The following is a 57,671-nucleotide window of genomic DNA, read 5'->3' as shown; positions in this document are numbered from 1 at the left end:
CATTTGGGAAAGGTTGATAAAAACGGGGTTTATCTAAGAGTAGATCTGGGGTATTATGTTCCGCTATTCAATCATTTTTCATTGTTCTTTAAAGGAATTTATACCTACCAGTCTTTATATAAATCTTTTTCAGGCTCTAACAGACCATCAAACAAATACTTAATTCAGGGGATTGGCTTCGGAATAGGCATCGAATATTTCTAGAAATAAATTTTCTGAAAGCCGGTATTCCGAATAGTGGATTTCATAAAAAAAAGCTAAATTAGTTCCGAACAAATTTAAGGTTAAAACTACAGGTCTGCTTCCCTACTCCGGCTCCTTGTAATTAACCGTGAACCAATAAACAAAACCTAATTATGAGAAAAATTTTTACACTATTATTAATCTCCGCTGCGCTTTTTGTAGGATGTTCAGAAGATGGGGAAATGGGTCCTGAGGGACCACAAGGAGAACAAGGACCTCCTGGACCGGAGGGGCCACAGGGTGAGCAGGGTGAACAGGGACCGCAAGGAGAACCGGGTCCGGCAGGTGGGCCCCAAGGTCCTGAAGGACCACAAGGCGAACCTGGAGATGCAATTACCGGTACGGTTCTCGATTTGGAGGTATCAAACTTTAATGAGGCCAATGATTACACGCTCTTTCTGGATTTTGAAGAAGAGGGAGTAACTGTTGAAGAAGACGATGCTATTCTCGTTTATATAGCCACAGGTCAATTTGACGATTCTGACGGAGTTCCGTATTATGTTTGGCGCCAGCTTCCGCAGATCTATTATACCGAAGACGGGGAACAAATTCAATACAATTTTGACTTTACATTCTTCGACGTCACAATTTTTCTAGATAGCAGCATTCCTTATGAAGATTTTGACACTATAGATGCCACTTACACAGACAACCAACTCTTTAGAATTGTAGTGGTTCCTGCGACTTTTGCTGAAACGCAGAGTGTAGATATTTCCGACTACAATGCCGTAATGAAGAAGCTAAATTTTGATACTAAAAAGATCAGAACCGTTTCCCCGAGCAGCAAATAACATTCAATGTCTTATTCAAATAAAGCTTATCCTTATGGGTAAGCTTTTTTTATTCCGATCTTTTGAAATAATGCCAAAGCATAATGCTTTCAGTTTAGCCTATAATTCCTTAAATTCGCTACTTCTATAACCGATTTAAAAATTATTCCGAATATGAGTAAATACGATGTCATAGTGCTGGGTAGTGGCCCGGGCGGTTACGTAACTGCAATTCGTGCTTCACAACTGGGTTTTAAAACTGCAATTGTAGAAAAAGAAAGCCTTGGTGGCGTTTGTCTTAACTGGGGTTGTATCCCTACAAAAGCGCTTCTTAAAAGTGCTGAAGTTTTTGACTACCTAAAGCATGCCGACGATTACGGATTAAAGCTTGAAAACGCAGATAAAGATTTTGGAGCTGTAATTAAAAGAAGCCGCGACGTTGCCAATGGAATGAGCAAAGGTGTGCAGTTTCTTATGAAGAAAAATAAAATAGATGTTATTGAAGGCTTCGGAAAACTGAAAAAGGGTAAAAAAGTTGCTGTTACAGATAGCAAGGACAAGACCACAGATTACGAAGCAGAAAATATTATTGTTGCAACCGGCGCCAGATCACGGGAATTGCCAAACCTAAAGCAGGATGGCAAAAAAGTTATCGGTTACAGAGAAGCGATGACTCTCGAAAAGCAGCCTAAATCTATGATCGTTGTTGGTTCCGGCGCTATTGGAGTAGAATTTGCGCATTTCTACAATGCTATGGGAACAGATGTTACCGTTGTAGAATTCCTTCCTAATGTGGTTCCTCTGGAAGACGAAGATATTTCAAAACAATTTGAGAGAAGCATCAAGAAAGCCGGGATTAAAGTAATGACCAACTCTTCAGTGGAAAGTGTGGATACTTCCGGAAAAACAGTAAAAGCCAAGGTTAAAACCAAAAAAGGTGAAGAAACTCTGGAGGCTGATATCGTACTTTCTGCAGTAGGAATTAAGACGAATATTGAAAATATCGGACTTGAAGAACTCGGTATTAAGACTGAAAAGGATAAAATTATTGTTGATGATTTCTACAAAACCAATGTTTCCGGCATTTACGCTATTGGAGACGTAGTTCACGGTCCTGCCCTTGCACACGTTGCTTCTGCGGAAGGAATTCTGTGTGTGGAAAAAATCAAAGGAATGAAAGTAGAACCTCTGGACTACGGAAATATTCCTGGTTGTACTTACGCTACTCCTGAAATTGCTTCAGTGGGAATGACAGAAAAGCAAGCTAAGGAAGCCGGTTACGAGATCAAGGTTGGAAAATTCCCATTTTCGGCATCAGGAAAAGCTAAAGCTGCTGGAAAATCTGATGGTTTTGTAAAAGTGATTTTTGATGCAAAATACGGAGAATGGCTGGGCTGCCATATGATTGGCGCCGGAGTTACAGATATGATTGCTGAAGCTGTTCTGGGCCGAAAACTGGAAACTACCGGTCATGAAGTACTAAAAGCAGTGCACCCTCACCCTACGATGAGCGAAGCAGTGATGGAAGCTGTTGCCGCTGCTTATGATGAAGTAATTCATATCTAAACCATAGACGAAATTTTAAAAAATCCCGAGGAACTATTTCAGTTTTTCGGGATTTTTTGTTTGCGATTTAGAATTCGTTGTTCGAGTCGCAAGTTAGTACTTCGTAGAAACAAAGGTCGATAATTGCCATTTCTAAGGCTACACTTCGTTCACAGTACTTACTGCTCCCCTCCTTTTTTTAAGGAGGGGTGGCCGAAGGCCGGGGTGGTTCAATGCCTTCCTTCCAGGACTTTCACCACGTTTTTTAAGGAATATCCTTTTGCCTTCAGTAAAATCAGGTAATGGAAAAGCAGATCTGCACTTTCGTTCAGGAATAATTCTTCGTTATCATCTTTTGCTTCAATAACTGTTTCCACAGCCTCTTCCCCTACCTTTTGGGCAATTTTGTTGATACCTTCATCAAAAAGAGAAACCACATAACTGGATTTATCCTCTCGTAATTCCGGCTCCACCTCACTCATTCTTTTGCGTTTCGCTATAATTCCTTCCAATTGAGAAATAAAACCAAAATTAGGCTCATTTTCTTCGGCCCAGCAAGTGTCTGTTCCTTTATGGCAGGTAGGACCTTCAGGATTTACACTAATTAACAGCGTATCATTGTCACAATCGTTTTTGATATCAACAAGATGAAGAAAATTGCCACTTTCCTCGCCTTTTGTCCATAGCCTGTTTTTGGTCCTGCTGAAAAATGTTACTTTTTTGGTCTCGCTGGTCTTCAGGAAAGCTTCTTCGTTCATGTAGCCAAGCATCAGCACATTTTTTGTTGAAGCATCCTGAATAATGGCTGGAACGAGTCCGTCCCCGTTTTTATTAAAGTCTATGTTCATCTTATAATTTTGTAAATCTTAAACTTTGATTTTTTATCTACAGTCGAACTGCAATTCCGTTCTTTCGCAATTCTTCTTTTAAATCTTTTATTTCAATTTCCTTAAAATGAAAAACGCTTGCAGCAAGTGCCGCATCAGCTTTTCCTTCCTTAAAAGTATCGGTAAAATGCTGCATACTCCCCGCTCCACCTGAAGCAATTATAGGAATATTTAATTCTGAAGATAATTTTGCCAGTGCAATATTCGCAAAGCCGCCTTTTGTACCGTCGTTATTCATGGATGTAAACAGGATTTCTCCGGCTCCGCGTTCCTCAACTTCCTTTGCCCATTCAAAAAGATCCAGCTCTGTCGGCACCTTTCCTCCCACGAGATGAACAAGCCACTTCCCATGCACCTGCTTGGCATCTATAGCGACAGTAATACACTGACTCCCAAATTTTCTTGCCAGCTCATTTATAAGCCCCGGATTCTTTACTGCGGAAGAATTCACCGAAACCTTATCGGCCCCATTCTGAAGCAAAACATCCACATCTTCTACTGAAGATATTCCGCCGCCAACAGTAAACGGAATGTTTACCTTTTCAGCAACGCGCAGGACCAGATTTGCCAAAGTTTTACGACGCTCTTCTGTAGCCGAAATATCCAGGAAAACCAATTCATCTGCGCCAGATTCAGCATAAATAGCTGCCAGTTCCACCGGATCTCCCGCATCACGCAAATCCACGAAATTGACGCCTTTTACAGTACGTCCGTTCTTTATATCCAGACAGGGTATTATTCTTTTTGTTAGCAAAATTTCTTAGTTTTAATGGGTTATGTTCTGCTATGCTGCGTTATTTTCTAAGGGTTTAATACTATTGAATTCTTTCTCCTTTAAGGTATTTTCTTCTTCCAAATCGTAATCATCTTGTAATCCTAACCAGAATTTAGCAGTTGTTCCGAAAAATTTAGAAAATCGTAATGCTGTGTCTGCTGTTATTCTTCTCTTCTTTTTTATTATTTCGCTTATTCTTGTTTGAGGAATAAAAGTTTCTTTGGAAAGTCTGTATGCAGTAATTTCCATTGGGTCCAGAAATTCTTCCTTTAAAATTTCACCGGGATGTATGTTGTCTAACTTTTTCATCTTTTTTGGGTTTAATGGTAATCAACAACTTGAACTTCAAACGCATTATCGTTTTCCCATTGAAACATAATTCTCCATTGTTTATTGATCCTAATGCTATAAAAACCTTCTAAATTTCCACTTAACTTTTCCAAATGATTAGCTGGTGGAGTTCTTAAGTCATTTATATTTTGAGCATTATTTATCATCCTTAGTTTTCTTCTAGCAACGTTCTGGATATTAGCAGGAAGTTTTCTTGATTGGGTTCCGTTCCAAATTTTGTCAACTTCTTTGTCTGCAAATGATTTTATCACAAATAATTTTGTTTCACGTTACTAACGCCAAAGATAAGTAAAAATTAGATTGTAAAATAAGATATAATTTTGCTATACACTATTTTTAGAGAACCTTGCACAATTAAATAAATCATCCAGTATATTCTACTTTTTAGCTATTTAATTAATACCCAATTAGCATATTTTCGAATTACCACATCTACAAATTTTCAAATCAATATAGTTGATTCAGAATAAACTCTTCCAGCTGCTTCAGGCTAATTCTTCCTTCGTAAATCGCTTTTCCTATAATTGTTCCTTCACAGCCGATTTCAGCTAAACGCGGAAGCTCAGCAAACGTTGAAATTCCGCCGGAAGCGATTAGATTCAATTTGTTGCCAGTTTCCGAAGTTTCCTCCAGTATCCTCTGGTACAATTCAAAAGACGGACCTTCCAGCATTCCGTCTTTGGAAATATCGGTACAAATGATGTACTTCACTCCCTCCTGCTGATATTCCTTTATAAACGGAATAAGCTCTTTCTCCGATTCTTCCTGCCAGCCGCTAATTGCCACCTTTTCCTCATTGGCATCTGCTCCCAAAATAATCTTTTCAGAACCAAACTTTTGTAACCATGACTTAAATACCTCCGGATCTTTGACCGCTATACTTCCTCCCGTAACCTGATTTGCACCACATTCAAAAGCAATTTCCAAATCTTTATCTGACTTTAATCCGCCGCCAAAATCTACTTTTAAATTTGTTTTGGAAGCAATTTCCTCCAAAATTTTATGGTTCACTATATGCTTTGATTTTGCACCATCAAGATCTACCAAATGCAGGTACTTAATCCCGTGCGCTTCAAATTTCTTCGCCACCTCAAGAGGATGCTCGTTATATATTTTCTTCGTGCTGTAGTCTCCTTTAGAGAGCCTTACACACTTTCCTTCAATGATGTCTATGGCTGGAATGATTCTCATTCTTTAGATGTTAGACCGCTTCGCTGCCAGATATTAGACCGCTCCGCTGTTAGATAATTCTTTATTCTCTATTTTTATTCTTTATCAAGATCTGAAAATTTTGATTCCTGATTTGAACTTTCCTCTTTCCACTTTTCACTCTGATCCGACCTCCAATTTCGTATTTCTAATTACCCTTCTATTTTCAGAAAATTCTGAAGAATCTTTTCCCCGGCATTGCTGCTTTTTTCCGGGTGAAACTGGACTCCGTAAAAGTTATTTTTCTTAATGGCAGAGGTGTATTCCACTCCGTATTCAGTAGAAGCTATAGTTTCCTCACATTCGGGAATATAAAAGCTATGTACGAGGTACACATATTCTTTTTCGTTTATTCCTTCAAAAAGTTCTGACTTAAGATCAAAAATATGATTCCATCCTATTTGCGGCACCTTTAGTTTGTTATTAAATTTCACTACTTGCGCATCAAAAATTCCGAGTCCGGTGGTATCCCCTTCCTCACAGTAATCGCACATAAGCTGCATTCCCAGGCAAATTCCCAGCACTGGCTGTTTTAGAGTCGGAATTACTTTTTCAAGTCCGGTAGATTTCAGCATCTTCATGGCACTGCTGGCTTCCCCCACACCCGGAAAAATTACTTTATCGGCAGCACGTATTTCTTCTGCGTCACTGGTAAGAACCGCTTCAAAACCAAGTCTTTGTACAGCAAACTTGATGCTCTGGATATTTCCCGCGCCGTAATCTATAATAGTTATCCCCCCAGCCCCCAAAGGGGGTGCTTCAAGTTCATTTTTTAATTTGTTATCACTCATAATATAAAAATTACTGAAAATGGCCGATTTAGAACCTTGGTTATAACATTCCTTTTGTCGATGGTAAAATCATTTTCTCAGCATCACGCTTTACTGCCATTTTAATGGCTTTGGCAAAAGCTTTAAATATCGCTTCTATTTTATGATGCTCGTTATTACCTTCAGCCTTTACATTCAGGTTTGCTTTTGCTCCATCAGTAAAAGATTTGAAAAAATGATAAAACATTTCTGTAGGCATTTTACCTACCATTTCACGATTAAATTCAGCTTCCCATACCAGCCAGTTCCTTCCGCCAAAGTCAATCGCCACCTGTGCCAGGCAGTCATCCATTGGTAAACAGAAGCCATAACGTTCTATCCCCAGTTTATTTCCCAATGCTTTACTATAGACTTCTCCAAGTGCTATCGCCGTGTCTTCAATGGTGTGATGCTCATCTACTTCCAGATCTCCTTCAACTTTTACCACAAGGTCCATTTGTCCATGTCGCGCTATTTGATCCAGCATATGGTCAAAAAAGGCAATTCCGGTCGATATTTGGGATTTTCCGGTGCCGTCCAGGTTAAGTTTTATAAAAATATTGGTCTCATTTGTTTTACGGCTAATCTCTGCCGTACGGTCGTTCAGCTTTAGAAATTCGTAGATTTCTTTCCAACTATCTGTCTTAAGCGCTATGCATTTATCCAGGATCTTCTTTTCATTTTTTAGCTCCTCTGCACCCAACTCTTCATGCGTATTAATAAATATACCTTTACCTTCAAAATTGTGGGCAAATTCCATATCGGTTAATCTGTCGCCAATCATAAAGGAATTCTTGAGGTCATATTCCAAATTATTCAGATATTTTTCCTTAAGCAATCCCGTATTTGGTTTTCGTGTATGTGCATTATCCTTAGCAAAAGTCCGGTCAATAAGAGCATCGGTAAATTTGATACCTTCGTTGGCTAAAGTTTTAGTGATAAAATTCTGAATGGGCCAGAAATCACTCTCCGGAAAAGAATCTGTTCCTAATCCATCCTGATTGGTTACCATCACCATTTCATAATCCAGTTCCTTAGCTATTTTGGTAAGGTAGTAAAGTGACTCCGGATAAAATTCGAGCTTATCCAGACTGTCGATCTGGTAATCTTCAGGTTCGTGAATTAAAGTACCGTCACGATCTATAAACAAAACCTTTTTCATTTTTATTGTTGCTTAAGGCTCTTTAAAGCCTTGATTAATTTGTCGTTTTCATCTTTTGTGCCTACCGTAAATCTCAGTGTATTTTCACAAAGCGGCTGCGTTGTTCTATTCCTGATTACTATCCCTTTTAAAATTAATTCATTATATCTGCGGGTTGCATCATCTACTTTCAGAAGGATAAAATTGGCATCAGAATTATATGTTTTTTGGATAAATTTTACTTCATCTAATTCTTTAAATAAACGGTGCCTTTCACCAAGAATATCAGATACTTCTGAATTTACTTTATCCTGATTCAACACCCTCTCCAGCGCTCTTTGCTGCGTAAGTTCATTTACGTTATAAGGTGGCTTTATTTTATTTAAAATCTGAATAATCTCTTCGGAAGCATAACAAATCCCAAGTCTTATTCCTGCCATTCCATAAGCTTTGGATAAAGTTTGAGTAATCACCAGATTCGGATATTTTTTCAGCTGAAGCAGCCAACTTTCCTTTGCTGAAAAATCTATATACGCTTCGTCTATCACAACGAGTCCATTAAAATTCTGAAGGATTTCAGTAATATTTTCTTCAGAAAAAGAATTCCCTGTGGGGTTATTTGGCGAACAGAGAAAGATCATTTTTGTCTGCTCATCTGTTGCTTTCAGAATTTTGGCGACATCAGGTTCAAAATCGGGAGTCAGCAGAATTTCCCTGTTTTCGATATTATTGATATTTGCCAAAACCTTATACATGCCGTAAGTAGGTGGCAACGTAATCACACTATCCTTTGCTGGTTCACAGAAAGCTCTGAAAAGCAGATCCAGCACTTCATCACTTCCATTGCCTAAAAGTATATTTGATGTATCTACACCTTTTATTTTAGCCAATTCCGACTTCAAATTACGCTGCTGCGGATCTGGATACCGGTTCACATCTGTCTGAAAAGGATTCTCATTGGCATCCAGAAACACCATTTCAGATCCTGTACTCTGGTATTCGTCCCTTGCCGAAGAATACGGTTTTAGCCCCGCTACATTCTCCCGGACTAAAGAATTTATGTTGAAATTTTTAATCATAACAAAAACCCTTCGACTTCGCTCAGGGTGACAATTTATTTATTCAAATCTATTAACCTCAAACTCACAGCATTTTTATGCGCCTGCAAACCTTCCGCTTCTGCCATTAATTCGATTGCAGGTCCAATATTCTTAATTCCTTCTTCAGAAATTTTCTGAAAAGTCATACTCTTCATAAAACTATCCAGGTTCACCCCGCTATACTGTTTTGCATAGCCATTTGTTGGCAATGTATGGTTGGTACCCGAAGCATAATCCCCTGCACTTTCAGGGGTGTAATTCCCTATAAAAACCGAGCCCGCATTTTGCACATTTTCGACATAGAAATTATCATTTGTCGTGCAGACAATAAAATGTTCAGGTCCGTATTCATTGATGATTTCGAGTGCTGTTTCTTTCTCTTCAACAAATATCAGCTTCGAATTTACTATAGCTTTTTCTGCCATTTCCTTTCTCGGCAACACCTTTATCTGGTTTTCAATTTCTTTTTCTACTTCATCCATAAACTTTTCTGAAGTGGAAATCAGGATTACCTGACTATCAGCTCCATGTTCTGCCTGGCTCAATAAATCTGAAGCTACAAAAGCAGCATTAGCCGATTCATCTGCCACTACCAACAACTCGGAAGGTCCCGCCGGCATGTCAATGGCTACATTATGTTTTGTGGCCAACTGTTTTGCCACGGTCACAAACTGATTTCCAGGGCCAAAAATTTTATAAATCTTCGGAATCGTCTGTGTCCCGAATGTCATTCCCGCAATCGCCTGTATTCCCCCAACCTTAAATATTTTTGTCACTCCGCACAGGTGCGCGGTGTACAAAATTGCCGGATTTACGCTACCTTCTTTATTTGGCGGAGTGCAAAGCACAATTTCTTTACATCCTGCAATTGCCGCCGGGATTGCGAGCATAAGGATTGTCGAAAATAACGGAGCGGTACCTCCCGGAATGTACAAGCCAACCTTTTGAATTGGCCGTTTTTCCTGCCAGCATTGGACACCTTCAACAGTTTCTACAGTAATTTTTTCTGTTTTTTGAGCAGCATGAAATTTTTCGATATTGGCATATGCCAGGTGTATAGCATCTTTCAATTCCTGCGAAGCCTGGTTACAGGCATCATCAATTTCCATAGAAGTAACCCGTACATTTTCAGGTTTAAAACCATCAAAAGTCTCCGTGTACTTTTCTATAGCCGCATCGCCATCCTGAATAACTTCAGCAAAAATTTTATTTACCGTTTCTTCAATGTCATTTACGGTTCTGGTGGGCCTTTTTAAAAGTTCCAGCCATTCTGAAGCCGCAGGATTATATATTTTATTCATGGTTTCCTCTTTCAAAAAATTAAAGCACCATTTTCTCAATAGGCGCAACTAAAATACCTTCTGCCCCATTGTTCTTCAGCTCATCAATAACTTCCCAGAAGCGTTCTTCATTAATCACAGTATGTATAGAACTCCAACCTTCTTCAGCTAAAGGAAGGACTGTAGGGCTTCTCATTCCCGGTAACAATTTTATGATTTTTTCCAGATTTTCATTTGGAGCATTCAGCAGGATATATTTAGAAGTGCGCGCATTCAGCACAGACTTAAAACGAAACTGTAATTTTTCCAGAATAGCTTTTCGTTCTTCAGAAATTTCCGGAGAGATCGCTAATACGGCTTCACTTTTCAGCATTACTTCCACTTCTTTCAGATTATTCTTGAAGAGCGTACTTCCGCTGGAAACGATATCACAAATTCCGTCGGCAAGACCTATATTCGGTGCGATTTCCACAGAACCGTTGATGATATGAAGATCTGCAGTTATGCCTTTTTCCTTTAGAAAATCGTTTACCGTATTTGGATAAGAAGTAGCTATTTTTTTACCGTCAAGATCCTGAAGCCCTTTGTACTTCATAGATTTTGGCACTGCCAGGGAAACACGGCATTTTGAAAAACCAAGTTTTTCTCCACGAATAATATCCTTACCTTTCTCGATAAGCACATTCTCCCCAATAATGGCTGCATCTACCACGCCATCTCTTAAATACTGCGGAATATCACCATTTCGCAGGTACATCACCTCCAAAGGAAAATTACGTGCTGAAGCTTTTAACTGTTCCTTTCCATTGTCTATGGAAACTCCTGCATCTTTTAATATTTTTAAGGAATCTTCGTTAAGTCGCCCGGACTTTTGTATTGCTATTCTAAGTTTTTCTGTACTCATTTTTCTTTTTCCTTTTTCCGTTTCAGTATTCCTTTATAATTCTAAATAGTATTACTCAACAATATTAAAAATAAAAAACCCGTCTGAGTGGCTCAAACGGGTTTTGAAATATGGTGAAAACTACAGCATACCAAACTTACCTCGCCTAAGCGTAGAAGTAAACATGATGATGATGTAATTGCTTTGCTTTCATAACTGTCACAAATCTAACTATAATTTTTAAAAAGCAAAACAGCTTTTCAATTTTTATCTATTGTTTTTTAATTATTCCCAAGTATTAGCGGCAATCCGTTTTCTCCTGAACCAATAATTACTGTTTTTGCATTACCAGATTTAGCCAGTTCAACTGTAGCCTGGATACCTTTTTCCTGTAGAACCTTATCGGTCAATGATTCACTAAGTATCCTGTTTGCACGAGCTTTACCTTCAGCATCAATTCGCTGCCGCTCTGCTTCCTGCTCTGCTTTGGTTAACCGGAATTCATACTCCAGGGACTCCTGTTCCTGTCTTAATTTACGCTCTATCGCATCTTTAATTGTTTCAGGTAAAGAAACATCTCTTACCAGCACCTCATTCACCTGAACATATTGTTCGGCCAGTAAAATATTGGTTTCTTCAAAAATTTCTTTTTGAATCGCTTCCCTTTTGCTGGCATAAAGCTGCTCCGGATTGTAGCGACCAACTACGGCACGAGCTGCAGATCTCACTGCAGGTTGCAATAAACGCTGGATGTAAGCTTCTCCTTTTTCCTGATGAAGTTTTCCCAACGCACTATACTCCGGCTGAAACCATACTGAGGCATCCAATTTAATCTCCAGACCATTGGAAGACAAAACCTGCATATTCTCATCTAGAGATTGTTGGCGAACTTCATAGATAAAAACTTTGTTCCAGGGTGCCACAATGTGAAAACCTTCACTCATTGGAGGTTCATCTGTAACAACCCCGCCTCCAAAAGTCTTATATAAAACTCCGGCTTCTCCGGACTCCACGGTAACCGCAGATTTTGCAATGAGGATAATTAGAAATACGGCAACAATAAATGCCGGAATTGCAATTTTTGGTAATCTTTCCATTCTTGTATTTAATTTATTTGTTTTTGTGTTTAACCATTCCCGATAAAACCGGGATAAAGTGACATACCACCATCCACAAAAATGGTAGTACCATTTACATATTCAGATTTATCTGAAGCCAGCCAAAGCACAACTTCAGAAACATCTTCGGGTTCTCCCAATCTATTGTAGGGTATAAGTTTTAAAAGTTCTTTTACCTGTTTTTCATCCTTCCAGACGTCTTCATTAATAGAAGTTTTTATAGCTCCGGGCGCGACACTGTTCACACGTATCTGCTTATTCGCCACTTCCTGGGAAAGAGTCCGCATAAATTCTGTTAACCCGCCTTTGGCTGCAGCATAATTTATATGGCCTGCCCACGGAATTTCCTGATGAACCGAACTCATAAAAACTACTTTTCCGGCAGATTTGCTTACCCCTTCTACAACTCCGCGTTTCAAAAAATATCGTACCGCGGCCCTGGAACAAAGAAAAGCTCCGGTCAAATTGGTCTTTATAACAAGCTCCCAATCTTTTAAAGTCATTTCGTCCAAAGGTGCATCTTTCTGGATGCCGGCATTACTTATCAGGATATCCAAATTCTCATAAGTATCAAAGACTTTTTCAAACATTCCCTCTACTTCCTTTTCATCCCCAACATCTGCCTGATGTGCAAAAGCTTCGCCACCTTCCTTTTTAATAGTATCTACAGTATCATTTGCGCCTTCTTCGTCGCTATGATAATTCACTGCAACTTTCGCTCCTGCCCTGGCAAGATAAATAGCGACACTTTTTCCAAGTCCGGAGCTGGCTCCGGTTACCAATGCAACCTGATTTTTTAAGCTTTTTTCCATAGCGAAGATAATTTTAGATTAAACCGGAGTATTTCCTGTAAAACCATTCCGCTGCGAGCAGTAAAACAAGCAGAAACAGTAGAAAATACCAATCGATCAAAGGTACTGTTTTTTCGCGGCTTTTCTGCACAGGAAGAAAACGCTTGTCTTGTAAAAGATCAGAAATTAAATTCTGTGTCAAATCCGGAAAATACAGCGTTGCGTCATTGTTTTCAGCTAAAAATTGAAGTTTTTCTATATCTGCAGAAATAAATTGCTGCTCTACATTAAAATCTATAATTGTAAAGCTGCCGTTTTCCGATATTGTTGAATTTTCAGGTTGCACTTTAAAAGAATATTCTCCTGCTTTCAAATTCCCCAAATTAACTTCGTATTGATTGTTCCGAAGCAGTAGCGGAGCCTCGATATTTTCTTCAGTTTCCTGGTGGGTTAGCTGAATTGTTATTTTAGCACGTGGATCAAACTCATAATTTTCATCAAAATATTGAGCAGAAATGGTTACGCTGTTATTTCCGTAGTAAAAAGATTCATAATCCACGGTTAAGCGATCCCTCCTTTTCTTAGAAGATAAATTCTGAATTACTTTACTCAAAAAGTCGTCAAATTGCCGAAAATTGTCATTTTCGAGGTAGGACTGTGAACGCCAATTCCAGATATTCTCACCGAATAAAACACCTTGTTTTGAAGTATTTTTATCTGAAATAGCCAGTAAAGGTTGTTCTGTTTCTATTCCTTCTATTTGCTGAAACAAAAGTGTATTAAATGAATTATTTAAAAGTTCTATGCTGCCAAACTTGCCCTGCAAAGGAGGAAAATCTACAAAACCGATATCTTCAAACTGAAATTTATTAAAGTTTTCATTTACTACAGGAAAAACATCCTGATCCTGAAAAGACGCATCTTTCTGAAACTGCTCCTGATTGGAATTAAGGAAATTCCAGTCGGTTTTAGTGCCGGTAATCAGAAAATAATTAATATTTTCCTGCTGAATTTCATCGATTACCATCTTAAAGCTATTATTTGGTTGATACAATATAGTTAGCTGAAAATCTTGTAGTTCTACATTTTCAGAATCTATATATTGAATTGTAGCTTTCCGCTGTTCATTCGACTCGATTGACTTCTTTAGAGCGCCAAGATCGGGATGCGCAATAGCCGAAAGAATAAGCACATTCGTCCTTTCATCTATAACTTCTACAGCAAATTTTTCCGCATTATTAATCTTATTTTTTTCATTTTCCAACGGAATGATTTCCGCTTCATAAGTAAGCACGCCAAGTTGCGAAGCAGGTAACGTAGTGCCGATAATTGCAGAATTTTGAACATCACTCAATTTTACTTCTTCTGAATAAATCACGTTCTCTCCGGAGCGGATAACGAAATTTGCAGAAATATTCTCTTCACCGGTGTAGTTGATGATAGCCTCTACAGGAAACCGATTATTCAGGAAAGCATAACGATTTACATTTAAGTTCGATAATTGCAAATCTGCATACTTCGCAGTGTCGCCAACAACCACAGGAAAAACTTCAACATTATCGCGGACTTTAAAATATTGAAAATCTCTGCCTATACTCTGGTTTCCATCTGAAATTATTATTACAGCCGTGTTTTCCTTTCGGTACAATTTGTCAACCTGATTTAAAGCTGCTGAAATATCTGTTTGTGGCTCATTAAATTTTAGATCGCTGCCTGAAGAAAGCTTTTCTCCAAAACTGACTTGCTGCAAATTAAACCGCTCCTGAATTTCCTCATTCTGCTCTAATTGCTGAACGATCGCCCGCACCGCATCTGCCTGATCCAGGTGTGCAATAGATTCCGAATCATCTACTGCTAGAACCAAGTTTGGTTTTACGATTTTGTAAGTGGTTGATGACATTTCAGGATTAATAAGCAGAATCAGCAACACAAAAACCGACAGGAACCTAAGAGCAAAGAAAATATACACATTCCGGGTTCTTCTTTTACTTCTAAAGAGATATTGAAAAAAAGCAAACCCCAGCGCGAAGATCGCAGCCAGGGCTATAAATAATATAGTGCTTAATACCATTGGAAGTAAGAGGTATGAGATACGAAGTTAGAAGGTAGAACTACGGAGTACGAGATTAGATGTTAGAAGTAAGAAGTTAAAAGTGAAAAACTGATGAAGTCTGAGAAATGTGATTTAGGGTTAAAAACGAAAAAACTAGCTAAAAGTTTTCTTAATCCTGGATTTCCAACCTCATACTTCTTATTTCCAACTTGATTTTTATACTTCCCACCTCTAATTTCTAACCTCCTAAGTTAGCATTCCGCCGTTTACATGCAGCACCTGTCCTGTCACATAAGTACTAAGGTCGCTTCCTAAAAATACGCAGGCGTTGGCGATATCTTCCGGTGTACCACCTCTTTTTAGCGGAATGGAATCTCTCCAACCCTCTACAGTTTTCTCGTCCAGTTTTTCGGTCATTTCAGTTTCAATGAATCCCGGCGCGATAACGTTAGTGCGAATATTTCTTGAACCAAGTTCCAGAGCCATAGATTTCGAAAAACCTATTATTCCCGCTTTGGAAGCCGCATAATTCGCCTGACCGGCATTTCCTTTAACTCCAACCACTGAACTCATATTAATAATACTGCCGCTTCTTTGCTTAAGCATGGTACGCTGAATGGCTTTTGTCATATTAAAAATTGACTTCAGGTTCACCTCGATTACCTGGTCAAAATCTTCTTCACTCATTCGCATAAGCAAATTATCTTTGGTAATCCCCGCGTTATTAACAAGTACGTCTATGGCACCAAAATCTTTAGCAACATTTTTTATTAATTCCTGAGCTTCCTCAAAACTGGCAGCATTGGATTTGTATCCTTTGGCTTTGATTCCCATTCCGGATAATTCCTTTTCCAGCTCTTCGGCAGCTTGTGCTGAAGAGGCATAAGTAAAAGCAACATTAGCACCATGTTCTGCAAAAACTTTCGCTATTCCTCTACCAATTCCGCGGCTTCCACCTGTAATTATCGCATTTTTTTCTTCTAATAATTTCATGTATTGCTTAATTTAATCCTGTTGTTTCAATTTCGAATTTTTTAATAGCCTCAAAAACATCTTTCGGCAGTAAAAGTTCACCACGGCTAGACATCAATTAAATCTTGTTCAATATGTTTTAAATATCGCTCCTTAATGGCGTTCCTGGAAACCAAATCGATATTAAAACCCACCAAATCTTCTATTTCTTCAGCAAGATCTATAATTTTAATACCAATGTTCTCCTTAAATTCGACCATAATATCGAGGTCGCTATCTTCTTTTTGCTGATTGCGGGCATAGGAACCAAAAATAGCCAAATTTTTAATGGCATACTTTCGGAAAAGCACAGGCCTGTGTTTAACTAATTTCGATTTTATTTCTGCTAAAGTATTCATAGGAATCAAGAAATAAATTAAAAATATTATTTCAATCTTATAAGCTATAAATATAACATTAATAAAAAATCCTCTTAAATCATTTTCAGAAATAAGAGGATTTAATTCTATAAAACTTGAAGTTTATCCGTTCAAAACTTCAGCTACTTTTTTACCTATTTCAGCAGGAGAATCCACAACATGGATTCCGTTCTCCTTTAAAATAGCTTTTTTAGCTTGTGCAGTATCTTCGCTACCTCCAACAATGGCTCCGGCGTGGCCCATTGTTCTTCCTGCAGGTGCAGTTTCACCAGCTATAAACCCTATAACAGGTTTTCTGTTTCCGTTTTCTTTAATCCATTTAGCTGCATCGGCTTCTAGCTGTCCACCAATCTCACCAATCATTACAATACATTCTGTTTCATCGTCGTTCATCAGTAATTCCACAGCCTCTTTTGTGGTAGTTCCGATAATAGGATCTCCACCAATTCCAATAGCTGTAGTAATTCCCAAACCTTGTTTTACAACCTGATCTGCTGCCTCATAAGTAAGCGTTCCAGATTTTGAAACGATCCCTACTTTTCCTTTTTTGAATACAAAACCGGGCATGATCCCTACTTTTGCTTCTCCGGGAGTGATTACTCCGGGACAGTTAGGGCCAATCAAACGGCAATCTTTATGTTTTATATATTCTGAAGCTTTCACCATATCGGCAACCGGAATTCCTTCAGTAATTGTAATAATTACTTTTATTCCTGCATCTGCTGATTCCATAATTGCATCTGCAGCAAAAGCCGGCGGTACAAAAATGATTGAAACGTCTGCCCCTACTTTTTCCACAGCTTCAGAAACTGTATTAAAAACAGGTCTGTCCAGGTGTTTGCTGCCTCCTTTACCCGGAGTTACACCACCTACCACATTTGTTCCGTATTCTATCATTTGCTCTGCATGAAAAGTACCTTCACTTCCGGTAAATCCCTGCACGATTATTTTTGAATCTTTATTTACTAAAACGCTCATAAATATGTATTGATTTTTTGGAATAACAAAAGTAAGTTTTTAAAGATAAAGTTTAAAGCCTTTTAGAAAGTTTATTGATAGATGTTTGTGCAACAGAATGGGTTTGGATCTGAAAATGAACACAGACATTGAAAAGTTTATGAGCGTACTCGCAAAATGACAATTTTCGTCATCCAGTTAAAGGACATAACGAGGGTGTTTTGCAGGCATAAAAAAATCCCTGCTGAAAAATTCAACAGAAATCTATTATTCGTGTAAAAAGTTTTTTTCCTTAATCAGCCAACTGACTAATTTGGTGACCTTTGTATAATTTATTATCCCTGATTTCCCATATAGCCATAAAATGCGCCAGTGGGATTTCCTCTTCGGGATTTTCAATAGTGTTTACGTGGTAAGTAAGATTAATAACCACCTGATCTTTTTCCATGATGATATCCCTTACTTCCAGTCGTAAAGATTCATAAGACCTGGCCATTTCTGCCCCAAAAGCCGAGATATCCTCAAAATTCAATAATCGTAAGCCAGTACTACTATTCCAGGTTAGTTCTGCATCTGGATGCAGGTACTTTTCCACATCTGAATCTTTATAAAAACATTCATAGAATTTCTCGATTATTTCCTTTCCCCGTATACTCATAGCTACTGTTTTAATTTAGCGATTAAGTTAGGTAATTGTCGTAAAAGTGCCAACTCTTTTAATTTGGCCCTGGCTTCCATAGCAGGATTTCCGGTGTAGGTTTTTCCTTCCTGAGTAGATTTAGTGATACCGGCCTTTCCCATTAAAACCCCGCCTTTCTTAACTACTATTCCGCTACGCATGCCTACCTGTCCCCAAACGGTAACTTCATCTTCAATAATTACAGCCCCGGCAATTCCTACCTGCGACGCAATAAGACATTTTTTACCGATAACGGTATCATGGCCAATCTGGATAAGATTATCCAGTTTTGTTCCTTCACCAATCGTGGTATCTCCGGTGACTCCTTTGTCTATCGTGCAGTTTGCACCAATATCCACGTTGTCTTTTATTACGACCCTTCCGCCCGATTTCAGTTTATCAAAACCTTCAGGCCGATTTTTGTAGTAAAATGCATCGCCTCCCAGTACAGTTCCGGAATGTATTGTCACATTATTACCAATTACTGCATTATCGTAAATACTAACATTGCTATGAATAAGGCAATTATCGCCGATTACAACATTATTTCCTATAAAAACATTCGGCTGAATAATGGTATTCTCCCCGATTTTAGCTGAAGGAGAAATATTTTTTTCAGACTTCTGAAAAGGCCGGAAATAATCGGTGAGTTTGTTAAAATCCCTGAAAGGATCATCTGAAATTAGCAATGCTTTTCCTTCCGGACAGTCCACTTCTTTATTAATAAGAATCACTGTCGCTGCGGAATTTAATGCTTTATCGTAGTACTTTGGATGATCTACAAAAACTATATCGCCCGGCGTCACGACGTGAATTTCGTTCATGCCTTCAACCGTAAAATCTTCATCTCCCACATAGTCACAGGAAAGAATTGTGGCGATTTGCTTAAGCGTATGTTTTTGCTGAAATTTCATTCTAAGACAATAGATGTTAGACGATAGACTGTAGACTACAATTATTTTACATTCTGAATTTTAAATCCTATTCATCTCTCCACTTTCCTTTTATTTCCCGCGGATTACGCAGATAACGCAGAAGAAACTTGCATCTTCCATCAGGAATCCAAGATTATGATTAGTCAGACAAAATATATAATCCCGGAAGGCAGGCTTAATTAAAAATTCAAAACTTAAAATTAAATTTTTTCACTCTTCACTCTTCACTTAAAAAACCTACTCCTTCATACGTTCTTTATACGTACCTTTTTCAGTTTCTACTTTAACTTTGTCCCCTTCATTTATAAATAAAGGAACATTTACCTCAGCCCCGGTTTCTAAAGTGGCAGGTTTAGTTGCATTTGTAGCAGTATTTCCTTTAAGACCAGGTTCTGTGTGAGTAACTTCCAAAACAACACTTGCAGGCATCTCTGTAGAGAGCGGCGCATTATCTTCAGTATTAATGAGAACAGTAAGCACTTCGCCTTCTTTTAAAAGCTGCGGCATATCGAGTGCATTCTCTGTTAACCTAATTTGGGTGTAATCCTCTACATGCATAAAATGATAGAATTCCCCATCCTGATAAAGAAATTGATATTTGTGAGTTTCCACCCTAACATCTTCAATTTTATGTCCTGCAGAAAAAGTATTGTCTATTACTTTACCAGTGGTGACGCTTTTTAATTTTGTACGAACAAAAGCAGGCCCTTTACCCGGTTTTACATGCAAAAATTCTATTATTTTAAAAATATCATGATTATATCGAATGCACAATCCCTTTCTGATATCACTAGTACTTGCCATTATCTTTTATAATTAATTTGAACTGAAGTATCCTTTCATGATACCTCGTTGTGAGTTTTTAATAAATTCCAATATTTCATCCCGCTCTGCGCTTGCCTGCATTTCTGCTTCGATTATAGCGACTGCCTGGGTGTTGTTGTAATTCTTCTGGTAGAGGATTCTATATATATCCTGAACTTCTCTGATTTTTTCTGTGGTAAAACCTCTTCTTCTTAACCCGATAGAATTGATGCCGACAAAAGCTAAAGGTTCCCTTCCTGCTTTTACAAAAGGTGGCACATCTTTTCTCACCAGCGATCCGCCGGTAACAAAGGCATGATTACCAATGCTGCAAAACTGCTGAATTGCCGTCATTCCTGCCAGGATCACATATTCGCCCACGTTAATGTGGCCTGCAAGAGTACTATTGTTCGAAAAAATGCAATTATCGCCTACAATACAATCGTGCGCAATGTGGCAATAGGCCATGATCCAGCAATTTTTTCCAATTACAGTCTTCATCCTGTCGGATGTACCCCGATTAATGGTCACACACTCTCTTATGGTAGTGTGATCACCAATTTCAGTTACCGTATCTTCATCATTAAACTTTTTATCCTGCGGAATAGCCGAAATAACAGCCCCCGGAAAGATATTACAATTCTTCCCAATTCGGGCGCCTTCCATTATAGTTACATTCGAACCAATCCAGGTTCCTTCCCCAATCACAACATTGTTATGGATGGTTGTAAAAGGTTCTATGACCACGTTTTTGGCAATTTTAGCTCCCGGATGGACGTATGCTAAAGGTTGGTTCATAATATTATTTTGTTTTTACAATTTGTGCCATTAGAATAGCTTCTGTGGCAATTTTACCGTTGACGTAAGCATAACCCTGCATCTGACAAATCCCGCGACGGATAGGCGCCAAAAGTTCCAATTTAAAGATAAGTGTATCTCCCGGAACAACCTGCTGCTTAAAACGCACATTATCGATCTTCATGAAATACGTCAGATAATTTTCAGGATCGGGCACGGACTTTAATGCCAGAATCCCTCCTGTTTGTGCCATGGCTTCTACCTGAAGCACACCCGGCATAACCGGTTTCCCAGGGAAATGACCTACAAAGAATGGTTCATTCATCGTCACGTTCTTCATACCAATCACAGAAGTCTCAGTGAGCTCGTAAATTTTATCTACCAATAAGAACGGAGGCCGGTGCGGTAAAGTATCCATGATGTCATTAACATCCATAAGAGCCTTCTGGTCAGGATCTATTTTAGGAACTTTATTCCTTCTTTCCTCCTTAATCTTCTTCGCCAGTTTCCTGGCGAACTGAGTATTTACAAAATGGCCGGGCTTGTTGGCTATTACTTTTCCACGGATTTTTGTCCCAACCAGCGCCAAATCTCCCAGAACATCCAGCAACTTGTGCCTGGCTGCTTCATTTGGATAATGCAACGTAAGATTATCAAGAATTCCATTAGGTTTTACAGCAATTTTATCTCTCTTAAAGACTTCTCTTAACTTCTGAAGCGTATCTTCTCCAATTTCTTTGTCTACATAAACAATGGCATTATTTAAATCGCCACCTTTTATTAATCCGTGTTGTAGCAACGTTTCCAGTTCATGTAAAAAACTAAAAGTCCGTGCATTGGAAATTTCATCTTTAAATTCACTAATGCTGGAGATAGAAGCATTTTGAGTGCCTAGTACTTTTGTTCCAAAATCTACCATGGTAGTTACCTGGTACTCATCTGCAGGCATAACAATGAGTTCGCTCCCGGAATCCTCATCCTGATAACAAATCACCTCATTTACAACATATTCAACCCTTTCTTCATCCTGCTCAACAATTCCTGCCCTTTCCAGAGCTTCTACAAAAAACTTTGACGAACCGTCCATAATAGGAGGTTCTGAAGCGTTTAGTTCAATAAGGAGGTTATCGATATCAAGTCCCACGCAGGCTGCCAAAACATGTTCTGAAGTTTGAATGCTCACACCGTTTTTTTCAAGGTTCGTACCTCTCTGGGTATTCACGACATAAGTAACATCTGCTTCAATAACAGGACTACCTTCCACATCAACCCTCTTAAAAACAAAGCCTGTATTTTCGGGAGCGGGTTTAAAAGTTAAAATCACCTCCTGCCCTGTATGAAGGCCCACTCCATTTAGCGAGACTTCATTTTCAATGGTCTTTTGTTTTGACACTTTTTCAGCCATTATTGTTTAATTTTTTTTCCAGTTGGTTAAGTTTATCTACAGTTTTGGATAGATTCTTAAAATGTATATAAGATTTGTTATAATTACTATAAGTCAAGGCAGGAGAACCCTGCAGCATTTCGTCATCCTGAATATTTCGTCCAACACCTGACTGAGCCTGGATTTTCACCCTGTCTCCAATAGTGAGGTGACCCGAAATTCCAACCTGTCCGCCAATAAGGCAATTCTTACCTATTTTGGTAGAGCCTGCAATCCCTGTCTGGGCAGCGATAGCCGTATTTTGGCCAATTTCGACATTGTGGGCTATTTGAATCTGGTTATCCAATTTTACACCTTTTCTTAAAATGGTAGATCCCAGTGTCGCTCTGTCAATCGTCGTTGCCGCACCAATATCTACATTATCTTCAATAACAACATTGCCAATTTGAGGTACCTTTGCATATACTCCACCTTCATCCGGACTAAAACCGAAGCCATCTGCACCTATAATTGCGCCGCCGTGTATAACAACATCGTTACCAATAAGCGTTTCCGAATATATTTTTACTCCTGCAAAGAGCGTAACGTCATTTCCAATTTTCACATTATCGCCAATATAGACGTTGGGATAAATTTTGACATTGTTCCCAATTCTTACATTTTCACCGATATAAGAGAAAGCGCCCAGGTAGAGCTCTTCACCATACTGAACATTTTCTGCAACAAAACTTGGCTGTTCAATTCCGCTTTTGTTTAATTTGATTTTATTGTAATATTCCAAAAGGGTAGAAAATGCTTTATAGGCATCCTTTACTTTAATAAGGGTGGTATTAACCGGCTGCTCTACTTCAAACCCTTTGTTTACAATAGTAATGGAAGCATTTGTCTTATATATATAGGAAGTATATTTAGGATTACTCAGAAAAGTAAGAGAACCCTCAGAGCCTTCTTCTATTTTTGCCAATTCTGAAACTTCAGCCTCGGGATTCCCCACGACTTCACCTTCCAGAATTTCCGCTATTTGTGATGCTGTAAACTTCATTCTGGCAAAAGTAAAAAAAATGCTTCAATGTTTGGACTTAGGATAACAGATATAATATTTCACTACAGTTTTAGAAAGTGCTTTTAAATTGAGTTGATCTGAAACTTTAATGACATCGCTGATCTTGCCATTTTTATGCAGAATGTTTATCGTGTTATTTTCTTTCTTATAAGCAAGGTTGGTAATTTCTCCGCTAAAAACGAAATAATCAGCTTCTTTTTCTGAAATATGATGTTTTTCCTGAAGCTTTTTCCTGTGCTTTTGCATCTTTAATGCATCTGGTTTCTTTCTTTTAATTTTAACCTTCAGTAGTTCGCGGTTAATAATCATGCGACACAAATTACTCAAAACAAAATCATCACAATCCAGCCATTCTTTCATGGCGCTAATAATATCATAGTCGTCGAGACGTGAAAAGATCTCCAAAATTTCAGCATTAAAATCCTCTTTTCGCACTTTGTTATAAAGGAAATAACTTAAAGCAGTACTGGATTTAATTGTTTTTCCTTCATCTATTAATTCCTTTGCGCGCCTTAGAACGCGTATAAGTAACTGCTCTGCCACAAGGCTGGTTTTGTGAAGATAAACCTGCCAATACATGAGCCTTCGGGCAACCAGAAATTTTTCTACGGAATAAATTCCTTTCTCCTCGATAACAAGTTCATCATTTACCACATTAAGCATCGTAATAAGACGTTCACTATTTATATTACCTTCGGCAGCACCGGTATAAAAACTATCTCTTTTAAGATAATCCAGCCGGTCCATATCCATCTGACTGGAAATTAACTGATTCATAAACCGGCGGTGGTAACTTCCCTTAAACATCTTGATAGCGAGCGTTAAATCCTGGTTAAAGTTTTTATTAAGCTCCTCCATAAAAAGAAGGGAAATACATTCATGATCCACTCCTTCTACTATACTATGTTCCATCGCATGAGAGAATGGACCATGGCCAATATCATGTAATAAGATGGCTATGTAAAGAGCTTCCTCTTCTTCCGAAGAAATCTCAACACCTTTATAATTAAGGATATACACTGCTTTTTGCATTAAATGCAGGCAACCCAAAGCATGGTGAAACCTGGTGTGATTAGCTCCCGGATATACGAGGTAAGACAGTCCCATCTGTGAAATTCTGCGCAGTCTTTGAAAGTATGGATGCTCGATAATGTCAAAAATCTGCTGACTGGGAACGGTAATAAATCCGTAAATTGGATCGTTTAATATTTTGAGTTTGTTTTGTGAAGCCAAGCTTTATATTTTAATTCAAACAAATATACATATTGAAGCCTATACTGGGCATCTGTTCAACCAAAAAGCCATTCGTATTCCACGAAATATGTATTGGCCTATAAAATCGAAATAAAATGAATAACATAAAAATACTCTGGGTAGATGATGAAATTGATTTACTGAAACCGCATATTATTTTTCTCGAATCCCGCAATTACAAAGTGACGACATGTAAAAGTGGCACCGAAGCCCTGGAGAAAATAGAAGAAGAAAGTTTTGATATTGTATTTCTGGATGAAAATATGCCGGGCCTCACGGGACTTGAAACTCTTTCAGAAATAAAAGAGAAACGGGAAAACCTTCCTATAGTAATGATCACCAAAAGTGAGGAAGAGTATATAATGGAAGAAGCTATAGGTTCTAAAATAGCAGATTATCTTATAAAGCCTGTTAATCCCAATCAGATCCTCCTGAGCATTAAGAAAAACCTGGACCATTCCCGGCTGATTTCTGAAAAAACGACATCCAATTATCAGCAGGAATTCAGGAAAATAGCGATGGATATGTCACAGGTGAATTCTTATGAAGAATGGGCAGAGCTTTATCAGCGGCTTATCTATTGGGAACTTCAGCTGGAGACTATTGAAGACAGTAGCATGTTTGAAATTTTGGAATCTCAAAAACAGGAAGCCAACAACCAATTCTGTAAGTTTATTGATAAGAATTACGCTTCATGGTTTGATCGGGACACCGAAGCTCCGGTGATGTCGCATACGCTTTTTAAAAGAAAAATTGTCTTAGAACTAAGTAAGGAGCAACCAACGCTGCTTGTAGTAGTGGACAACCTTAGGTACGACCAGTGGAAAGCCTTTGAGCCGGTGGTAAACACTTTTTATAAAAAGGAAAAAGAATCACCTTACTTCAGTATTTTACCAACGGCCACCCAATATGCCCGGAACGCTATTTTCTCGGGACTGATGCCCAGTGAAATGGAAAAATTATTTCCGAAGTACTGGAAAAATGATACCGATGAAGGCGGAAAAAATATGTACGAGGAAAATTTCCTGCAGGAGCAAATGAAAAGGCTGGGGCTGGATTACAATTGCGGATACCACAAAATAAGCAGTTTAAAAGCCGGAAAAAGGCTTGTAGAAAATTTTAAGTCCCAAAAGAACAATGATCTTACAGTGGTAGTTTACAATTTTGTAGACATGCTATCCCATTCCAAGACTGAGATGGAAGTGATAAAAGAATTAGCATCTAATGACAAATCTTACCGCTCCCTTACACACAGCTGGTTTAAAAATTCCCCGCTATTGGAGATCATTCAGCAGGCCCAGCAGCTAGGTTTTAAATTAATTATCACTACAGACCACGGAACCATCAATGTAAAACACCCTTCTAAAGTAATTGGAGACAAAGAGACGAGCCTTAACTTAAGGTACAAGACAGGAAAAAGTCTTACCTATGAAAAAAAGGAGGTTTTGGAAGCTATAAATCCCAAGAGTATCCATCTTCCTACATTAAATATGAGCAGCTCATTTATTTTCGCCAAGGGAGATTTGTTCTTTGCTTATCCTAATAACTTTAACCACTACGTAAGCTACTACAGAAATACCTACCAGCACGGCGGAGTTTCGCTGGAAGAGATGATAATCCCTTACATCGTTTTATCTCCAAAATAACGAAATACCGACAAAAAGCTTGATTTTATCGATAAAATGCATTTTGACTATTTGTATTATTCTGATATTCAGCAATATGTAATTTATTATAAATAATTCTCTATCTTTATCGTCCCTTAAATCTGTATTACTTAATGTCGTTAACCTACGATCTAGACCAAATGGATATGGCCGTTAGTCATATCCTTAAGCATACAAAAAGCAAAACTTTGCTTTTTTATGGCGAGATGGGTGCCGGTAAAACCACCCTTATACGATCTCTTGTAGAAGCTCTGGGCGCAGAAGAGTCTGCCTCCAGCCCCACTTTTTCCCTGGTTAATGAGTACCACTCCCCACAAGGACCTATTTATCATTTTGATTTTTACAGAATAAACTCTGAAGCTGAAGCTTTAGATATGGGAATTGAAGATTATTTAGACAACCCCGCATGGAAATTTATTGAATGGCCACAAAAAATTAGTGGTCTATTGGATGAAAATGATCAAAAAGTGGAGATTTCGATCAAAACTCAGGAATTAAGAATGTTAACATTGTGTTAAAAAATTAGGAAAAAAGCAGGATTATTGAAAAATGAGGGTGTAAGAAAAAAGTTACATATTAAAAATAATTTTAAGTTCAGAGAATATTTTTTGACAACTGAACGAAAATTAAAAGAAGTTTACCTTACTTTTGAAAAGTAAAATTTTCAAAAGCGAGGAAATTTGTGCTGTTAAAAAAGCTGCAAAAGTACAACTAAAATATTTGGCGGCAGCATGTTAGGTTTTTTATAGGTTTGTATCAGAAACAAAAACGAAATACAAATTTTTAAAATCTACAAATATGAAAATCAAAGCAGTATTATTCGCAGCAGCAATCTTTGGAGCAAGTTTTTTTGTAACTTCAACTACAGATAACAATAATGATAAAGAAGTCATCAAAACACAAGCGGTCGACAAAAGGCTCATCAGAGTTCCTGCTGCTGGGTAGTGTTATTGCACTATTAATAGCATTTTCACCTTATATTTTTTATTTATATGAAATTTTCCCAAGTACTCGTGTTTGGGAAAATTCCATTTTTACGTATGAAAGCAAATATTATTTAGATGTTCTTACTGCAGCATGGACCTACTTAGGAAAAATCACTCCTTTGATGCTCCTTTTTATTTGGTTCTTTACCTGTAAGCATTGGTGGTATCATGTAATACTTATTCCAATTTCGATGTATCTCTATCAATTGGTTGTAGTCTTTTATCAAGATGTCTATGCAAACAGTGCTTTTTTTATGGATGTCAATGGTTTAATTTATCTTGCTCCATTTTTTATAGCTATCCTCTGCATAGTATATTTGATCCGAATCAAAATTTTCGACAGGATTTATGGTTTGGATTATCTCAGCGAGCTCGAAGAAACTGAGATCTCCGTTTTCTCTAATGTTTCTGAAAGAGATCGAAGAGAAATAAAGTCTTTTCAGCAAGAGGTAGAAAATGATGAAAACGAAGACCAGGAAATCATTCTTGAAGATTACTACCGTAAACTATAATTAATCGTCTTCTTATTTATTTTATTAAATTAGTCGTACTTAATAATACTAGTACACTATAAGTATGGCCCAGCAAGTTTCGCCTTTTACAAAAGAGCAACTTATTCCGCAGGAAGAAATGCTCGAAATTCACAAGAATAAGGGAGAACTTTTTATAGGTATCCCCAGAGAAACTTCATATCAGGAAAAACGGGTTTGCCTGGGTCCGGACGCTGTTGCAGCGATTACCTCCAACGGGCATAGAGTACTTATAGAATCTGGCGCTGGAAAATGGGCGAGGTTTAGTGATAAAGACTATTCTGATGCCGGTGCTGAAATCACCAGGGATACAAAAAAAGTCTTTTCCTGTTCTACTATTTTAAAAATGGAACCTCCTTCCATGGATGAATTGGAGATGATTAATCCTCAATCGGTGTTAATTTCCGCGCTTCAGTTGAAAACCCAGTGTAAAGAATATTTTCAGAAACTGGCTTCAAAACGAATCACCGCTCTCGGTTTTGAATTTATTCGGGATGAAGACGGCTCCTACCCTATTGTAAAGGCGCTGAGTGAAATTGCAGGTACAGCTTCTGTCCTTATCGCTTCAGAAATAATGAGTAATCATGCCCGCGGAAACGGACTCATGTTTGGAAATATTAGCGGAGTCCCACCAATAGAGGTTGTAATCCTTGGCGCAGGAACTGTAGGGGAATTTGCAACACGATCTGCCCTGGGACTAGGTGCGAGTGTAAAAGTTTTTGATAGTTCACTTACCAAATTAAGAAATATTCAATCCAACCTGGGACGTCCGTTTTACACCTCGACGATTCAGCCAAAAAACCTTAGCAAAGCTCTTAAGCGTTGTGATGTTCTAATAGGTGCTGTTCGTGGTAAAAACCGTTCACCGGTATTAATTACTGAAGACATGATTGCCACCATGAAGCGTGGCGCTGTAGTTATAGATGTGAGTATCGATATGGGTGGTTGCGTAGAAACCAGCGAAGTTACTTCTCACGATAATCCGATTTTCGAAAAACATAATGTAATTCACTACTGTGTGCCTAATATTCCTTCCCGCTATGCACGCACCTCTTCCCTTTCTATAAGTAATATTTTTACGCCTTATTTACTTCACATTGCTGAAGAAGGCGGACTGGAAAACACGCTGCGTTTTGATAAAGGTCTACGAAGCGGACTATATTTTTACCACGGAATTTTGACAAACAAATCCATAGCAGACTGGTTTGATCTTTCCTACAGGGATATCAATCTTTTAATTTTTTAGTTTTAGCTGCTGTACTTATTCATTTTTTCGGAAAATGTTCAACTGAAGCTTATCATTTTAGACTTTATATTCACTTTAAACCTGATACATTTAAGTAAATTGTCACTGAAGTTTAATACTTTTGCCCATATTTTTTTGAAATGAATTTAGCACACCGTTTAGGTTATTATGGTTTTGGCTTGGTATTGGGAATAATCATTTTAATGTTTTTCCTCGGAGGCAAAAAAGCTTCCTGTGACTACTCACCCACTGCCCGCGTTTTAAAAAACATTCGAATAAAGGAGAGAAATTTCTCTGAAGAATCCCTGACTTTCTTTTCTAATAACAGCATAGACACTGCTGTAGTTTCAAGTATTTTAGAAAAAGGGAATGTCGATTTTGGCGAAAGCGACACAGACAGGGAAACCTGTAAAATTTATATGGTAACCGGAGAAACCGATTCTGGTGAACTGGAACTCGAAATAGAAAATTGTGAAGATATAGCTACTGTTCTTTCAGTAAAAAGAAGTGAAGAGTAAGGTTATAGCTGTTTGTTGTTTATCGTTTGTAGTTAAAAAACGGTTGACTTTTGTCTGTTTCTAAGTTATAGTTCTCTCAGCTTAAAAAGTTTCAAGTTTCAGGTCTTTTCTCTCTCTTCTCATCTCGTTCAGCAAAGCTTCTTGTTTCTTGTCTCCTTTTTCAGGAAAAAGCAACGCCCTATAATGGCAATTATTAACTTATAAAAAAGCGAAAGAGTAAAAGAGAGAAGGATGTAAAAAAAATCATCCTCCGAAATGTTAATTATCGCGGCCTAAAACTCACATCCATTACTAACTTCCAAACCAGCTTAAACTTTTCATTATTATCTCTATCTGTTTCTCTTTTCTTTCAGCGAATTTTCTTGATTCTTAATTCTTGGTTCCTGGTTCCTCCAATTCATCTTTTTGAAATTCCAAATTTAGAATAAAAAAGGAGTCACCAATACACCAAAAAAGTTCAGCGCATCAGTGACTATTTATTACTATAGAATTTGAGCAGCATGCTCCTTCGTTTTTACTTTCTTGATGACATCTTCAATTTGCCCATTTTCGTCAATTATAAAAGTAGTACGATGGATTCCTTCGTATTCCTTTCCCATAAATTTCTTTGGACCCCAGACACCGTAGGCATTAATAACTTCTTTTTCTTCATCTGCCAGAAGCGGAAAAGGTAATTCATATTTATTTTTAAAGTTCTGCTGACGCTTTTTCGAATCGCCGCTCACCCCTAAAATTGCATAGCCTTTCTTTTCAAAATGTTTCCAGTTGTCCCTTAAATTGCAGGCTTCTGCAGTACAACCCGGAGTACTTGCTTTAGGATAGAAAAATAGCACTAACTTCTTTCCTTTAAAATCTGATAATCTCACTGTATTTCCGTTTTGGTCTTCTACTGAAAAATCTGGCGCTTTGTCGCCGGCTTCTAATGTTGTCATAATTCTTATTTTTACCTAAAATTACACAATATGAACAAACAGCAAAAGGTAGAATTCGTTATTCGTACTTTAAATGAAATTTATCCTGAAGTTCCCATTCCGTTAGACCATAAAGATCCTTATACTTTACTTATTGCCGTCCTACTTTCCGCACAGAGTACAGATGTGAGAGTGAATCAAATTACGCCGCTGCTCTTCCAGGTGGCCGATACTCCACAAAAGATGGTGAAACTTTCTATAGAAGAAATAAGAGATATCATTAAACCCGTGGGACTATCACCAATGAAGTCCAAAGGAATACACGGACTTTCAGAAATTCTTCTGGAAAAATATAACGGAGAAGTTCCTGCAGATTTTGAAGCTCTGGAAGCCCTTCCTGCAGTAGGACATAAAACTGCAAGTGTGGTAATGTCGCAGGCATTTGGTATTCCGGCGTTTCCTGTAGATACACATATTCACCGCCTCATGTATCGCTGGAATTTTAGTAATGGTAAAAATGTGGTACAAACAGAAAAGGATGCAAAAAGATTGTTTCCCAAAGACCTGTGGAACAAGCTGCACCTTCAGATAATTTGGTATGGCAGGCAATTTTCTCCCGCAAGAGGCTGGGATATGGAGAAAGACCCCATCACCAGTACAATTGGCAGAAAGAGTGTATTAAAAGAATATATGAAAAAAGGCAAAAAATAAGATGCCTCCAACGAGACTTCAGAAATGGCAATTTTCGGCATTAAGCAACTATTCTGAAGAAAAAAAAAGACCTGTTGGTTCAAAACAGGTCTTTGAAATTCTACCTAATTCAGAAGTAATTCGTACTTCCTCATTTTTCCGTCTATCACACTTAAAGCTTTAGAGTAATTTAAAAGAAAGGCTATTGTCTCTTTCTTTGGTGCCAATTTTTTCAATTTTCCTTCTTCCGAAGAGTGTTTTAAGTAAAGTTTCCCCATTTGAAAATCTTTTGCGTTAATTCTAAATAATAACGCAACCGATTCCTCCAAATTGCCTTTTAATTTGTTAAAATTATGTTACGTTTTTCAATAATCTTCCGCAAATTGATTAAAGCATATCGCATACGACCCAAAGCGGTATTAATACTCACTCCCGTACGTTCGGAAATCTCCTTAAAGCTCATGTCTTTATAGATTCGCATAGTCAATACTTCAAGCTGGTCTTCGGGAAGTTCTTTAATAAGTTCCTGCACGTCACTTTCAATCTGGTCTTTAATGATTTGTGTTTCCACATTAAGATCCCCATCGCTTAAAACTGAGAATATATTAAAATCTCCGCTGTTGTCGAATTTAGGCATTCTTTTATTTTTCCTGAAATGATCAATCACCAGATTATGGGCAATACGCATTACCCACGGAAGAAATTTTCCTTCTTCATTGTATTTTCCTCGTTTTAGGGTATTAATCACCTTAATAAAGGTATCCTGAAAAACATCTTCAGCAATATCTTTATCAAAAACTTTGGAGTAAATAAAACTATAAATGCGATGCTGGTGGCGGTTGATTAATTGAGAGAGAGCCTGCTCATTGCCCTGCATATATTCTCTCACAAGATAAGCGTCGTCTATCTGTACGTTATTCATAACAGTTACTTTTTTTCTGGAATAAGTGTTCCAGAGGTTAGATTTTCTTTTAAAAGTAACGTTATGCTATAGGCGTAGTGCTAATTTAGGTTCAACAATGCCAAATATAGTAACATAATATTGAGAAATACAAATAAAAGTATAATTCTTTAACATTCTTATAAGATTTCAGCAGCTTTCTACACTGCTCGTTATTAAGTACCTTTGCATTCTTACTTTAGAAAAAGAGACTATGAATATTGATGTTGCGAAGGTAAACCCTAAACAAAATATTATTATAAAAGGTGCAAAACTGCACAATCTCAAAAATATAAATGTTGTAATCCCCCGGAATAAATTAGTGGTAATTACAGGGCTTTCGGGTTCAGGAAAATCCAGTCTTGCTTTTGACACCCTATATGCTGAAGGACAGCGGCGATATGTAGAGAGTCTATCTTCCTATGCGCGCCAGTTTTTGGGGAGGTTAAATAAACCGAAAGTGGATTATATAAAAGGCATAGCACCTGCAATAGCAATTGAGCAAAAAGTAAATTCCACTAACCCAAGGTCTACTGTTGGAACTTCAACTGAAATTTATGATTACCTGAAATTGCTTTTTGCGCGAATAGGAAAAACCTATTCTCCTGTCTCTGGAAATGAAGTGAAAAAAGATACGGTTACCGATGTTATCAATTATGTCAAATCTTTTAAAGAAGGAGAAAAATTATTACTCCTCGCCCCTATTCATATTGAAGAAGGAAGGTCATTAGAAAAGAAAATTGAAGTTCTCGCACAGCAGGGCTACAGCCGGATAAAAATTGGTGATGATGTTAAACGGATTGATGAAGCAGAGCTAAAAAAAGTAAAGCCGGAGGAAATTTCTTTGGTAGTAGACCGTGTTATTACCAAAGATGAAGAGGATTTCTTCAACAGGCTTGCAGATGCTGTACAAACAGCTTTTTTTGAAGGAAAAGGTGAGCTTTATATTGAATCCCTTGCAGATAAAAACCTGCGCCACTTCAGCAATAAGTTTGAGCTGGACGGAATGACTTTTTTGGAACCTAACGTTCACCTTTTCAGTTTTAATAATCCTTATGGAGCATGTCCAAAATGTGAAGGTTATGGAGATGTCATCGGGATTGATGAAGACCTGGTAATTCCTAATACAGGATTGTCCGTTTATGAAAATGCCATTTTTCCCTGGAGAGGTGACAGCATGAGCTGGTATAAAGATCAGCTGGTGAATAGTTCTCACAAATTTGATTTTCCAATTCATAAACCTTATTTCGAATTAACTGAAGAACAAAAAGCGCTTGTCTGGAACGGAAATCAATATTTTGAAGGACTTAATCAGTTCTTTCAGTTTTTGGAAAGCAAAGCATATAAAATTCAGAATAGGGTTATGCTTTCCCGCTATCGTGGCAAAACCAGGTGTTCCCTTTGTAAAGGAAAAAGATTACGACCGGAAGCTCATTACGTAAAAATCGGCGGATTGAATATTACGGACCTGGTCGAAAAACCACTTGAGCAGGTAAGGCAGTTTTTCAACGACCTGGAATTAAACGAGTATGACGAACAAATTGCCCGACGTTTACTTACGGAAATCAAGAACCGACTTCAGTTTCTTTCTAACGTTGGATTAGATTATTTAACACTGAACAGGAAATCTAATACTTTATCTGGCGGGGAATCGCAAAGGATCAATCTCGCAACCAGCCTTGGAAGCAGCCTCGTAGGCTCGATGTATATACTTGATGAGCCTTCCATTGGCTTACATCCCCGCGATACGGAAAGGCTGATAGGAGTTCTACAGCGTCTTCGGGATATTGGAAATACCGTGATTGTCGTGGAACATGATGAAGATATTATGAATGCCGCAGATGAGATTATCGACATTGGACCCGAAGCCGGAACGCACGGTGGCGAAGTCGTTGCCACAGGGACTCTAAAGCAAATTTTAAAATCTTCTTCCCTTACAGCACAATATCTTAATGGGGAAAAGGAGATTAAAGTTCCGAAGAAAAGAAGAAAGTCAAAACAGCAAATAACTGTTGTTGGTGCCCGGGAAAATAATCTTAAAAATATTGATGTCACTTTTCCACTGGGAGTATTTACAGCAATTACAGGCGTTTCAGGAAGTGGAAAAAGCACACTGGTAAAGAGGATTCTTTATCCTGCTGTTCAAAAACAACTTGGCGGCTATGGAGAAAAAGCAGGACAGTTTTCCGAAGTAAAGGGAAATTTTGCAAATCTTGGAGTTGTAGAATTCATAGATCAGAATCCTATTGGACGATCTTCCCGTTCCAATCCGGTAACTTACATTAAAGCCTACGATGATATTCGGAATTTGTTCGCGAATCAAAAGTTGTCTTCAATAAGAGGTTATAAAGCCAAACACTTCTCATTTAATGTGGATGGAGGCCGCTGTGATACCTGTAAGGGAGAAGGCGAAGTTACCATAGAAATGCAGTTTATGGCCGATGTTCATTTGGAATGCGAAGCCTGTGACGGAAAACGGTTTAAAAAAGAAGTCCTGGAAGTCAATTTTGAAGATAAAAATATTGATGACGTCCTTAATATGACCATTGATGATGCTATTGCATTCTTCAGCGAGAAAAATCAGGATAAAATAGTAAATAAACTCAAGCCGCTTCAGGATGTGGGGCTTGGTTATGTACAGCTTGGGCAAAGCTCCTCTACCCTTTCTGGTGGAGAAGCACAGCGAATCAAACTCGCTTCTTTCCTGGTAAAAGGAAATACTAAGGAGAAAGCACTTTTTATTTTTGACGAACCTACAACAGGATTACACTTTCATGATATTCAGAAATTGCTGCAGTCCTTTAATGCTTTAATTGACAAAGGACATTCGTTAGTAGTTATTGAGCATAATATGGACCTTGTAAAATGTGCAGACCATGTCATTGATCTTGGACTTGAAGGCGGAGAGAAAGGTGGATATTTAATTGCTGAAGGTACTCCTGAGGAGGTTGCAAAGAACAAAACATCCTATACCGCAAAATACCTACAGGAGAAAATTTAAAAAAATAAGAAGTACAAAAAGGGAAGTTTGAACGTATCTAACTGAAAAAACCGCATCAGCTCACTACAATAAACTGAGTTTTTTTGCTTCTAAGAACAAAGTTAGAAGCACGAAGTTCTAAACTAGCATGGGCATTTAAATGCAAAAGACAACGAACAACAAACTCCAAACTCTGCACAATTTTCACTTTGGCACGTACTTTGTTTTATTTATAGAGACTTCACAAGTCTTTAACTTAAAACAAGGAAATCATGAAAAACTTTACCCTTCTTATAGCAATTTTCTTTGCAGGATGGTCGGTTTCGGCTTCTGCAGGAATTACGCCGGTACGGGCTTACGACAACTCTTTTATTTTTGTTGAAGGAGGAGTTGAGTTCGCTGTATATCCAAATGGAGAATTTGATTTTTACTATAATCCTGACTTTAGGAGAACAAATATTGTAAACATTTCGTCCCCGAATGTGAATATTAGTTATAATGGGGGATTTAATTACGATCCGTACATTCAGTATGATGATTACGGAGCAGTAATTCAAATTGAAAATGTTCCGGTATTTTACGACTACTACGGAAGAATTATTCAGGCAGGAAACGTTTTGATTGACTATAATAATCACGGTCGTGTAGGCCGGGTTGGAAACCTGATGGTACATTACAACAGGTTTAATAGGATTTCCCATTACAATGGATACATAAATAACTACAACAGGTATTATGTACAACGGCCATGGCACTCATTTTATACAAGACCTCATGCAAATTACAGTATAGTGTTCAACAGCCCTTACAGAGCTTATTATCAACCACAAAGGGTTACGTATAATCAGTACATAACTTATTACAATAATAATTACAGAAATAACTCTTATACTAAAGATTTCTATAGGCCTAATCAAACGGTGGTTTCCTATAACAAAGGTCGAAGGGTCACAGAGCGTCGTGATGTTCGAAACGAGATTCGTCATTCAAACACTAGAACTGAAAGTAATATTGCTGAAAATAGAAGATCCAACGCTGCAAGAGAAAGAACCACTGTAGCCGAAAGAGGAAGTATTAGCAGAACCAGTACAAACCTGGAAAACAGAAGTAGGGCTATTGAAGAGATGAGAAAAGCAAGAACTTCTACTTCCAGAATAGAAAGTAATAGTAGTTCCAGAGGAACCGAAGCCAGAACTTCTAGCAACACAAGAAGGCCTGAAGTTTCAGAAAGAACAATTAGGAGAAATTCGACTCCTGCAAGAAGTTCCAATTCTGTAAGGCAAAGCGCTCCTGCACAACGAAGTGCGACTGTAAGATCTTCGACTTCAGGAAGAAGTTCAGCTACACAACGTACTGTTACCAGGTCCGGAAGGGAAAGTTCAAATTCTTCATCGTCCGGGAGAAGTTCGGCACGAAATATGAGAAGTAGTAATTAAAATGTTCATAATTTAATTTTTTGGTTGGTTAGTTGGAAAACCCCCACGGTTGTCGAGAGATGCCTGGGGGTTTTCTGTTTTAGTTATTTAGCGGCCCGTGTACCTGTCCAAAAGCTTATTAACATCTGAAGAAAAATTGAATTTATAGGCCAGCAGCAAATAGCAAATACAGATAATTACCGACTTCAGTGCAATGTTTAGTATCGGATGAAACGGAAACTCCCAGAAGTAAAATGCAGCGCTTAAAATTCCTATAAACAATAATATGGTCCAGGTTTTATTTGTAAAAGGATGAATTTTAAACTTGTTAATCACCAAAAAGATTTTAGTGCTGTTATAAATAAAAAATGCAAGAAAACTAGCCATGGCTGCGCCTTCAATTCCGAAGTTTGGAATAAAAATCACATTGAGGATAAAAGCCAGTATTGCAAGAAAAACCCCAATACCCAATACCAACCTGTAATAATCTGAGTTAAACAAAATACTGTTGTTATTTCCTAAAAGATTATCGTAGAGTTTTACCAGAGAGATAAGCAAAACCACCCATACACTCAGTTCATATTCTTCAGGAATTAACTCATAAAGCTGGTTAAGGTTAGCAATAATGAGAATGAAAATGATCCCGCTTATAATCAGTAAATTTATAGAACTTCGTTTATACAAATCCCTTAAACCTTCCCTGTCTTTCGTGTTCAGCAAATTCGCAGTCATAGGGTGAGTAATCTGATGCATTGCCTTTTGCGGGACAGAAATTACGGTAGCGATGTATATGCCAATTCCGTAGATCGCCACATTTTCTATAGGTAGATAGTATTCGATCATAACTTTATCCAGGTCCAGCAAAACCATTGCTACCGAAGATGCTATTAGAATCAATGAAGTGTATTTTAGAACTCTCACTAGATTCCGTGGAAACTTAAAGCTGAATTCAGGCATATACAACATGAAAGCATAGATTGCCATGGCTATAGATCTAAAAACAAAGACTCCGGCTATACAGTAAATAAATACGGAAACATCCATCCATTTAAAAAAAACTGCCAGAAGCAGCATGCTAATGCAGAATCTATGGAAAACCTCTTTCATAAAATTTCCAAAAACACTTTTATAATAAAGTTTAGACCAGGAAAAGAATATCTCAAAATATGCTGTAGCAACTGCGATAACAAATATCATCCAGATGTAAGGCTCTACAAGCTCATTCCCGTCAGAAAAATATTGAAGAAGAAAATCGTAAAAAAGCATTCCCAGCACACCAATTATTACAGCAACACCAAGCGGCAGCAGTAAAGCAAGATTAAATAGCCGGTCCTTTTCTTCTGTTGTTTTATAAGAAGTATAGAATTTAATCAAGGTACTATTCACTCCAAAGGCTAAAAATGGCCAAATTAGGTTAGCCGCAGAGAGCAGGAAACTAACGAGACCATAATATTCCTGTTCAAGAAAATATGTAAACAAAAACAGCGTATTAATAGCTCCAATACCAAATCCAAAGTAGGTAGTGATCAGGTTTTTAAAAGACTGATTAATAATAATTCCCATATAAGCTATTTTTGCTTTAGCAAGTTAGCTAAATTGCGTGTTAGCGCTTTGCGGTGGTAGTTTTCTATGTTTCTGGAATCTATTTCCAGCCTTTCTTCTTTAAACTTTCTATACAATTTCAAAATGTGATACTTCAGCTTTTCTTCTTCGGAATATTTGAAAAAAGTGCCGGCTAAAGTCTCTTCCAAAAATTGGCAAATATCCCACTCTGCAGGCCCTAAGGCTAAAATAGGACGCTTTGCAGCAAGATATTCAAAAACTTTTCCCGGAATTATTCCTTTCGTTTCCTGGCTGTCAATTTCTATTAAAAGAAGCACCTGACTTCTTCGCTGAAGTGCTATTGCTTCAGCATGAGGAACATATTTGTGAAGGCTTAAATGATCTTTTAAGCCAGCAGCTTTAATGGAATCCAGAACTTCTTCACTTACGGCTCCCACCAAATTCAGTATAAAATCATCAGCAAAACTTTTTTCTTCTAAAACTAATTCCCCTAAGCAGTTCCACAAATTTTCCGGATTTCTACCAGAAAGTAATGAACCAATATGTGAAAAAGTGAATTTCTTATCCAGCTGAATGTTATTTTCTGCAGGCTCTTCATCAAAACCATTAGTAATGACTGATACTGGTTTAGATGTTTTATTCTGAAATTCTTTCTTTGTGGTAAAACTTGTGGTAATTATATGATCTGCAGAATTCAGCACTTCCTTTTCCAGATTAATATGCTTCTGTTGTGAAGACTTTGATAGCCTCAGCTTATCATGATAGCCAATCTGCGTCCATGGATCACGAAAATCGGCATACCACTTTATATTTAATTCATTTTTTAACTGAAGCCCAATAAGATGCAGGCTATGTGGTGGTCCTGTAGTGATAATTGTCTTTATCTGCTGCTCTTCTAAAAGGTTCTTCAGAAAGTTTACTGAAGGTTTTATCCAAAATTTGCGTGCATCAGGGATAAAAAAGTTTCCCCTGATGTAGAGCATCATTTTCTGAAGAAAATTCTGTTTCCCTTCCTTAGCAATTATTCCGGAACTTATAGTCTCGGTATCTTTTTTGGAGAAGATGCTGGCAACGGAATAAGGCTCTAAAATTTTCTGTTGAACAACCTGAATATTTTTAGGAATTTCAGAAACAAGGCTTTTATCTATTAAAGGATACGTAGGATTTTCCGGAACGTAAACAACAGGCTCAATCTCAAAATCTCTGAGATACTTTACAAATTTAAGCCAGCGCTGTACACCCGGGCCGCCTGCGGGAGGCCAATAATACGTAATGATGAGTACTTTCTCCATCCACTACTTCTCCTCTTTTCTATCTCTTCTGAAACCATAGAAAATTCCACCCAGAACACAAAGGCCAAGAATAATAGAACTTGCAAGGGTGATTTGACTTCCGGTATTAATGACTTCAGGTTCAAACCGGAAAGTAACAGTATGATTCCCGGCCGGAATATTCATCGCTCTTAAAACATAATTAGCCTGAACGTGTTCTACTTCTTTTCCATCAACATATGTCTGCCATCCCGGCTGATAATAACTTTCAGAAAAAACCGCAAGCTGATTACTGTCAGAAGAAGTTTCGTAGACGAGTTCATTAGGCTGCTCACTCACCAGTTTAATTTCAGCCTTGGCGTTAAAACCTACATTATCGCCCAGAATATCTTTAAATTCTTCATTTATCACAGCTGTATTCTGCAGATCCACTTCTTTTAAAGCTAAGATTTCTTCATTTGCTGAATCTACCCATTTCACATCTTCCACAAACCAGGCATTGCCGTAATTATTAGGATTCTGTTGTGCCTGCACCCCTTCTTCTGTTGGTACGATAAAATATTTTACGTTCAGCATATTCAGAACTTCCATATTATTTCCCGCAATATAGAAATCGAATAATTCCTGAATCCGTCCCGGTTTTGCTCCATGATATCCACCAATGGAATTATGGAAAAAAGATGCCCTGCTACTGCTTAAAGGATTGCCGGTAATATCATAAACCCGATATCGGGAATCGTCCTGCAAGATTTGCTGATCTGCCTGTGTAGCTTCAAAAGGACGTTCCATTTTTCTTGCCAGCACAAAATCTTCATTATTCACATAGCGACGATCCACTCCTACAAGATCTACCAGAAATAGGACAGCAAAACCTGCTACAACCAGTTTATCTGAAATTTTTTTCTTCAGATAAAACCAAATCAATGCAGCCGATAAAAGGACAAATATTAAAGATCTTATAGTATCTGAAGTAAAAATAGCTCTTCGATCTTCTTTTAATGCCCGCACAAAATCAATCCCTAATTGCTCAATTAACATAGAATCTCCCGCTCCACTGAAATCAAAGAACACAGATTTAAATAATAGAAATACTACACTCAATCCTCCGGTAATAACGGTAACCCATTTTAGAGCATTCAGTTTCGCTTCTTCTTTGTCAAAATTATTAAAAAGCTTGTACAGGCCAAAAACTGCCAAAACAGGAACACAGAGTTCTATAATTACCTGAATGGAGGTTACCGCACGAAATTTATTATATAACGGAACATAATTAATAAAAAACTCCGTGAGAAACTCTAAATTTTTACCCCAGGAAAGTAAAAGTGCTAAAGCACTTCCCCCCACGATCCACCATTTTAAGCGGCCTCTAATTAGAAAAAGAGCAAAAACAAACAAAAATATAACGCTGGCGCCAATATAGGCGGGAGCTCCAACATAAGGTTGATCTCCCCAATAAGTTGGTGCGCCTTCAGCAAAACTTGCTGCCTGGGTGGGAGAAGCTCCCAAACCGAGAATGGCGTTATAAACTTCAGAATCCCTGCCAATATCTTCAGAATTGGATCCTCCCATAAACCCGGGAATAAAAAGATTAAAACTTTCAGCTATTCCATAACTATAACTGGTAATATATTCAAAATCCAATCCTGAAGCTGTTTTCTCAGATCCATCGGGGTTAATAGTCAAACCGGTGTCGCCGCGAGTACTAAAGGCGGTATATTCCTGCGTTGCAAGAAGATTGGTTGCATTTGCTCCTATCGCTAAAATAACGGCCACTACCATTATTCCTAAAGACTTGAAGTAGTGAGAGATAATTTCTTTTCTAATGGCATCTATTAAGTAAGCTATTCCAAGGCAAATCACCAGCAATAGCAAATAATAGGTCATCTGGAAATGGTTAGCGGCAATTTCCAGGGCCATCGCAAATGCCAACAGAATAAATCCCAACGAATTTTTCCTTCGGAAAATAAGAACAATACCTCCCAGGACCATCGGCATATAAGCGATAGCATGTGCCTTGGCATTATGCCCCACCCCGAGGATGATTATGAGATACGTAGAAAACCCAAAAGCCAGTGCCCCTAAAAAGGCAAGTTTATAGTCCAGTTTTAAACATAATAACAGAATGTAAAATCCAAGAAAATATATAAAAAGGTAATCTGCAGGTCGTGGCAAAAAACGAAGTACCGAATCTAAATCTTTAATGTAATTATGTGGGTAACGTGCTCCTAGCTGGTAGGTTGGCATTCCACCGAAAGCTGCATCTGTCCAATACGGCTCCTCCCCTGTCTGCTCTCTAAAGTCAGTCTGTTCTCTGGCCATTCCAAGATATTGAACAATATCGCTCTGGTAAATTTCTTTCCCCTGAAGAACAGGATTAAAATAAGCTACGGCAATAATTACAAAACCTGCAAGAACAAACAGGTGAGGGAGAATTCGTTTGAATTTAACCATCAATAAGATTTTAGTTTCAAAAGAAATCCTGAAGAACAGCAGCTTCAGAACATTGGTCGAAATTTGACAATTTTAGCCAGTTATCCATACTCACCGGATTGTTTGTAAAAAAGTGTATCTCCGATGGATGGTTCGAAATTAATCAATTTCTTCGTAATCAATATACTCACCAACATCTTTGTTGGATTTCCCGCCCTTCCGGGGCTTTTTTTCGATACTCACTTTTCCTTCCTTCTCTTCTGTAGGTTTTTGATACTGATTAAACTGATCCTGAAACTTCTTGCCCATCTTCTTCATAAAATACCGCAGAATCAAAGGACCAAGAAATCGAAATAATATTTTCAATCCGAAGTAAATAAGAAGAATAATTAATATCGTTCTCAATATACCCGAAAATGATGCGTCGTACATGTCCTGAAATTTTTGCAAAAATAAAAAGATGAGGAGACAATTCCTGTTTTTAAGAACCTAAAAAAATAATAATTTTCTTCTATATTTGAACGAACCAAAACCTGGCAATCATGCTCAAAAGCCTTATCTGTCTTCTCTTTATCTTCACAATTTACAATGTTCAGGCTCAATATACTGAAACCATCAATTCCAACCGTCCCGGAGAGTCACAGGGAGGTTTCGCTGTTGGAAAAGGAGTGTTACAACTGGAAGCAGGGGCTTATATGGGAAATGACGATCATACGCTTTTTCGGCAGGAAACAGACATACTGGGTGCTATGTATGGCTTACGATATGGATTTCTCACAGAAAACCTGGAGCTAAACCTTTTTGGTTCGTTTCAGGATCAAACAACCACCGTCCGTGTCGGTAATAGGGATCAGGAATCACAAATCAGAAACTTTAGGTCAAATACAATTGGTGCCAAATACCTCGTTTCTGATCCTTACAAAAATGCTGAAGAAGATAAACCTAATCTATACAGCTGGAAGGCAAACAGGCGCTTTAAATGGAAAACTCTTATTCCTGCCATTTCCGTCTATGGAGGTGCTAATTTCTCTTTTGGTGACAGTCCTTATTTATATCCCGGAGAATCTAAATTTAGCCCCAAAGCAGCGGTTATTACCCAAAACAACTGGGGGCGATGGGTTCTGGTAATGAATTTTATAGCAGATAAATTTACAGAAGAATTTCCCAGCTATGGTGCAATAGCGACAGTCACTCATGCTATTACTCCAAAGTTTGCAGTTTTTGGTGAATATCAGGGCTATATTAGTGATTTATATGCCGATGATATTTTGCGTGGTGGTGCCGCTTATTTATTATTAGATGATCTTCAGATTGACGTCTCCGGTCTGATTAATTTTAAAGATACCCCATCCAGGTGGCAGGTAGCCGGCGGATTCTCTTACAGGCTTGATTTTCATAGCGATGATGAAGTGTTAGAAGATTCTTTTGACGAACAAAGTAATCAACGAAGACAGCGAAGCAAAAACAGCGGATTTCAATTTGATGATGAGGAGTGAGTGAGAAACAAGAAGCAGGAGAAAAGAATCAGGACACTTGCTGGAAACGTTCTGCGGAAAGTCTCAGAGATTATTCTTGAATTCGTAATGAAACTTGAGGACGATAATTGCCATTTTGGATCATTCACTTTAGACTGAACCAGGGATCAGGAGAAAAGAATCAGGACACTCGCTGGTAACGTTCTGGGGAAAGTCTAAAAGATTATTCTTGAATTCGTGGTGGTGAAACATAATTTCAAAAATTGCCATTTTTAGAGGCCTCTCTTTTTTCTAAAACCTGAAAACCGAAACCTTTTGAAACTGAAAATCGACAACCGCTTCAAAAGTCAACCCACAACAACTCTACAGGTCCATAATTGCCATTTTTAGGACGTGTCTTTTTTCTGAAACAGGAAACAAGAGGCACAAGATCCAGGACCGTTTCGCTGCAAGAAGAGAAAAAGAACAGAACCGCGGAAACATTTTGAAGGCGTTACTTTTCTGAAACATGAAATCTGAAACTTTTAAAAACTGACAACAGCTCATAAAAAAATTCCTCTTCAGTTACTTACAAAATAAGCTTCTGAAAAGGAATTTATAATCTTTAAAGCTATAAAAACAGCTTTTATTCTAGAAAAATCCTGATTTTCCGTTAAAGAAGAGCATTACTCCGGCCACAAGAATAATAATTAGAATAGAAACAGCAACATCTACCCAGTTGTAACTATTCTTATTGTTAGCTTTTTCTTCCGGAGAAATAGTTTGGAAGGTAAGGTTAAAGATTTTCTCTTTTGAAGGTATACTGGTCATTAAACTCACCACTGTGATTAGTACCACACAGAATAGGAAGAACCATGCTGCAAAAGTAAGGAAGTTTATATCTCCCAGCAAAAACAGGAATCCATCAGGATCTAATGACTCCTTCATAAGTTCCAGCACAATTCTTAATGCACCTACGATAAAACCTACCATAAGGGTTATAAATGCTCCTTGTGCATTTATACGCTTATAAAAAATTCCGAGTAGGAAAACCGCTGTAATTGGAGGTGCTATATAAGACTGAACTTTCTGCAAGTACTCATACAATACACCTGAAATATTAGCCATAATTGGAATCCAGATAATACCGATAATAACAATAAATACTGTTGCTATTTGTCCTGTTCTCACAAGTTGCTTCTCCGGAGTATTTGGCCTAAGTTTCTTATAAATATCCACTGTAAATAGTGTGGAACATGAATTAAATACTGAAGCCAGTGAACTCATCAGAGCCGCTAAAAGTCCCGCAGCCACAAGTCCGCGTAAACCTGAAGGCAGGAGGTTACTCATCAATACCGGAAAAGCCTCGTCCGGACTATCCCAATGTAGTTCCCCTCTCATCTTAAGCGTTAACGCGATAATCCCCGGAATAAGAAAAAGGAATACAGGAAGTAATTTTAGCAATGCGCCAAAAATAGTACCTCTTCTCCCCTCTTTTATATTCCTTGCTGTAAGTGCCCGCTGTACAATGTATTGGTCTGTACACCAGTACCAGATTCCCACAATCGTACTTGTGATTAACAGTGAAGGCCACGGAAATTCGGGATCTGAAGCTGAACGCCACATGTTAAGATATTCCGGAGTAACGGTTTCTGTCATGCTGGCCCATCCACCAACTTCATCTAAACCTATAAAAGTAAGCGCTGCAGCACCAACTACAAGCATCACGGCCTGCAAAGTTTCTGTATAAACTACGGCACGCATTCCTCCCAATACAGTATATAATCCTGTTAAGATTACTGTAGAAAGTGCACCAGTCCAGAAATCGATACCAAGCAAAGCAGAAACCACTACCCCACCGGCATAGATAGTTACCGAAATTTTGGTTAACACGTAAGCAATTATAGAGAATACTGAAAGTACCCAACGTGAACGTGCATCAAATCTTTTCTCAAGAAATTCCGGCATCGTAAAAACTCCGCTCCTGGCATAAAAGGGAAGAAAAACCCACCCAAGGATAAGCACCACCCATGCCTGAATTTCATAAATAAGCATAGGAAGTTTATTTCCGGCACCGGCACCCGCCAGGCCTACAACGTGTTCTGATCCTATATTGGAAGCAAAAATTGAAGCCCCAACTACGAACCACCCCACATTTCTTCCTGCGAGAAAATAATCTGCAGTGTTTTCCTGCTTTTTACGTATTACCCAAACCGCAATACCTGCAAGTACTAAAAAATATAGACCTACGGCGATCCAGTCAAAAGTATCTAAAGTTTGCATAAATCTATTTTACTGAAAATTTAAAACTTGTATTGGAAGTATATGTTTCTCCCGGCTCAAGTACTACAGAAGGGAAATCTTCCTGGTTGGGACTATCTGGATAATGCTGGGTTTCGAAGCAGAACCCTGTTCTTTTCCCATAAGTACCACCTCCCTGTGCGGGCAACGTTCCATCCAAAAAGTTCCCGGTGTAGAATTGAATTCCCGGCTCGTCTGTATAAACTTCAAGGAATCTTCCGCTATCAGATTCATAAGCCGAAGCTGCGAATCTCATTCCGCTGTCCTGGTTGTTTAAAACCCAATTATGATCATAACCGCCGCCTCTTTGAATTTGTTCATCATCGGCATTAATCCCTTCAGCAACTTCTTTAGGTTCGCGAAAATCAAATGGAGTACCTTCAACGTCCATCAAATCTCCTGTCGGAATCAGGTTTTCATCTACCGGCACAAATTTATCAGCGTTGATCTTGATAATGTGATCAAGAATAGTCTCGCTAAAATCCCCCGAAAGGTTAAAATATGCGTGCTGGGTAAGATTAATTACAGTTTTCTTATCTGTAGTAGCTTCGTACTTCACATCAAAGGAATTATCGTTGAACAGCGTATAGGTTACTGTAGTTTCAAGTTTCCCGGGATATCCTTCTTCCATGTCTTCACTGGTGTAGGTAAGTACCAGGGAAGATGAGTTTTCTCCTTCTTCAGGAGTGGCATCCCAAATCACTTTATCGAATCCTTTCTCTCCTCCATGCAGGTGATTTTCACCATTATTCTGAGCAAGCTCATATTCTTCACCGTCAAGAGAAAATTTTCCCTGGGCAATCCTGTTTCCATAGCGCCCAATAAGAGCCCCAAAGTATGGGTTGTCTTCTGTATATTGTTCAATGGAATCAAAACCTAAAACCACGTCTTCGTAATTATCATTTTTATCTGGAGCCTTAAGACTGGTAATCCTACCACCATAGGTAATAACTTTAACTTCCATTCCCCCGGCGTTTGTAAGTGTGTACATTTCTACCGGTTCTCCTTCAGGAGTAGTTCCAAAATCAGATTTTTCTATCAAAACTTTCTGGTTTTCGGCAGTGTCTTCTGCCTGGTTGTTTTCATCTTTTTTTTCATTTTTACATTGCACGAATACTAGCGCTAATCCCAAAACGGCAAAAGCAAAAAGACTTTTTCTAATGTTTTTCATTGTAGTAGTTGGTGTTAAGAATTACAAGCCATGTTGAAACAGATGGTAATAAGCTTCATTGGCATTAATTTTATCTTTAAAATCCCTTACTGCCGTTTTATCGTCTATTACCAACAGTTCGATCCCGGCAATATCGGCAAAATCTTCTAAATATTCAGTAGTTAATGCCTGGGTATAAACAGTGTGGTGTGCACCACCAGCTAAAATCCATGCTGTAGCTGCAACATCAAGATCTGGTTTGGCATCCCAAAGTACACGGGCCACTGGTAAATTTGGCAATTCCTGAGGTTTCACTGCTTCAACTTCGTTAACGATTAGCCTGAACCTGTTGCCCATATCTATTAAAGATGCATTTAAAGCGGGACCTTCAGGAGAATCAAATACCAGTCTCACAGGGTCTTCTTTGCTTCCAATTCCCAAAGGATGAATATCACATGCTGGTTTTCCATCTGCAATAGAAGGACAAATTTCCAGCATATGAGAACCAAGAACGTAAGATTTTTCAGGTGTAAAGTGATAAGTGTAATCTTCCATAAAAGAAGTGCCGGGTTCTAAACCTACAGCCATAACTTTCATGGCTCTTAACAAAGCAGCTGTTTTCCAATCACCTTCAGCTCCAAATCCATATCCATCTGCCATAAGGCGTTGTACAGCAATTCCCGGTAATTGTTTCAGCTTTCCAAGGTTTTCAAAAGTATCTGTAAAAGCTTTAAAACCACCTTCATCTAAAAATGAACGTAACCCCAGTTCAATTCTGGCAGCATCCACAAGGGAACTTCTTTGAGCTCCTCCTTCTTTTAATGCATCCGTAAGGTTATAAGAAGATTCATATTCTTTTAAAAGTGCGTTTATATCTTCTTCGGAAACTTTTTCAATATGCTCCACTACTTCTGAAGAATCGTAACCGTTAACAGACATTCCAAAACGGATTTGTGCTTCCACTTTATCTCCTTCGGTAACCGCTACTTCACGCATATTATCACCAATTCTGGCAACTTTTAGATGCTGCAGTTCATCCCAACCAAGAACCACTCTCGTCCATATTCCTAATTTCTTCTGAACACGATCTGATTTCCAATGGCCAACAATCACTTTACGCTTTTTGCGCATCCTGCTCATAATAAAACCAAATTCCCTGTCTCCATGAGCCGACTGGTTTAAATTCATAAAGTCCATATCGATATCATTCCACGGGATCTCAGCATTAAATTGCGTATGCAGGTGGCAAATTGGCTTCTTTAGAATATTTAGCCCATTAATCCACATTTTGGCAGGAGAAAACGTGTGCATCCAGGTAACGATTCCTATACAATTTTTATCTGTATTAGCATGAAGACATAATTCTGTAATTTCCGAAGGAGTCTTTACAGTATCTTTATGAACTATTTTCAACGGAATTTGAGAAGAACCATTTAAACCTTCAACAATTTCTTTGGAATTTTTGGTAACCTGGTTCAAAGTTTCTTCACCGTACAGGTGCTGGCTTCCTGTGACGAACCAGATTTCTTTATGAGCAATATCTGTCATTTTTTGATTTATTATAAGGTTAGTTTGCTATTTCTGACCGTAATAGGCGTTTTTACCGTGCTTACGTTCATAGTGTTTTTTAATTAATGAATCTTTTAATCGTGGTGCTTCAGGATTTATCTGAAGAGTGAGATATGCCATTCTTGCAACTTCTTCGAGAACTTTGCTATTGTAAACTGCTTTTGCAGCATTTTTGCCCCATGTGAAAGGACCGTGATTTCCAAGTAGCACCATTTGTACTTCTTTATAGGAAAGACCTTTGTCCCTAAAGCACTCCAGGATCTGTATTCCCGTATTATATTCGTAATTTCCTGCGATCAAGTCATCTCGCATAGGTGCCGCACAAGGAATATCTGCCGTAAGATGATCTGCATGAGTAGTTCCAAAAATCGGAATATCCTTTTGCGACTGCGCCCAGGCTACAGAATAAGTAGCATGAGTGTGGGCAACACCACCAATTTCTTCCCAGTTCTTATACAAATAGGCGTGGGTTTTGGTATCTGAAGAAGGGCGCATTTCCCCCTCAATAACATTGTTATCAAAATCCATAATAACAATATCTTCAGGTTTTAAGTCTTCGTAGGGAACACCGCTCGGTTTTATAGCAAAAACTGCTTCTTTCCTGTCTACAGCGCTCACATTACCAAAAGTATATATTACAAGATCCAACGCATTAAGCTGCATATTTGCCTCGTAACATTCTCTTTTTAATTCTATAAAGGCACTCATAGTTAATTGTTAAGAGATTTTCTATCTGTTTTACTGTCTACAAAAGAACTTAAACCCTGATAAGCTTTCATTAGGTCTTCGTATTTAGAAATTTTAGTATCTTCAGGATGATATTCTGCTTCAAAATCACTTCCTAAAGTTTTGCTTGCCTCGATTACATCTGGAAAAATACCCGCAGCTACAGAAGCATAAATTGCAGCACCCAGAGCCGGAGCTTCATCAGACTTCGCAACTTTTATAGGCTTCTTTAGCACGTTTGCTAAGGTCTGCATAATAAACGGGGATTTTCTTGCCACCCCTCCAATTCCTATTACGCTATCAATCCTAACCCCTTCCTGCTCAAATCTATCTACTATTTCTTTGGAACCAAAACAAATGGCGTTAACAAGTGCTTTAAAAATATGCGGAGCCCTTGTTCCAAGCGAGAGGTTAGAAATGGCACTTTTCAGCTCCTGGTTTGCATCGGGAGTCCTACGACCATTTATCCAGTCCAGGGCAACAGGAATGCTCTCTTCTAAAGGTATTTCTTCAGCTTGTTTTGAAAGTTTCCTGATAAAATTATTTTCAATTTCCGATTTTAAATTTTCCTTTTGTTCCGAAGAAAGTAATTCAGAATTTAAAACAAGATTATCTACCGGCCATGAAAGAACGTCCTTAAACCAGGCCAGCAAATCACCAAAAGCAGATTGTCCTGCTTCCAGACCAATAAATCCCGGAATAACAGATCCATCTACCTGTCCGCAGATACCACGTACCGTTTTATCTGCAATAACTTCTTTGGAAGAGACGATAATATCGCAGGTGGAAGTTCCCATCACCCTAACAAGCGTATGTTCATCTATTTTTGCACCTACTGCACCAGAGTGTGCATCAAATGTTCCTACGGCAACCACACAATCTGTAGTTAAACCCAGTTTTTCTGCCCATTCTTTGCTCAGGTTCCCTGCAATCTCGTCTGAAGTATAAGTTTCATCATAGAGTCTGCCGCGCAATTGCCCTAAATATGGATCAAGCCTGTTAAGGAAGTCTTCGGAAGGAAGTCCTCCCCAGCTTTCGTGCCACATGGCTTTATGTCCTGCAGCACATCTACTTCTTTTAAAACTTTCCAGATCCTGATTTTCGATAATATGGTAGGTCATTAAGTCGCAATGTTCCATCCAGGTGTAAGCCGCATTTTTCACATTATCGTCCTCACGTATGATGTGTGCTATTTTTGCCCAGAACCATTCTGAAGAATAAATTCCTCCTTCATACTTAGTGAAGTTCTCACCACCCCAGCTTTCTGCCAGTTCATTAATTTCATTTGCTTCCTCTATGGCTGTATGGTCTTTCCATAAAACCATCATGGCATTTGGATTTTCCTTGAAGTCATCCTGCAATGCCAAAGGAGTTCCATCTTTAGAAACCGGAACCGGAGAAGATCCGGTGGTATCTATACAGATTCCTTTAACATCTGCCCCATCCACTTTACTCTTCTGGATCACACCTTTAATCGTCTCTTCCAAACCTTCAATATGATCTAAAGGGTGTTGTCGAAAACGATTGCTGGACGCGTCACAAAATTGTCTTTCTTTCCATCGTGGATACCAGTAAACAGAGGATGCCATTTCCTGACCGTTTTTCGTGTCGAGCAAAACTGCCCGCACAGAATCTGTTCCATAATCCAATCCTATTACATATGCACTCATGATATCTTTTTTATCTCAAAAACAAATATAAAAATTAAATTAATAAGTGTTGTAAAAACACTTATTAATTTTAAGATTTTTTTGATTCATTTTCATTTTTAAAATGTTCACTGAATAGGCAGTTAAACTTACCATGAATTTATCCCTGAATATCTTTTATTACTCTATTCTTCAAGAAAAATTCTCCGGAGTATCAACAGAATTTTCATTAAATAGTACAAGACTTTCCAATGCTTTGCTTAACTGCCCTTTTTCTAAATTTAATACAATTCAAAAACCGGTCTTCCGCTTTCATTAAATTTCACTTCCATCATTCTTGCATGACGATTAGGATCATATAAAGGATCTTCCTTAATTTCTTCTAACGATCTTTTATCTGTTGCAGGTACCATTTCTGGATCCCCAACTGCTTTTTCGTAATCTCTTGCATGATAAATCATCAACGGATCTCCCTTTTCATCGACGGTAAAGGAATTATGTCCCGGACCATAAATACCTTTTTCTTCATTGGTTTTTAAAACCGGATATCTTGACTTCGTCCAGGAATTTCTATCTAATAAATCAGCATCTTCGTCGGCTTCCATTATTCCCACACTATAAGAAGCTCCAGTGGCACTTGCTGAAAACGTAATAAAGATTTTACCATCGTTTTTAATCACCGCAGGGCCTTCATTCACCCAAAAATCAACACGTTCCCAATCGTAATCTGGTGTGGTTAGCATAAACTGTACAGTTTTGAGCTTGGTAGGCGACTCCATTTCAGCTAAATACAAATTAGAAGCTGCGAATTGTCCTCCAGTTTTTTCTGCCCAACTGAAATAGCGTTTGCCATTATGCTCAAAGACAGTTCCGTCTAATGAAAAATCGGTAAAGCTTTTGGGGTCATCATCTGCTGCCTGCATCATTCCAAGTTCCACCCATTCATCTTTTAATGGATCCTGACCGTTACATTTCAGAACATAAGGCCGTAATTTCCAAATATCGTCTTCTTCACTAGCTGCAAAATATACATACCATTCCCCATCTAAATAGTGAATTTCGGGTGCCCAAATGTGACGACTCATCGGTCCACTTTCGTGCTTATCCCAAACTATATGAGGCTCTGCATTTTGCAATCCCTCAATGGTTTTTGCCCGTCTTATTTCAATAGCATCGTAGGTTGGAACAGAACCCGTAAAATAGTAGTAACCATCTGTGTGCTTGTAGATAAATGGATCTGCTCGTTGTAGTACAATAGGATCGTTTGATTTTACGATTTTATTACCTTCAGGCGAATGATCTTGCGCATGTAATTGCGAAAAATTAGTAACTCCCATCAAGAAAAAAGCTACAACTAAAAAGTTTATTAATGATTTTGCCTTCATATTTGAATTTGTTTGTTTTTAATTATTATTTCAGAGGAGCAACAGTTGGCCATTCCTCATCCCAGCTTAATTCTTTAACTTTAAGTTTTGGAGATCCATCATCATTAGCATCATAAGCATGGAAAAAAATGTAATCTGTACCATCAAAGGTATAAGTACTGTTATGGCCCGCACCATACCAATTTTCATTTCCTTCAATTAATAAAGTTCCGCCACCTTCGTTTAAAGGTTTTCCTTCTTTGTCTACATAGGGCCCGGTAACATCTTTTGATCTTCCCACCACGACTTTATACGTACTTCTATCCCCACGGCAACAAAGGTCCCAGGAAAGGAACTGGTAAAAATATCCGTTTTTCTTGAAGATAAAAGGAGCTTCTAAAGCAGCGTCGCCGGGATCGGCATCTGCTAGTTTAAAGGAACGTTCTCTCCTGGCAATTGTGTGCCATTCCTGAGGTTTTGCAATTTCTAGAAGATTCTCATTCATTTTCACCAGTTTTAACCCGTCCCAGAAGGAACCAAAGGATAACCATGGTGTGCCTTCATCATCAAAAACAAGATTAGGATCTATGGCGTTCCACATGTCGCGGTTGGGAATTGAGCGGACTACACTCCCGTGATCTTCCCATTTATAACCTTCATCCTCGGGATCTAGAGTTGTATTTGTCGTTACGCCCATTGCTGAAGTGTTTTTACCAAAAGCTGAAACTGAATAGTATAAATAATAAGTACCGTCGTGCAAAGTAATATCCGGGGCCCAGATATGATTTTCGAAATTTGGTACCACACTGTCCGTCCATTCAGGTTTTTCTTTAAAAACAGCAGGCTCACGTTTCCAGTTTTTAAGGTCTTTAGAACTGTAAACCCCAATCCCGCGGCCGGTGTTGTATAAATAATACGTATCTCCCTGTTTGGCCACAACAGGATCGTGCACCCGGATTTCCTGCGCTTCTGAAGAAAAAATACCCGCAGCAATGAAAATTAGAAAAAACAAATTAGCTTTTAGATTCATAGTTATATTTTTTATTCCTGAATACCTTCAGAAGTCATTTGTACTCGTTTTAAAGTTCCATCTTCATTGTAATAAAGTCGGTCAATCGACACCGATCTTCTGAAGCTTCCTCCGTTTGGCTGAATTGCTCCGGTGTGGTAGATAAAATAATCTTTGCCCTGAAACTCCAGTATCGCCTGGTGATTAGTGTTTGTATTTCCTGCTACTTCATTTAAAATACCCTTATACTCCCATGGTCCGGTTACAGATTTACTCATTGCATAAGCCGTTTTTTCAGGAAAACCAAAAGCATATGATAGATAATACCAGTCCCCTTTTCTATGGATGTAAGGAGCTTCCACAAAATTTGGTAATTCTACATGGTTAATTTCACCATCCAGTTCTATCATATTATCCTTTAATTTTGCCCAATACAAAGCGGTATTTCCCCAATACAAATAAGCCTGCCCGTCATCATCAATATAAACCGTGGGATCAATATCATCCCAGGTAATATCAGTATATTCGGTTGTCATATCATTGGTGATAATTGCCTTTCCAAGGGCATCTTTAAAAGGACCGGTTGGACTATCGGTAACAGCAACACCTATTGCTTTTCCGGGATGGGTATCATCATGCTCTACTGTAACGTACCAGTAAAATTTTCCATCTTTTTCGATCACTTCTGCTGCCCATGCATCGCCTTTAGCCCAGTCAAAGTCTGTTGGTTTTAATGGCACCGGATGTTCCTTCCAGTTGATCATATCTTCGGAAGAATAGACGAGCCATTCATCCATTTTGTAAAAATGAAAATCTTCCGGAGCCTCGTCGTGCCCTGCATAGAGGTAAACAGTATCATCATGGACAAGAGCTGCCGGATCTGCCGTAAATTTTTCGGTAATAATCGGATTATTGAAGGTTGTCTCTATTTCAGAATCCCCTCTTTTGTCTTCCTGGGCAAATAAAGTTGCGCAGGAGAGCAACAACGCGCCAGCAGATATAGGTTTTATGTTTTGTTCCATTCTAGTTATACGTTTGTTTTTATTTTAACAATTTTACTCCATAAATCCCGGCAGTACGCGAACCGGGAAGAGCTTCAAATTTCAAATTTAACGTCGTACCATTGCTGTTTTTTACAATTCCGGCAGGAAGTGTGTATTCTTTTTCGAAAAAACGGTTTCCTTCTAAACCGTGGAAGCTCTCTTCGGCTATAACTTTATTATTGATGAGAACTTTAAAATTCCGATTGTTATCTCCTCCAAAATAGGTTATTCTAAGTCTTCGGGCCTGCTTTTCCTTATCAACAAGGCGATAGCTGAACCAACCTTCAGCATCCCTCCAGTGACGATCTTGATTAACCCCGATATTAGAATTCTCGCTTTCAATAAAATGATCTGCCTCGGGCTGTTGCTCTCCGGGAGCAATTACATCTATGGTCATCGTCGCCAACATTTTTTCTTCTTTCTCCTTTTGTTCAAGTTCCTTCCTGATTTTCTGAATATTTTCAGTAGTTTCCAAAGGAAGATATATAACATACCTGGACTCGTGCAGCTTATAAAAAGGAATGAACTCAAGATTTTTAAATTCAGATGGATATAATACTTCTGATGCCGAAAATGTTAATTTTTTACCCGGCACTTTTTTAACCAGATTTTCAATATTTTCGGTTTGATCTGAAAGAAAATAAGGCATTTCTGTTTGCGGAATTTGCTCTCCGGCTGCAATGTGTCCTCCCCTGCTGGCATCTGCAAAAAGACCTGGTAGACTGTCTTTTCCAATTTTAGCCGCCAAAACAATTGGCCCATATTTTAATGCTTTGTAATCTGAACCATCCGGTAATCTTATAGAAGTGAGGTGCATAGGCAATTTCACCTCTACTCTATCACCATCTTTCCATTTCCTGTTGATCGAAACGTAATTGCCCGGGTCGGAGTTCACATTTACCTGATCACCGTTTACCTCAATTTTTAATTCTCCGGGAGCAATCCAACGTGGATATCTCAACTTAAGGTTTATATCCTGCGGATTTTTAGTCTTTACAATGATTGATGTAGATTCCTCTTCAGGAAAGTTAGTTTCCTGAGTTAGTGAAAAGCTTCTCTCTTCCCAATTTAAAGTAGAAGGAATAAAAAGGTTTATATACAAATCGTTTTCAGAATGGGCATAAATAAGTTCATTGTACTTTCCATGATTTTCAATACCAGATCCCACACAGCACCAAAAACTGGTTTCAGGTTGAGAATAAACCCGGTAGTGGCCCGGCCTCATCGGAGTAAAATATACAAAACCGCCTTTCTCCGGATGTTGGGAAGAAAGAATATGGTTGTATAATCCTTCCTCATAATAATCCAAATACTTCTCCATGCCTTCTGACTGGAAGAGTTGCTTGCTCAATTTGAGCATATTGTAGGTGTTGCAGGTTTCAGGCCCCTGAACGCTGTTCACCATAGAAGAGAAATCTGATGTGGGATGAAAATGTTCCCGTACACTGTTACCTCCTATGGCAACCGTACGCTCGTTTACCACATTTTCCCAAAAATACTTTGCGGCATCGTGATATTCATTATCTCCGGTCAATGCAGCTATGGCTTCAAAACCTACCACTTTAGGAATTTGGGTATTGGCATGCATTCCGTTTAAAACATCCTTTTCTTCACTTAATGGATGCAGCAGTACCTCGTGAGAAAATCTTTTAGCCAGGTGCAGGTATTTGTCCTCTCCTGTAATATTTGCAACATCTGCAAAAACCTCGTTTAGCCCTCCATGTTCAGACCTTAAAATAATTTGGATTTGCTCATCAGAAAGGTCTTCGGTCACCTTCAGCATCCAATCTGCATAGTCTATAAGCATATCTTTAGCCAATTCATTCCCCGCAATTTGATAAGCATCCCTGAGACCGGCAAAAGTCTTATGTATATTATAAAGAGGTACCCATTTCTCATTTAAGCTAAAACTACCGGCATCTATTCTTCCGCTTTCAATTTCTTCCCAAAGTTCTGTGCTGCCGGGAACTCCGCCAATATAACCATTGCCGTTGGCCTGTTGAACCCGATTTAATTCGCTTATCATATAGTTTAACCGGTCCAGTACTTCCTGATTTCCGGTAGAAGCGTACATAAGGGAAAGGGCTGTTAAATAATGTCCGCCTATGTGCCCGTCGAGACCTGTATTCTCCCAGTTAGGATAACTTTCAGCTTTTGGGGCAAGTCCTGCTTCCCTTAGAAACGGAAAGAGTAACCTGTCAGGATTTAATTTTAGAATATACTCCAAATCTACATCCTGAGCGTTTTTAAAGGCACTCTCGTGTAACTGAACATCCTTTAAATCAAAAAGTTTTATTTTCTGTGGGGATTGTGCCTTAGCCTGAGGGGCAAAAAGAACACAAAGAAAACCGAGTACCAGAAAATAAAATTTCCCGGTCCCGGTCCTCCCAACTAACATCTTGTTTATAAATTGCATATTACCTAACACGCGTGCCGTGTTCTTTAGTTTCTTTATTATGTGCTCTCCTAATTTTTTCTAATCAACCTTTTTACCCCATACAGATCTCCCAGATGAAGTAAGGCCAACATAGGTTAAAGTTTTATGTCTAGGCGACGCTTCCCAGTCCCAGGCATTTGCCACAATATGTTCCCGGTCATTTATTGTAAGCGTATTAGAATCGCTGTCGAAAGACCAGCTACCGGTAATACTTCCCGTAATGGTATTGTCTTCATGAAAAACTACATTTGAGCTTTCCTGAATTTCCCTGTATCTGTATTCAAGCGTAATATGCTCCCAGGTACCTACAATAGATTCTTCAGTTATTGGCGTCTCGGGCACTCCTGCATAACGTTCCGGAGATACCAATGGCCAACCATCTTCTGTCCATTCAATTTTTCTTACGTGCCCCATCATCACTGCATTAGAAACATTGATTCCCGGAACTCCTTCAGGTAAACGGGCTTGCGAAGAGTAAAACCATTCCCCTGTTTCCGAATCCTGAAAAACAGATGGATGAGAAAATCCAACCCACCCGGGATGATTATTAAAAGCATATGGATGAGTTAAAATTGGTAAGGCTTCAGCTCCTTCAGTTATACTGGCTCCATCCATACCTACGTAAGGGCCGGTAATATTCTGTGAACGCACAACCCGGGTGTTGTAAGCTACTGAAAGTTCATCATAGGCAAGGAAAAGGTAGTAATATCCAGTTTCTTCATTATAAATAATTTCAGGTCCTTCCAACCCCTGCCAACGATTGGTATTTACATTTCCCCGGCCGGCAATACGAACGCCGTAATCTTCTACATTATCAAGTTTAGTGGGTTTTCCAGTCGCAGGATCAAGTTGCACAGCAGCGATACCGGAATGCCAGGAGCCGTATATTAGCCAATGTTCACCTTCAGGGGTAACTATAAAACTGGGATCTATGGCATTAAACTTAAAATATCCGCTCCAGTCATTTCCATTCTCCCTTAAATAAGTTTCCTCACCATCTGCAATAGAACTCACCACCATTCCCTTGTCTTCCCAATTACCGGAAGCTAAATCGTCTGTTTCGGCCAACCCAATAAATGCACGCTCGGTCCATGAAGTATTAGGATCTGATCCAACGATAGGATTAGTGACCACAACACTATAGTACAAACGGAATTTGTTATCTACTTTTTTAATATGTGGTGCCCAAAATCCGTAGTTAGGATTCTCGATTGGAGGTAAGGCAGGGTCCATATTTGCGCGCATGTTATTAAGGGAATCCTTTACCCATGCCGGTGCTTCAGAAAATACTGCCCCACGATGTTCCCAGTTTACAAGGTCTGTAGAGCGGCGCACAGGAAAATGTCCGTGCCCTTCATGGGCATTTCCATAGGAAGCATCTGTTTGGTACATATAAAAATAATCACCATCTTTTTCTACCGTGGGATCATGCACGTTGGCCAAGTTCCATTGTGAACGTTGTTCCCATGATGCTATATTTGTATAGTCATCTGGATAAGTTGGCCCTGCAAAAGAATCTGTAGGATCCGGGTCGGGGTCAGGGTCAGGGTCAGGGTCGGGATCTGGTTCTTGAACGGAATCATCGGTAAAATCGCTATCATC

At 38.5% G+C, this 57,671-nt stretch carries 53 protein-coding genes (2 of these 53 cut by a window edge); 13 read left to right on the top strand and 40 right to left on the bottom strand.

Translation table 11 applies throughout. From position 1 onward, the window contains the following. The 3 genes from RM545_RS08165 to lpdA all read left to right on the top strand — a co-directional run. Positions 1-204 carry the final stretch of a hypothetical protein gene (locus RM545_RS08165; protein ID WP_311494830.1) on the top strand. The gene continues 381 nt to the left of window position 1, outside the view, so 204 of the gene's 585 nt are visible here — the last part of the coding sequence; its start codon lies beyond the left edge, outside the window; it ends in the stop codon at positions 202-204. A 152-nt stretch (positions 205-356) separates the two neighbouring features. Continuing rightward, positions 357-1,034 (top strand): collagen-like protein, encoded by a 678-nt coding sequence (locus tag RM545_RS08160; protein ID WP_311494829.1) that lies wholly within the window; start codon positions 357-359, stop codon positions 1,032-1,034. 153 nt (positions 1,035-1,187) lie between these two features. After that, positions 1,188-2,579: a dihydrolipoyl dehydrogenase gene (gene lpdA, locus RM545_RS08155; protein WP_311494828.1), complete on the top strand. Its 1,392-nt coding sequence runs from the start codon at positions 1,188-1,190 to the stop codon at positions 2,577-2,579. 209 nt (positions 2,580-2,788) lie between these two features. Here the strand turns inward: lpdA and hisIE are convergent, their stop codons facing one another. The 23 genes from hisIE to RM545_RS08040 all read right to left on the bottom strand — a co-directional run bounded on the left by hisIE (position 2,789) and on the right by RM545_RS08040 (position 24,199). Continuing rightward, positions 2,789-3,406 carry a bifunctional phosphoribosyl-AMP cyclohydrolase/phosphoribosyl-ATP diphosphatase HisIE gene (gene hisIE / locus RM545_RS08150; protein WP_311494827.1) on the bottom strand — a complete coding sequence of 206 codons (618 nt, stop codon included), beginning with the start codon at positions 3,404-3,406 and terminating at the stop codon, positions 2,789-2,791. A gap of 37 nt (positions 3,407-3,443) precedes the next feature. Beyond that, on the bottom strand, positions 3,444-4,199 hold the full coding sequence (hisF, locus tag RM545_RS08145; RefSeq protein WP_311494826.1) for an imidazole glycerol phosphate synthase subunit HisF: 756 nt from the start codon (positions 4,197-4,199) through the stop codon (positions 3,444-3,446). 30 nt (positions 4,200-4,229) lie between these two features. Beyond that, positions 4,230-4,529: a HigA family addiction module antitoxin gene (locus tag RM545_RS08140; protein ID WP_311494825.1), complete on the bottom strand. Its 300-nt coding sequence runs from the start codon at positions 4,527-4,529 to the stop codon at positions 4,230-4,232. Between the two features lie 11 nt (positions 4,530-4,540). Beyond that, a complete protein-coding gene (locus tag RM545_RS08135) occupies positions 4,541-4,822 on the bottom strand; it encodes a type II toxin-antitoxin system RelE/ParE family toxin (RefSeq protein WP_311494824.1) in 282 nt (93 codons plus the stop codon). Between the two features lie 196 nt (positions 4,823-5,018). Further along, positions 5,019-5,762 (bottom strand): 1-(5-phosphoribosyl)-5-[(5-phosphoribosylamino)methylideneamino]imidazole-4-carboxamide isomerase, encoded by a 744-nt coding sequence (gene hisA, locus RM545_RS08130; RefSeq protein ID WP_311494823.1) that lies wholly within the window; start codon positions 5,760-5,762, stop codon positions 5,019-5,021. Positions 5,763-5,932: 170 nt separating this feature from the next. Further along, positions 5,933-6,571, bottom strand: a complete 639-nt coding sequence (hisH, locus tag RM545_RS08125; protein ID WP_311494822.1) for an imidazole glycerol phosphate synthase subunit HisH — start codon at positions 6,569-6,571, stop codon at positions 5,933-5,935. Between the two features lie 40 nt (positions 6,572-6,611). Beyond that, entirely contained in the window at positions 6,612-7,751 is a 1,140-nt protein-coding gene (gene hisB / locus RM545_RS08120; protein ID WP_311494821.1) for a bifunctional histidinol-phosphatase/imidazoleglycerol-phosphate dehydratase HisB, read from the bottom strand. 2 nt (positions 7,752-7,753) lie between these two features. Next, positions 7,754-8,809 carry a histidinol-phosphate transaminase gene (gene hisC, locus RM545_RS08115; RefSeq protein ID WP_311494820.1) on the bottom strand — a complete coding sequence of 352 codons (1,056 nt, stop codon included), beginning with the start codon at positions 8,807-8,809 and terminating at the stop codon, positions 7,754-7,756. 35 nt (positions 8,810-8,844) lie between these two features. Continuing rightward, a complete protein-coding gene (gene hisD, locus RM545_RS08110; RefSeq protein ID WP_311494819.1) occupies positions 8,845-10,131 on the bottom strand; it encodes a histidinol dehydrogenase in 1,287 nt (428 codons plus the stop codon). 19 nt (positions 10,132-10,150) lie between these two features. Next, positions 10,151-11,014 (bottom strand): ATP phosphoribosyltransferase, encoded by an 864-nt coding sequence (gene hisG / locus RM545_RS08105; RefSeq protein ID WP_311494818.1) that lies wholly within the window; start codon positions 11,012-11,014, stop codon positions 10,151-10,153. 260 nt (positions 11,015-11,274) lie between these two features. After that, complete coding sequence (locus RM545_RS08100; protein WP_311494817.1) at positions 11,275-12,090, bottom strand: prohibitin family protein; 816 nt, start codon at positions 12,088-12,090, stop codon at positions 11,275-11,277. A 29-nt stretch (positions 12,091-12,119) separates the two neighbouring features. Beyond that, a complete protein-coding gene (gene fabG / locus RM545_RS08095) occupies positions 12,120-12,923 on the bottom strand; it encodes a 3-oxoacyl-ACP reductase FabG (RefSeq protein ID WP_311494816.1) in 804 nt (267 codons plus the stop codon). A 13-nt stretch (positions 12,924-12,936) separates the two neighbouring features. Continuing rightward, on the bottom strand, positions 12,937-14,973 hold the full coding sequence (locus RM545_RS08090) for a vWA domain-containing protein (protein WP_311494815.1): 2,037 nt from the start codon (positions 14,971-14,973) through the stop codon (positions 12,937-12,939). 228 nt (positions 14,974-15,201) lie between these two features. Then, entirely contained in the window at positions 15,202-15,948 is a 747-nt protein-coding gene (fabG, locus tag RM545_RS08085; RefSeq protein WP_311494814.1) for a 3-oxoacyl-[acyl-carrier-protein] reductase, read from the bottom strand. An 86-nt stretch (positions 15,949-16,034) separates the two neighbouring features. Continuing rightward, positions 16,035-16,325, bottom strand: coding sequence for a nucleotidyltransferase family protein (locus RM545_RS08080; protein WP_311494813.1), 291 nt, complete (start codon positions 16,323-16,325; stop codon positions 16,035-16,037). Positions 16,326-16,448: 123 nt separating this feature from the next. Then, positions 16,449-17,324, bottom strand: coding sequence for a succinate--CoA ligase subunit alpha (gene sucD, locus RM545_RS08075; RefSeq protein WP_311494812.1), 876 nt, complete (start codon positions 17,322-17,324; stop codon positions 16,449-16,451). Between the two features lie 271 nt (positions 17,325-17,595). Next, positions 17,596-17,961 (bottom strand): nuclear transport factor 2 family protein, encoded by a 366-nt coding sequence (locus RM545_RS08070; protein ID WP_311494811.1) that lies wholly within the window; start codon positions 17,959-17,961, stop codon positions 17,596-17,598. A 2-nt stretch (positions 17,962-17,963) separates the two neighbouring features. After that, positions 17,964-18,896 (bottom strand): UDP-3-O-(3-hydroxymyristoyl)glucosamine N-acyltransferase, encoded by a 933-nt coding sequence (locus RM545_RS08065; RefSeq protein ID WP_311494810.1) that lies wholly within the window; start codon positions 18,894-18,896, stop codon positions 17,964-17,966. 258 nt (positions 18,897-19,154) lie between these two features. After that, positions 19,155-19,721: an elongation factor P gene (gene efp, locus RM545_RS08060; protein ID WP_311494809.1), complete on the bottom strand. Its 567-nt coding sequence runs from the start codon at positions 19,719-19,721 to the stop codon at positions 19,155-19,157. A 12-nt stretch (positions 19,722-19,733) separates the two neighbouring features. Then, positions 19,734-20,519 carry an acyl-ACP--UDP-N-acetylglucosamine O-acyltransferase gene (lpxA, locus tag RM545_RS08055; RefSeq protein ID WP_311494808.1) on the bottom strand — a complete coding sequence of 262 codons (786 nt, stop codon included), beginning with the start codon at positions 20,517-20,519 and terminating at the stop codon, positions 19,734-19,736. 4 nt (positions 20,520-20,523) lie between these two features. Continuing rightward, positions 20,524-21,924 (bottom strand): bifunctional UDP-3-O-[3-hydroxymyristoyl] N-acetylglucosamine deacetylase/3-hydroxyacyl-ACP dehydratase, encoded by a 1,401-nt coding sequence (locus RM545_RS08050; RefSeq protein ID WP_311494807.1) that lies wholly within the window; start codon positions 21,922-21,924, stop codon positions 20,524-20,526. Beyond that, positions 21,917-22,945 carry a UDP-3-O-(3-hydroxymyristoyl)glucosamine N-acyltransferase gene (gene lpxD / locus RM545_RS08045; protein WP_311494806.1) on the bottom strand — a complete coding sequence of 343 codons (1,029 nt, stop codon included), beginning with the start codon at positions 22,943-22,945 and terminating at the stop codon, positions 21,917-21,919. Before lpxD ends, RM545_RS08050 begins: the two co-directional genes overlap by 8 nt. Positions 22,946-22,969: 24 nt before the next feature. Continuing rightward, positions 22,970-24,199, bottom strand: a complete 1,230-nt coding sequence (locus RM545_RS08040) for an HD domain-containing protein (RefSeq protein ID WP_311494805.1) — start codon at positions 24,197-24,199, stop codon at positions 22,970-22,972. Between the two features lie 116 nt (positions 24,200-24,315). On the opposite strand from RM545_RS08040, the gene porX reads away from it, so the two are divergent. The 6 genes from porX to RM545_RS08010 all read left to right on the top strand — a co-directional run bounded on the left by porX (position 24,316) and on the right by RM545_RS08010 (position 29,167). Further along, positions 24,316-25,866, top strand: coding sequence for a T9SS response regulator signal transducer PorX (porX, locus tag RM545_RS08035; protein WP_311494804.1), 1,551 nt, complete (start codon positions 24,316-24,318; stop codon positions 25,864-25,866). Between the two features lie 134 nt (positions 25,867-26,000). After that, positions 26,001-26,405: a tRNA (adenosine(37)-N6)-threonylcarbamoyltransferase complex ATPase subunit type 1 TsaE gene (gene tsaE / locus RM545_RS08030; RefSeq protein ID WP_311494803.1), complete on the top strand. Its 405-nt coding sequence runs from the start codon at positions 26,001-26,003 to the stop codon at positions 26,403-26,405. Positions 26,406-26,685: 280 nt separating this feature from the next. Beyond that, entirely contained in the window at positions 26,686-26,832 is a 147-nt protein-coding gene (locus RM545_RS08025) for a hypothetical protein (RefSeq protein ID WP_311494802.1), read from the top strand. Between the two features lie 163 nt (positions 26,833-26,995). Continuing rightward, entirely contained in the window at positions 26,996-27,385 is a 390-nt protein-coding gene (locus tag RM545_RS08020; protein ID WP_311494801.1) for a hypothetical protein, read from the top strand. Positions 27,386-27,449: 64 nt separating this feature from the next. Next, complete coding sequence (locus RM545_RS08015) at positions 27,450-28,649, top strand: alanine dehydrogenase (protein WP_311494800.1); 1,200 nt, start codon at positions 27,450-27,452, stop codon at positions 28,647-28,649. A gap of 140 nt (positions 28,650-28,789) precedes the next feature. Further along, positions 28,790-29,167, top strand: coding sequence for a hypothetical protein (locus tag RM545_RS08010; protein WP_311494799.1), 378 nt, complete (start codon positions 28,790-28,792; stop codon positions 29,165-29,167). Positions 29,168-29,649: 482 nt separating this feature from the next. On the opposite strand, the gene bcp is transcribed toward RM545_RS08010, so the two are convergent. Further along, complete coding sequence (gene bcp / locus RM545_RS08005) at positions 29,650-30,099, bottom strand: thioredoxin-dependent thiol peroxidase (protein WP_311494798.1); 450 nt, start codon at positions 30,097-30,099, stop codon at positions 29,650-29,652. Positions 30,100-30,129: 30 nt separating this feature from the next. On the opposite strand from bcp, the gene nth reads away from it, so the two are divergent. Then, positions 30,130-30,789 carry an endonuclease III gene (gene nth / locus RM545_RS08000; protein WP_311494797.1) on the top strand — a complete coding sequence of 220 codons (660 nt, stop codon included), beginning with the start codon at positions 30,130-30,132 and terminating at the stop codon, positions 30,787-30,789. A 104-nt stretch (positions 30,790-30,893) separates the two neighbouring features. On the opposite strand, the gene RM545_RS07995 is transcribed toward nth, so the two are convergent. Then, complete coding sequence (locus RM545_RS07995) at positions 30,894-31,046, bottom strand: hypothetical protein (RefSeq protein WP_311494796.1); 153 nt, start codon at positions 31,044-31,046, stop codon at positions 30,894-30,896. 59 nt (positions 31,047-31,105) lie between these two features. Beyond that, complete coding sequence (locus RM545_RS07990) at positions 31,106-31,690, bottom strand: RNA polymerase sigma factor (protein WP_311494795.1); 585 nt, start codon at positions 31,688-31,690, stop codon at positions 31,106-31,108. 232 nt (positions 31,691-31,922) lie between these two features. Here RM545_RS07990 and uvrA point away from each other — a divergent pair, with 232 nt between their 5' ends. Both uvrA and RM545_RS07980 read left to right on the top strand, forming a co-directional pair. Beyond that, a complete protein-coding gene (gene uvrA, locus RM545_RS07985) occupies positions 31,923-34,709 on the top strand; it encodes an excinuclease ABC subunit UvrA (protein ID WP_311494794.1) in 2,787 nt (928 codons plus the stop codon). A 251-nt stretch (positions 34,710-34,960) separates the two neighbouring features. Then, the gene (locus tag RM545_RS07980) at positions 34,961-36,124 is read left to right on the top strand and encodes a hypothetical protein (RefSeq protein ID WP_311494793.1); all 1,164 of its coding nucleotides are present in this window, start codon (positions 34,961-34,963) and stop codon (positions 36,122-36,124) included. 87 nt (positions 36,125-36,211) lie between these two features. On the opposite strand, the gene RM545_RS07975 is transcribed toward RM545_RS07980, so the two are convergent. The 4 genes from RM545_RS07975 to RM545_RS07960 all read right to left on the bottom strand — a co-directional run bounded on the left by RM545_RS07975 (position 36,212) and on the right by RM545_RS07960 (position 41,799). After that, on the bottom strand, positions 36,212-37,666 hold the full coding sequence (locus tag RM545_RS07975) for an oligosaccharide flippase family protein (protein WP_311494792.1): 1,455 nt from the start codon (positions 37,664-37,666) through the stop codon (positions 36,212-36,214). A gap of 5 nt (positions 37,667-37,671) precedes the next feature. Then, positions 37,672-38,958: a glycosyltransferase family 4 protein gene (locus RM545_RS07970; RefSeq protein ID WP_311494791.1), complete on the bottom strand. Its 1,287-nt coding sequence runs from the start codon at positions 38,956-38,958 to the stop codon at positions 37,672-37,674. A gap of 3 nt (positions 38,959-38,961) precedes the next feature. After that, complete coding sequence (locus RM545_RS07965) at positions 38,962-41,388, bottom strand: YfhO family protein (RefSeq protein ID WP_311494790.1); 2,427 nt, start codon at positions 41,386-41,388, stop codon at positions 38,962-38,964. A 138-nt stretch (positions 41,389-41,526) separates the two neighbouring features. Further along, positions 41,527-41,799: a DUF4834 family protein gene (locus RM545_RS07960; protein ID WP_311494789.1), complete on the bottom strand. Its 273-nt coding sequence runs from the start codon at positions 41,797-41,799 to the stop codon at positions 41,527-41,529. 110 nt (positions 41,800-41,909) lie between these two features. Here RM545_RS07960 and RM545_RS07955 point away from each other — a divergent pair, with 110 nt between their 5' ends. Then, complete coding sequence (locus RM545_RS07955; RefSeq protein WP_311494788.1) at positions 41,910-42,863, top strand: transporter; 954 nt, start codon at positions 41,910-41,912, stop codon at positions 42,861-42,863. 609 nt (positions 42,864-43,472) lie between these two features. On the opposite strand, the gene RM545_RS07950 is transcribed toward RM545_RS07955, so the two are convergent. The 10 genes from RM545_RS07950 to RM545_RS07905 all read right to left on the bottom strand — a co-directional run. Beyond that, positions 43,473-45,104: a sodium:solute symporter gene (locus RM545_RS07950; protein ID WP_311494787.1), complete on the bottom strand. Its 1,632-nt coding sequence runs from the start codon at positions 45,102-45,104 to the stop codon at positions 43,473-43,475. 4 nt (positions 45,105-45,108) lie between these two features. Further along, positions 45,109-46,293, bottom strand: coding sequence for an aldose epimerase family protein (locus RM545_RS07945; protein WP_311494786.1), 1,185 nt, complete (start codon positions 46,291-46,293; stop codon positions 45,109-45,111). A 21-nt stretch (positions 46,294-46,314) separates the two neighbouring features. Next, on the bottom strand, positions 46,315-47,820 hold the full coding sequence (gene araA, locus RM545_RS07940; protein ID WP_311494785.1) for an L-arabinose isomerase: 1,506 nt from the start codon (positions 47,818-47,820) through the stop codon (positions 46,315-46,317). A gap of 27 nt (positions 47,821-47,847) precedes the next feature. Further along, positions 47,848-48,549: an L-ribulose-5-phosphate 4-epimerase gene (locus RM545_RS07935; protein WP_311494784.1), complete on the bottom strand. Its 702-nt coding sequence runs from the start codon at positions 48,547-48,549 to the stop codon at positions 47,848-47,850. Between the two features lie 2 nt (positions 48,550-48,551). Beyond that, positions 48,552-50,237 (bottom strand): ribulokinase, encoded by a 1,686-nt coding sequence (locus tag RM545_RS07930; protein WP_311494783.1) that lies wholly within the window; start codon positions 50,235-50,237, stop codon positions 48,552-48,554. 260 nt (positions 50,238-50,497) lie between these two features. After that, entirely contained in the window at positions 50,498-51,601 is a 1,104-nt protein-coding gene (locus RM545_RS07925) for a family 43 glycosylhydrolase (protein ID WP_311494782.1), read from the bottom strand. A 25-nt stretch (positions 51,602-51,626) separates the two neighbouring features. Beyond that, positions 51,627-52,610 (bottom strand): arabinan endo-1,5-alpha-L-arabinosidase, encoded by a 984-nt coding sequence (locus tag RM545_RS07920; RefSeq protein WP_311494781.1) that lies wholly within the window; start codon positions 52,608-52,610, stop codon positions 51,627-51,629. Positions 52,611-52,621: 11 nt separating this feature from the next. Further along, positions 52,622-53,611, bottom strand: coding sequence for a glycoside hydrolase family 43 protein (locus RM545_RS07915; protein WP_311494780.1), 990 nt, complete (start codon positions 53,609-53,611; stop codon positions 52,622-52,624). Positions 53,612-53,630: 19 nt separating this feature from the next. Further along, positions 53,631-56,030 carry a glycoside hydrolase family 127 protein gene (locus tag RM545_RS07910; protein ID WP_311494779.1) on the bottom strand — a complete coding sequence of 800 codons (2,400 nt, stop codon included), beginning with the start codon at positions 56,028-56,030 and terminating at the stop codon, positions 53,631-53,633. A gap of 78 nt (positions 56,031-56,108) precedes the next feature. After that, positions 56,109-57,671 carry the 3' portion of an arabinan endo-1,5-alpha-L-arabinosidase gene (locus RM545_RS07905; protein ID WP_311494778.1) on the bottom strand. It continues 84 nt past the right edge of the window, so 1,563 of the gene's 1,647 nt are visible here — the last part of the coding sequence; its start codon lies beyond the right edge, outside the window — the gene reads right to left on this strand; the stop codon is at positions 56,109-56,111.

The organism is Autumnicola lenta (assembly GCF_031846515.1).
GTDB lineage: Bacteria > Bacteroidota > Bacteroidia > Flavobacteriales > Flavobacteriaceae > Autumnicola > Autumnicola lenta.
This window is presented reverse-complemented; position numbering and strand designations above follow the sequence as displayed.

What these genes read in the sequence shown, in the direction of transcription:
- RM545_RS08160 (WP_311494829.1), top strand. Translation starts at nt 357, where the DNA reads ATGAGAAAAATTTTTACACTATTATTAATCTCCGCTGCGCTTTTTGTA.
- lpdA (WP_311494828.1), top strand. Translation starts at nt 1,188, where the DNA reads ATGAGTAAATACGATGTCATAGTGCTGGGTAGTGGCCCGGGCGGTTAC.
- hisIE (WP_311494827.1), bottom strand. Translation starts at nt 3,406, where the DNA reads ATGAACATAGACTTTAATAAAAACGGGGACGGACTCGTTCCAGCCATT.
- RM545_RS08140 (WP_311494825.1), bottom strand. Translation starts at nt 4,529, where the DNA reads ATGAAAAAGTTAGACAACATACATCCCGGTGAAATTTTAAAGGAAGAA.
- hisA (WP_311494823.1), bottom strand. Translation starts at nt 5,762, where the DNA reads ATGAGAATCATTCCAGCCATAGACATCATTGAAGGAAAGTGTGTAAGG.
- hisH (WP_311494822.1), bottom strand. Translation starts at nt 6,571, where the DNA reads ATGAGTGATAACAAATTAAAAAATGAACTTGAAGCACCCCCTTTGGGG.
- hisB (WP_311494821.1), bottom strand. Translation starts at nt 7,751, where the DNA reads ATGAAAAAGGTTTTGTTTATAGATCGTGACGGTACTTTAATTCACGAA.
- hisC (WP_311494820.1), bottom strand. Translation starts at nt 8,809, where the DNA reads ATGATTAAAAATTTCAACATAAATTCTTTAGTCCGGGAGAATGTAGCG.
- hisD (WP_311494819.1), bottom strand. Translation starts at nt 10,131, where the DNA reads ATGAATAAAATATATAATCCTGCGGCTTCAGAATGGCTGGAACTTTTA.
- hisG (WP_311494818.1), bottom strand. Translation starts at nt 11,014, where the DNA reads ATGAGTACAGAAAAACTTAGAATAGCAATACAAAAGTCCGGGCGACTT.
- RM545_RS08100 (WP_311494817.1), bottom strand. Translation starts at nt 12,090, where the DNA reads ATGGAAAGATTACCAAAAATTGCAATTCCGGCATTTATTGTTGCCGTA.
- fabG (WP_311494816.1), bottom strand. Translation starts at nt 12,923, where the DNA reads ATGGAAAAAAGCTTAAAAAATCAGGTTGCATTGGTAACCGGAGCCAGC.
- RM545_RS08090 (WP_311494815.1), bottom strand. Translation starts at nt 14,973, where the DNA reads ATGGTATTAAGCACTATATTATTTATAGCCCTGGCTGCGATCTTCGCG.
- fabG (WP_311494814.1), bottom strand. Translation starts at nt 15,948, where the DNA reads ATGAAATTATTAGAAGAAAAAAATGCGATAATTACAGGTGGAAGCCGC.
- RM545_RS08080 (WP_311494813.1), bottom strand. Translation starts at nt 16,325, where the DNA reads ATGAATACTTTAGCAGAAATAAAATCGAAATTAGTTAAACACAGGCCT.
- sucD (WP_311494812.1), bottom strand. Translation starts at nt 17,324, where the DNA reads ATGAGCGTTTTAGTAAATAAAGATTCAAAAATAATCGTGCAGGGATTT.
- RM545_RS08070 (WP_311494811.1), bottom strand. Translation starts at nt 17,961, where the DNA reads ATGAGTATACGGGGAAAGGAAATAATCGAGAAATTCTATGAATGTTTT.
- RM545_RS08065 (WP_311494810.1), bottom strand. Translation starts at nt 18,896, where the DNA reads ATGAAATTTCAGCAAAAACATACGCTTAAGCAAATCGCCACAATTCTT.
- efp (WP_311494809.1), bottom strand. Translation starts at nt 19,721, where the DNA reads ATGGCAAGTACTAGTGATATCAGAAAGGGATTGTGCATTCGATATAAT.
- lpxA (WP_311494808.1), bottom strand. Translation starts at nt 20,519, where the DNA reads ATGAACCAACCTTTAGCATACGTCCATCCGGGAGCTAAAATTGCCAAA.
- RM545_RS08050 (WP_311494807.1), bottom strand. Translation starts at nt 21,924, where the DNA reads ATGGCTGAAAAAGTGTCAAAACAAAAGACCATTGAAAATGAAGTCTCG.
- lpxD (WP_311494806.1), bottom strand. Translation starts at nt 22,945, where the DNA reads ATGAAGTTTACAGCATCACAAATAGCGGAAATTCTGGAAGGTGAAGTC.
- porX (WP_311494804.1), top strand. Translation starts at nt 24,316, where the DNA reads ATGAATAACATAAAAATACTCTGGGTAGATGATGAAATTGATTTACTG.
- tsaE (WP_311494803.1), top strand. Translation starts at nt 26,001, where the DNA reads ATGTCGTTAACCTACGATCTAGACCAAATGGATATGGCCGTTAGTCAT.
- RM545_RS08025 (WP_311494802.1), top strand. Translation starts at nt 26,686, where the DNA reads ATGAAAATCAAAGCAGTATTATTCGCAGCAGCAATCTTTGGAGCAAGT.
- RM545_RS08020 (WP_311494801.1), top strand. Translation starts at nt 26,996, where the DNA reads ATGCTCCTTTTTATTTGGTTCTTTACCTGTAAGCATTGGTGGTATCAT.
- RM545_RS08015 (WP_311494800.1), top strand. Translation starts at nt 27,450, where the DNA reads ATGGCCCAGCAAGTTTCGCCTTTTACAAAAGAGCAACTTATTCCGCAG.
- RM545_RS08010 (WP_311494799.1), top strand. Translation starts at nt 28,790, where the DNA reads ATGAATTTAGCACACCGTTTAGGTTATTATGGTTTTGGCTTGGTATTG.
- bcp (WP_311494798.1), bottom strand. Translation starts at nt 30,099, where the DNA reads ATGACAACATTAGAAGCCGGCGACAAAGCGCCAGATTTTTCAGTAGAA.
- nth (WP_311494797.1), top strand. Translation starts at nt 30,130, where the DNA reads ATGAACAAACAGCAAAAGGTAGAATTCGTTATTCGTACTTTAAATGAA.
- RM545_RS07995 (WP_311494796.1), bottom strand. Translation starts at nt 31,046, where the DNA reads ATGGGGAAACTTTACTTAAAACACTCTTCGGAAGAAGGAAAATTGAAA.
- RM545_RS07990 (WP_311494795.1), bottom strand. Translation starts at nt 31,690, where the DNA reads ATGAATAACGTACAGATAGACGACGCTTATCTTGTGAGAGAATATATG.
- uvrA (WP_311494794.1), top strand. Translation starts at nt 31,923, where the DNA reads ATGAATATTGATGTTGCGAAGGTAAACCCTAAACAAAATATTATTATA.
- RM545_RS07980 (WP_311494793.1), top strand. Translation starts at nt 34,961, where the DNA reads ATGAAAAACTTTACCCTTCTTATAGCAATTTTCTTTGCAGGATGGTCG.
- RM545_RS07975 (WP_311494792.1), bottom strand. Translation starts at nt 37,666, where the DNA reads ATGGGAATTATTATTAATCAGTCTTTTAAAAACCTGATCACTACCTAC.
- RM545_RS07970 (WP_311494791.1), bottom strand. Translation starts at nt 38,958, where the DNA reads ATGGAGAAAGTACTCATCATTACGTATTATTGGCCTCCCGCAGGCGGC.
- RM545_RS07965 (WP_311494790.1), bottom strand. Translation starts at nt 41,388, where the DNA reads ATGGTTAAATTCAAACGAATTCTCCCTCACCTGTTTGTTCTTGCAGGT.
- RM545_RS07960 (WP_311494789.1), bottom strand. Translation starts at nt 41,799, where the DNA reads ATGTACGACGCATCATTTTCGGGTATATTGAGAACGATATTAATTATT.
- RM545_RS07955 (WP_311494788.1), top strand. Translation starts at nt 41,910, where the DNA reads ATGCTCAAAAGCCTTATCTGTCTTCTCTTTATCTTCACAATTTACAAT.
- RM545_RS07950 (WP_311494787.1), bottom strand. Translation starts at nt 45,104, where the DNA reads ATGCAAACTTTAGATACTTTTGACTGGATCGCCGTAGGTCTATATTTT.
- RM545_RS07945 (WP_311494786.1), bottom strand. Translation starts at nt 46,293, where the DNA reads ATGAAAAACATTAGAAAAAGTCTTTTTGCTTTTGCCGTTTTGGGATTA.
- araA (WP_311494785.1), bottom strand. Translation starts at nt 47,820, where the DNA reads ATGACAGATATTGCTCATAAAGAAATCTGGTTCGTCACAGGAAGCCAG.
- RM545_RS07935 (WP_311494784.1), bottom strand. Translation starts at nt 48,549, where the DNA reads ATGAGTGCCTTTATAGAATTAAAAAGAGAATGTTACGAGGCAAATATG.
- RM545_RS07930 (WP_311494783.1), bottom strand. Translation starts at nt 50,237, where the DNA reads ATGAGTGCATATGTAATAGGATTGGATTATGGAACAGATTCTGTGCGG.
- RM545_RS07925 (WP_311494782.1), bottom strand. Translation starts at nt 51,601, where the DNA reads ATGAAGGCAAAATCATTAATAAACTTTTTAGTTGTAGCTTTTTTCTTG.
- RM545_RS07920 (WP_311494781.1), bottom strand. Translation starts at nt 52,610, where the DNA reads ATGAATCTAAAAGCTAATTTGTTTTTTCTAATTTTCATTGCTGCGGGT.
- RM545_RS07915 (WP_311494780.1), bottom strand. Translation starts at nt 53,611, where the DNA reads ATGGAACAAAACATAAAACCTATATCTGCTGGCGCGTTGTTGCTCTCC.
- RM545_RS07910 (WP_311494779.1), bottom strand. Translation starts at nt 56,030, where the DNA reads ATGTTAGTTGGGAGGACCGGGACCGGGAAATTTTATTTTCTGGTACTC.